The organism is Arthrobacter gyeryongensis, assembly GCF_039543785.1.
Lineage (GTDB): Bacteria > Actinomycetota > Actinomycetes > Actinomycetales > Micrococcaceae > Arthrobacter > Arthrobacter gyeryongensis.
Genome location: NZ_BAABKK010000018.1, coordinates 57,672 through 115,342, shown reverse-complemented (window position 1 = coordinate 115,342; position 57,671 = coordinate 57,672). Strand labels below are relative to the sequence as shown.

Here is a 57,671-nt window from a genome sequence, read left to right as displayed (position 1 = left end):
CCGTGGCTGCGTCGTAGCCTTCAATGGAGTAGGTTCCGGGCTCAGCGTTGGCCAGCTTCTTGTACTCGGACTCGAAGCTCGGGATCAGCTCGCCGGGGATGCACGGGCAGGTGAAGTACGAGTTCGACGACGCGTCGCCGGCCTGCTTGATGAACTGGTCATCCTTCACGCCATCCGGACCCACGAAGGAGCCGGTGAATCCCTTTCCAACCAGCTGCTGGTCGAAGGGAGCGCCTTCTGCGTAGTAGCCGGCGTAGTAGACGGTGTCTGCCTTGGCGTTCATGATCTTGGAAATCACGGCCGAGAAGTCCTTCTGGCCTGTGACAACCTTGTCGGAGCCCACCATCGCGGAGCCAAGGGCCGCGGACGTTGTGGTTCCCAAACCGATGCCGTAGTCAGAATCGTCCTGGACGAGGTAGACCTTCTTTGCCTGCAGCTTGTCCGTGAGGAACTTCGCCGCAGCCGGACCCTGGACGGCGTCATTGCCGAGGGCACGGAAGAAGGTGGTCCAGCCGTTCTTCGTCAGGCTCGGGTTGGTTGCGGAGGGCGTGATGTGCACCAAACCCTTCTGCTCGAAGATGTTGCCGGTGGCCTTGGATTCTCCCGAGAACGGCAGACCCACCACGCCGACGATGTCCGGCTCGGACACAATCTGCGTTACCGGGCCAGTGGCCTTGTTCGGATCGCCTTCAGTATCGAATTTCTTGAACTGCACCTGGCAGCCGGGGTTCGCGGTGTTGTGCTGGTTGATGGCCAGTTGGATGCCGTTGAAGATGTTAATACCCAGCTGGGCGTTGGGTCCTGTTTCGGCACCGGCATAGGCGAGGGTGGTGGTTGACGGGCAATTTGCCTTGCCATCGCCTGCAGGCAAAACAGCTCCGGCAGGAACGTCGACTTTGGAAATCGCAGGGATATTGATCCTGCCGCCGCCACCCGAGGTTTCGGTGCCGCTGGGGGCAGTCTGATTCGCACAGCCCGCCACTAGCATGCCGAGGGTGGCTGCTGCTGCAATCGCCGAAATGACTTTCTTCCTGTACATAAATAGCCTCCGCGGTGCGTCTGATTCGTGGTCATTCGCCCGAAGTCACTTTCACTTCGAACATGTTCCATGAGAGTACTACCAAATATGTGTCCTAGAACACATATACGCAGGTCAGGATCTAATAACGGTGTGTCACCGTCCAGTCCGGACCGCCCTTCGCATGAACGCGGGGTTAAATTCCTGTCACGGCACAGCTTGGCGCAACAAGGGGGACGGCACGGTTCGCATTTCGCATGCGTGCCCCAGGTGGGACTCGAACCCACAACACGCGGATTTTAAGTCCGCTGCCTCTGCCAATTGGGCTACTGGGGCGCCCGGATAATGGTAACCCAGTGCACACCCTCCTTCGTGTCCTAGCGCCGTTCAAACGGCGCGGCATAACGGAAGGTGCCACTGACGCCGTCGGGCCATGCTTTGAGGGGCAACAGCTGGAAATGGTCTCCCCACCCGGCGTCGGGGGCCATCACGCCCAGCGTGCGGGCGGGTAGAAATCCGAAGCGCGGATAGTACTCGGTGCTGCCCAGCAGTGCGATGCCCGGTTCGCCCGCCTCGTCGGCCCGTCGGACGGTTTCCCGCAAGAGCGCAGATCCGATGCCGCGCCGCTGCAGGTGCGGCTCGACGCTGATGGGGCCAAGCCCCAAAAGCCGGAGCTCCCCGACCAGGCCGCGGGTACTGATGACGTGGCCCACGATCTCACCGGCAATCTCGGCCACGATGCTGAACTGCGGCAAGTACTCATCGCAGTCGAAGAGTTCACGCAGCAGCGTCACTTCGGCAGGGACTCCTTCGACGGGCAGCCCGGTGACCGGGCTGGTGGAAAAGGCGGCAGCGGTGAGCGCAAGCACGGACTCGCGATCCGCCTTCCTCTCCGATCGCAGCACCAAACCCTGGCCCAGCAGTCCAAGCACGTCCATGGCGTGGCCGCGTTCGGCGGATGGAACCAACAGGTGGTCGTGATGGAACCCGGCCAGGACGTTGCAGCTGATACCGGCTGCCGTGAGGGCCGCGCTGACCGCCGCGGTGAGCCCCACAGCTTCCAACGCGGAGTGGATCTGAAGGGTGATCCACGCTGCCACGAAATCGTACGCCAGTCCCAGTCGCTCGGCTTCCTCCCGGCACAGCACCACTGTAAGGCCCTCCGCCTCGCGGACAGCGGCTTCGATACGGCCCTCAAGCGGTTTGCCGTGCGGCCACAACGCGTACACGTAGTCGCCGTCCCGAAGCACGGGGTGCATGGATCTCAGGAGGGTCGTCAGATCGCTTTCGCCAGCCATGCTGCAAGTCTAGGACCCGCTATTAAACGACGACGGCGGCCGCCTCCCGCGTGGGAGATGGCCGCCGTCGGCGGGACTGCTTGGGGTTCGCTACTTGGCGTCAGCCGTGACCGGAGCCTTGGCTTCAGCGGGCTCGGCAGCCGGCGCAGGTGCGGCGGCCGGCTTGGGAGCCGGAGTAGCCGCGGCCACGAAGGCGCCACGCGGGTTGTCGAGGTCCAGCAGCTGGGTGGTGTCGCGGCCCATGGTCATGCCCAGGATCCAGTTGAAGATCACGCGGACCTTGCGCTCGCCGGTGGGGATGGCCAGGCCGTGGTAGCCGCGGTGGGCCAGCCAGGCGAGTCCGCCCTTGAGGCCGATACGGCCCAGGATGTTGATGTTGGCAACGCCCTTCCATTCGCCGAAGCCGGCAACCGCACCGAGGTTCTTGTGCTTGTAGTCGCCCATGGGCTTGTCCCAGCGGGAGGCCCACAGGTTCTTGGCGAGGCGCTTGGCCTGGCGCAGTGCGTGCTGGGCGTTGGGAACGCAGGTGCCGTCCGGCAGGCCGCTGCCCGTGAGGTCCGGGACGGCAGCGATGTCGCCGGCCGCCCAGGCGTTGTCGACGATGCCTTCGTCGCCCGCGATGCGCAGGTCCGGGAGGACACGGACCCGTCCGCGCGGCTCGAGCGGGAAGTCGGTGGAACGGATCATCGGGTTGGCCTGCACGCCTGCAGTCCACACGAGGGTGTCGGCTTCGAACTCCTGGGCAGGGGTCTTGTCCGGCAGGTTGATGAGCTTGAGGCTTCCCTCTGCGTTGTCGAGGGAGGTGTTGAGCAGGACCTCGATGCCGCGGCTGCGCAGGTGTTCAACAACCCACTCTGCCTGGGCTGCGGTGACCTCGGGCATGATGCGGCCCATGGCTTCGACAAGAACGAAGCGGACTTCTTCCTGGCGGATACGCGGGTTGTTCTTGACGGCGGCGCGGGCGAGGTCTTCCATTTCGGTGATGCACTCGATACCTGCGAAACCGCCACCCACGACCACGAAGGTCAGGGCTTTGGCGCGCTCGGCGGCGTCCGTCATGGTGGAGGCGACCTCGATGCGCTCAAGGACCTTGTTTCGCAGGGCGACCGCTTCTTCGATGGTCTTCAGGCCAATGCCTTCGTCAGCGAGGCCCTTGATGGGGAACGTGCGGGTGATGGCACCGGCGGCAACCACGACGTCGAAGTACGGGATCTCGAAAGGCTCTCCACCGTCGGCCGGAGCAACAACGGCGGTGCGGTTCTTGTGGTCGATGCTGGTAACGCGGCCCTGGATGAGTTCCGTCTGCTTGAGGTGCTGGCGGTGCGAGACGACGGCGTGGCGTGCCTCGATGTTGCCGCCGGCCACCTCGGGGAGGAAGGGCTGGTAGGTCATGTAGGGAAGGGGATCAACGACGGTGACGATTCCGCCGGCGTTCGCGATCTTCTTCTGCAGCTTGAGTGCTACGTACAGGCCGACGTATCCGCCGCCGACAACGAGAACACGGGGACGGTCAATGAGCTCAGGGGTGGTTGCCATAACAATAGAGTACAGCACCTTGTGAAAATCTTCACTAACTATTTCCCGAAGCTACACGCTAGCGCCGGGGGCTATTTCGGGGCGCTCGGATCCACGACGTCCCCCACGCCGGTCGAGGTCTCGTCGGGCAGTTCCGGGGACGTCCGGTAGGCGCGCCTCAATTGGACGGAGGCGCCCGCAACGATCGCAACGAAAAGCGAACCAAAGCCGATGACCACCGCGGCCGGTACCGCAGTGTCGGCCTGCGAGGGCGCCTTCGCCGCAGGAACTGTGGGATCCGCCAAGGTGGCCGCGGGTATGCTCGGCTTCGATGTTGACGGAGGTGTGGGGCTGCTGAGGTCCCCGCGCCGATGCACCCGGATCCAGTCCGCAATCGATCCCACCGGATTGCTCGCTACCTCGGGCACATCGGCTTTCAGGGCCGCCTCGGCGTTGAGGATGCCGTACCCGTAGATGGGGTCCTTGCCGGGCGCCCCTGCATCCTCGGCCGTCGACACAATTCTGTTGATGACCTGTTTGGCGCTCATATCCGGCCATTTCGAGCGGATAAGAGCCGCGACCCCGGAGACAATCGGCGCGGAGCCGGACGTGCCGGCCCAGTCTTCATAGCTACCCCCAGGCAGTCCGCCCACGAGCTTTTCCGCGGGGGCCGAGACGCCGATGCTGATTCCCTGCGAAGAAGCGTCGACGCTGGCCGTGCGGTTCCGGTCGAGTCCTGCCACGGTCAGCACGCCCGGAATCGTGGCCGGCGCGCCCACCTGGACGTTTCCACCGATCCGGTTGCCCGCCGCGGCCACAATGACCACGTCCTTTTGTTCGGCATAGAGGAACGCCGCGTCCCAGCTCTGGGGCCAATCAGGCGAGGTGCTGCCGAGGGAAATATTGATGACCTTGGCGCCGTTGTCCACTGCCCATCGGACAGCTTCGGGAATCTGTTCCTGGTCCGTCTTCCCCGCGGGATTCGGCGAACCGAGCCAAGCGGAAACGGACAGGATCTGGGCCTCGGGCGCGACGCCGACGATTCCGTCCGGGCCGACACTGGAACCGGACGAAGGAGACGACGCCGGCGACGGAGACGAGGGAGTGGTCGATGGACTGGCCGAAGCGTGTCCACGCCCTGCGAGGAGCGTGGCGACGAGGGTCCCGTGCTCGGGTTTGGCACCGATGCTCTTCTGACCGTTCGGATCTCCCGCACCCGAAGCATCGGTTCCGCCGACCACCGCGCCCTTGAGGTCGGGGTGTTGCCCGTCCACTCCGCTGTCGATGATGGCCACCTTCACCCCGGCGCCCTTTGATACCTGCCAGGCTGCGGAGATGCCGTACTCGTTGAGCCAGTATTCCTTGTCCCGCCAAGAGTCGGCGAACGCCGAAGGGGCAGTGAGCAGTGCCCCTGCAAGGCTTCCCCCGGCCAGCATGGCGGCCAGCGCGGCCGATGCTGTCCGGCGGCGCCAACTGTGTGGCAACGTCATCAGCGAATACCCATGCTCAACGAATACTCAGCGCGATGCCGTCGAGGATGTCGTGCTCGCTCGAGATGGCAGCCGTGATGGAGCCCTCTCCGAGCTCGGCCAGGCGCTGGAGGATGCGGCGCCAGACGAGGGCTCCGGCGCCGATGACGTCCACGCGTCCGGGGTGCATGTAGGGCAGCCGGGCACGTTCCTCGCGGCTCATTTCCAGCAAACTTGTGGCCGCGTCGCTGATGGTCGCCAGGTCCAGGCTGGCACCGTGGATGAGTGCGGGATCGTACTCGTCCAGGCCCAAAGCGTGCGCCGTGATGGTGGTGACGGTACCGGCAACGCCCACGACGGCGGTGGCCCGGCCCAGCGGGACCGTGCGGGCCACGAGGTCCATGGCTGCGTCGACGTCGGCTTCCGCGGCGGAGATCTGCGCCGGCGTCGGAGGGTCGCTGCGGAGGTGCCGCTCGGTCAGCCGCACGCAGCCGATGTCGACGGATTTGGCGGCAATGACGCCGTCGGAGTCTCCGAGGACGAACTCGGTGCTTCCGCCACCAAGATCCACCACAAGCACTGGGTCCTTGCCGCGCGAAGGCAGCACACTGCTTGCGCCGGCGAAGGACAGCGAGGCTTCTTCGTCACCGGAGATGACCTCGGGTTCGACGCCCAGCAGCTCGCGGATCCCGTCAACGAAGACGTCCCGGTTACGGGCGTCCCGGCTGGCAGAGGTCGCGACGAAACGGATGCCCCGGGCGCCGTGATGGCGGATCAGTTCGGCGTAGTCGGCGGTTGCCGCAAAGGTGCGTTCGAGCGCCTCGGGGGCAAGTTCGCCGGTGGCGTCAACTCCTTGGCCGAGGCGCACAACGCGCATTTCGCGGACAACGTCCCGCAACGGAAAGCCTGCGTCCGCGCCGTTCGCATCCGCGATCAGGAGCCGGATCGAATTGGTACCGCAGTCGATGGCGGCTACCCGGTTCATAGGTTGAGCTCCCCTGCGGCTGGTTCCCCTGATGGCTCTGATGCTTGGGAGGCCTTGGATTTGCGGACCGGGGACGGACGGCCCACGATGTCCGGCAGGCCCTGCGGTCCGTGGCGGCTGAGGTCCCTGGACGGGGCCTCCCCCGCGCTGTCCCACGCGCCGTCGCAATAGCAGCGGTCCGCGGTCCACCATTCACTGATCGCTTCTATGGCCTCGTCGCCGAGCGGATTGACGCCGGGACCGGCGGCCAGGGAGTGGCCAACCAGTACGTGCAGGCACTTGACGCGGGTGGGCATGCCGCCGGCAGAGACGCCTGCTATTTCTGGAACGTCGCCGGTGCCGGCACGTCCGGCAATCTCGTCACGTGCCTGGAGATAGGCTTCGTGGGCGCTCCTGTAGGCCGCGGCCAGTGGCTCGTCAGCGGTGAGACGTTCGTTCATCTCGTTCATGAGCCCGCCGGCTTCCAGCCGCGACACGGCGGCGGTGATGACGGGGTGCGTCAAGTAGAACGTCGTGGGAAACGGGGTGCCGTTGCTCAAGCGTGGAGCGGTCGCGGCGACCAGGGGGTTGCCGCACACGCAGCGCGCCGGGATTTCGACGACGTCGCGCACCGGCCGTCCGAGCTGGCGGCTGAGGATCTCGAGATCGTGTGCTGATGGCTTGCGGGACACCTGCGATGCAGGTGCCGAGTTGTCTTCCACTGGCGCTGCCATCCTTCCTGCCCTGTTTGGCCGCGCCCATCAGGGCGCGACGGCGGCGGGCACCGCATCTAGTCTGTTGCCGAGCGCCTGATGGATTCCCACAGGCCATCCACCCATGGCAGATTGGACGGGCTTCCGGAAGTTCCCGAGCTGGTGCTTCCGCCCGGTGTCCCGGCGGGAACGTCTCCACCAAACACCCAGTAGCCTGCTTCACCCGGCATAACCATGTTAATGCGATCCCGGGCTTGTTGTTTCACATAGTTGGGGTCCTGCCACCGCGTGATCTGCTTCTGGAGGCTCGCCTGCTCGGCCTGTTTGCCGGCAATATCGGCTTCCAAGCTGGAGATTTCCGCCTTTTTCTCCAACCAGATCTTGACTGTGGGCGCGAGCATGATGGTGATCGCGATCATGACCACGGCGAGGGCAAGCATCCGGCCGGAGAACGCCTTCGCGGGCACAGGGCGCGCGCTGTGGTCCTTGTCGGTGTGCGCGGAGCCGGCACCGGACGTTTTGTTGGATGCCTTGCCGACAACCGGGGTGCTTCCCGTTCTGCCCGGAAGTGAACGTCCCGGTTTCGCCGCAGAACCAGCCTTGGATCCGGACTGGCCCGTGCTTTGGGTGCCGCCTTCGGCTTTGGCATTGGACGACGTCCTGGACCCGGCGTTAACCGGGTTCTCTCGCTGGGCAGCGCTTGCCTTGCGGGATTCGCCGAAGTCGGCACGGATGACATGGCCGCCGTCGGCACTTTTTTGGGGCGAGCGGCCGAGGGCATCTGCCCGGGGGACCTTGGGGCGGCGGGTGGCCATGACACTCCTGTAATGCCTGGTGCTTGCCTGGCGGGTTGCTGCGCGTTGCTTGCCTCACGGAGCCTGCGGTTTGCCGAAGTGCTCGCACATTTCGTTAAACAGAACCGGTGGCTATGGTCTTTCCACCATAGCCACCGGTCAGCTGTTTCAGCGGATACTAGCCCTTGAAACGCGGGAAAGCGCTGCGGCCGGCGTAGCGAGCGGCGTCATCGAGTTCTTCTTCGATGCGCAGCAGCTGGTTGTACTTGGCGACGCGCTCGGAGCGGGCCGGGGCACCGGTCTTGATCTGGCCCGCGTTGGTGGCAACCGCGATGTCAGCAATCGTGGTGTCCTCGGTTTCGCCGGAGCGGTGCGAGGTGATGGTGGTGTAGCCGGAGCGCTGGGCCAGGGAAACGGCGTCCAGGGTTTCGGTCAGGGAACCGATCTGGTTGACCTTGACGAGCAGGGAGTTGGCCGTGGCAGAGTCGATGCCCTGCTGCAGGCGGATCGGGTTGGTGACGAAGAGGTCGTCGCCAACCAGCTGGACCTTGTCACCGATGGCGTCGGTGAGGGTCTTCCAGCCTTCCCAGTCGTTTTCGTCCAGCGGGTCTTCGATAGAGACAAGCGGGTAGTCGGCAACGAGTTCGGCGTAGTAGGCGCTCATCTCGGTGGCCGAGAGTGCCTTGCCTTCGAACTGGTAGGCGCCGTCCTTGTAGAACTCGGAGGAGGCGACGTCCAGGGCAAGGGCGATGTCCTTGCCCGGGGTGTAGCCGGCGTTCTTGATGGCTTCCTGGATCAGGTCCAGTGCAGCGCGGTTGGACGGCAGGTTCGGCGCGAAGCCGCCTTCGTCGCCGAGGCCGGTGGAGAGGCCCTTGGCCTGCAGGACCGACTTGAGGTTGTGGTAGACCTCAACGCCCCAGCGCAGGCCTTCGGAGAAGGTCTCGGCGCCGATCGGAGCGATCATGAATTCCTGGATGTCGACGTCGGAGTCGGCGTGGGAGCCACCGTTGAGGATGTTCATCAGCGGGACGGGCAGGACGTGCGCGTTCGGGCCGCCCAGGTACTTGTACAGGGGGAGGTCGGCGGAGGCGGCGGCGGCGTTGGCCACTGCGAGGGAGACGCCGAGGATGGCGTTCGCGCCGAGCTTGCCCTTGTTCGGGGTGCCGTCGAGGTCGATCATGGCCTGGTCGATGCTGCGCTGGTCCGTGGCGTCGAAGCCGATCAGGGCCGGAGCGATTTCGTCGATGACCGCGTCAACGGCCTTCTGGACGCCCTTGCCGAGGTAACGGCCTTTGTCGCCGTCGCGCAGCTCAACGGCTTCGTGCTCGCCGGTGGAAGCACCGGAGGGAACTGCCGCGCGGCCGATCTGGCCATCGGAAAGCAGAACTTCAACTTCTACTGTCGGGTTTCCGCGGGAATCAAGGATCTCGCGGGCGTGGATGGCATCGATAAGCGCCATGGACTGCTCCTTATGGTGAAGCGATTTACTGGGAATCTTGAGGGAAATTCTCGACGTCCTCGTCGCCACTAGCCTAGTCGAGACCGGCCAAGGTTACGGAACAGCGTCGGAACCCTCACGTTTTGTGGCTTCGCCGTCGCGGCCCTGGTAGCGGCGGACGGCACCGCGCAAGGCCCGTTCGGCATCGAAGCCCTTCTCCCTTGAGCCCGCGACGACGGCAAGCAGCAAGTCTCCTAGCGCAACTTCGGAGTCGGGAATCTCCACCGCCGCCACTGGACGGCCGTCCCGTTCCGGGCCGCCTGCGCGCTCTGACCGCTCGGCACGGTCAAGCGATTTTTGCGCCAGGGCGAGGGCGGGAAGGTGAGGTGGTATTCCTTCGAAGGGATCCGAGCGCCCGGGCTTTTCGGCCTTTTTCGCGGCGTCCCACTTTTCGACGATCTCCTCCACGGTGGCCGGGAAGGATTCCTGCAAGGACCCGTCCGGCTTGAAGACGTGCGGGTTGCGCCGCACCATCTTCTCCGTGATGGCGCGCGCGACGTCGTCGAACGTGAACTGTCCTTGCTCCTCGGCGAGCCGGGCGTGCAGCACCACTTGGAGCAGCACGTCGCCCAGCTCGCCGCGGAGTTCGTCGGCAGTATCGGAACCGGACGCACCGGCTTCGATCGAATCGACCACTTCGTACGCTTCCTCGATCAGGTACTCGACGAGCGATTCGTGGGTCAGCGCCCCCATCCAGGGACAGTGCTCGCGCAAAGAGGCAATTTTCCCCAGCAGCACCGCGACAGGACTTTCGGACGCGGCCACTGCAGGAGTCTGCTCAGCCAAGGTTGGCGTAGGCGTCGTTGATGTACTCCACCAACGCCTCTTTTTCATCCAGCGGCAGGAACGACGACTCGGCCGCGTTGAGCGTCAGTTCGAGAAGGTCGTCCAGATCGTAATCGAAGGTCTCCACGAGAAGCTCGAATTCATCGGTCAGCGTCACGCCGCTCATGAGCCGGTTGTCCGTGTTGATGGTGACGTTGAAGCCCAGCTGGTACAGCATGTCCAGCGGGTGGTTCTCGATGCCTTCGCCGAAGTTCGCGATCGCGCCGGTCTGCAGGTTGGACGAGGGGCAGATCTCCAGCGCGATTCCGCGGTCGCGGACCCAGCCGGCCACCTCACCCAAGGTGACCATGCCAACGGTGTCCTCGGCGTCGTCGTCGGCCTCATCGCCCTCGGCATCTTCGAACTCAACGGTGATGTCCTCCGCGATACGCACGCCGTGGCCCAAGCGCAGGGCACGGCCGTCCACGAGGGCGGACTGGATGCTGTCCAGGCCCGCGGCTTCGCCGGCGTGGACGGTAGCCGGAAAATTGTGCTCGGCCAGGTAGGTGAAGGCGTCCTTGAAACGGGAAGGCAGGAAGCCGTCTTCGGCCCCGGCGATGTCGAAGCCGACAGCTCCGTTGTAGCGGTGGCGTACGGCGAGCTCGGCAATTTCCTGGCCGCGGTCCGCGTGGCGCATCGCCGTGATGAGCTGGCCGACCTGGATTTGGCGCCCGGACTCCTCAACGGCGTCCACTCCGGCGTCGAGCCCTTCCTGGACCGCGTCCACAACCTCGTCCAGGGTGAGGCCCTTCTGCAGGTGCTGTTCGGGTGCCCAGCGGATCTCGCCGTACACGACGCCGTCGTCAGCCAGGTCCTCCACGAATTCCTTGGCGACGCGCGCCAGGCCTTCCTTGGTCTGCATGACAGCAATCGTGTGGTCAAAGGTTTCGAGGTAGCGGACCAAAGAACCGGAGTCAGCGGACTCACGGAACCACTGGCCCAGAGCTACGGGATCGGTGGAAGGCAAGGTATGGCCAACGGCCTCCGCCAGCTCGATGATGGTGGCTGGGCGCAGTCCCCCGTCCAGGTGGTCGTGAAGGGAAACTTTCGGCAGGCTCTTCAGGTCGAAGTCAAGGGCAGGGGCGGCATCAACAATAGGCTCAGTCACGTCTCAACTCTAGGGGGACGGAAGAAGCTTAGCCAGCAGGGTTTGAGCGGTCGACACCGGACGCCGCATTAACCGCGGTACCCGCGTCTGCTGCGGCTGCTTCAGCGGAAGCCGCTTCCTTCTTCTCCGCGTCCTTCTTTTCGAGGTGCTTGTGCCACCAACGCAAGGTGTGGTCCACGATGACGCCGAGTACCACAGCGAATGCCACGGCAATCCCCACGCCGAGGAGCGGGTTGTTGTGCACCCAGTGGCCGGCCAGCGATCCAATGCCGATCGAGTAACCTACCCAAGTGAAGCAGGCAAAGGCATCCAGGAAGAAGAAGGTCTTGTGGCGGAAGCCGGTCTGTCCGGCGACGTAGTTGACCGCCACCCGGCCCCACGGTATGTACCGGGCCGTGAAGATGAGCACGGCGCCGCGCTTGTCCAGCTCGTAGTGCGCCCAAGCGAACATCTTTTGGACCTTCGGCTTGCGCATCCATTTCCAGCGGTCCAGGCCGATCTTGCGGCCCAGCATGTAGGCCATGTTGTCGCCGGCCATGGCCCCGACAAGCGCAGTAGCGCCAAGGAGCCACAGGTTGGGCTCACCCCGGTGCATCGCAAGGGCCGAGAGCCCGACGATCGCGGTCTCACTGGGAAGGATCGTGGCAAAGCCGTCGATGAAAAAGAAAACCAGGAGCACCGGGTAGATCCACGGTTGCCCGGCGGCATGCTCGAGCATGTGGTTCATGAATTCCACGCAGGCATTGCTCCTCAAGGAAAGTCACACGGTCGCGTGACATAGATCGCTATCCAGTGTCCCACGGCCCGGGCGACGTTCGCTACGCCCCGGCCGGGGTGGAACACACTTTAAGGCTAGCTCGAAAGTCGAAATGGAAGCATCCACCCGTGGAGGGATCTTCCGGTGCCAAGCCCGTCATACCCAAGGAGGAGATGGCTCCCCTTCGCTACGTCTCCTACACGACGGATTCCTCTTCGGGCTCCCCGGTTTCTTCGCCCTCTTCGGTGGAAGGCGTGGCCCCGCGGACTTTGCTGATGATCCGGTCCACGATGATTCCCAGGATGACGGCCGCGACGATCGCGATGACCGCTCCGAGCAGGTGGTTGTGCTCGAACCATTGGCCGAAGAACACGCCGATGGCCACCGAATAGCTGGCCCACAGAACGGCGGACATGGCCGTGAGCGCCACAAACATGCCGTGCGGGAAGTGGGTTGCTCCGGCTGTGAGGTTGACCGCCACCCGGCCTATCGGGATGAACCGGGCCACCATGATCAGCGACGCGGCCCGGCGTCGAAGTTCCCTCCCGGCCCAGCGGAAGGCACCCTGCATCCTTTGGGAACGCATCCACCGCCATCGGCGAACACCTACTTTGCGGCCAATCAAGTAGGCGATGTTGTCGCCGGTGAAAGCCCCGACGGCTCCTACCAGGATCAGCAGCCACGTGTTGGGCGTCCCGGCGGTCACGGAGACTGCCGCGAGTCCCACCACCATCGACTCGCTGGGAATGGGCGGGAAGAAACCGTCGATCACGCAGCAGGCGAAAACCAGAAGCAAAACCCACGGCTGCCCGGCCGCGGCAAGGATGAAGTCGTTGATGGCTTGCACGGTCTTCCTAACGAATGGCCGCAGGGATTGTCTCCCGGGCATCCCGAAATGCCCGGGAAATCAGCCTAGGAGATCCGGTCGATGATGAGCCGTTGCGCCGGCCGTGAGCCTTCCGGCGCAATGAGCACAGCGCCTTCCAAGGCTTCCTTGGCCCTGTCGAACTTTTCCGGGGTGTCGGTCAGGAGGGTCATGAGTGGCTCCCCCGCCCGGACCAAGGCGCCCGGCTTGGCGTGCATCCGCACCCCTGCGCCGGCCTGGACGACGTCTTCCTTCCGGGCACGTCCGGCGCCCAGGCGCCACGCAGCCACGCCCACGGACAAAGCGTCGAGCTCCACGAGGACGCCGTCGGCCGGAGCCGGGATGACCTCGGATTCCTTGGCCATCGGCAGGGCGGCACGCGGATCGCCGCCCTGGGCTTCAATCATGCGGTTCCAGACATCCATCGCGCGGCCATCCTTGAGGGCGGCCGCGGGATCGGCGTCGTGCACTCCGGCGCAGGCGAGCATCTCTTGGGCAAGCCTGACGGTCAGCTCGACGACGTCTTCCGGACCGCCGCCCGCCAGCACCTCCACCGATTCCTCCACCTCGATGGCATTGCCGGCAGTCAGACCCAGAGGCGTACTCATGTTGGTCAGGAGGGCCACCGTGTTGACGCCCGCATCCTTGCCCAGGGCCACCATGGTTTCGGCCAGCTCGCGGGCACGGGCTTCGTCCTTCATGAACGCCCCGGAGCCCACCTTCACGTCGAGCACCAGGGAGCCCGTGCCTTCGGCGATCTTCTTGCTCATGATGGATGAGGCAATTAGGGGAATGGCTTCCACCGTGCCCGTGACGTCGCGCAGGGCATAGAGCTTCTTGTCCGCCGGAGCCAAACCCGTGCCGGCGGCACAAATGACAGCGCCCACGTCCTGCAGCTGGGCCAGGATTTCCTCGTTGCTCAAGTTCGCCCGCCACCCGGGAATTGCTTCGAGCTTGTCGAGCGTGCCGCCGGTGTGGCCCAGTCCCCTGCCGGAAAGCTGCGGAACCGCCACCCCGAAGACCGCCACGAGCGGCGCCAGCGGAAGGGTGATTTTGTCCCCGACGCCCCCGGTGGAGTGTTTGTCGGTGGTGGCTTTCACGCCGCCGTCGGGACGCCGAAGGCTCGAGAAGTCCATCCGCTCGCCCGACGCGATCATCGCCTCGGTCCAGCGCGAGATCTCGGCACGGTCCATCCCGTTGAGCAGGATCGCCATGTTCAGGGCCGCCATTTGCTCGTCGGCAATGACGCCGCGGGTATAGGCATCGATCGTCCAGTCGATCTGCTCAGGGCTCAGGGTTCCCTTGTCCCGCTTGATGCTGATGATCTGTACGGCGTCGAACGCTTCAGTCTGTGTCACCGGTTCTCCTCGAGGTTGTCGGGACCGAAGGCATCTGGCAGCACTTGGTCCATGGTCTTGATGCCCTGCGTTGTCATGAGTAGCATGCCGGGTGCCCGGAATTCATACAGCAATTGCCTGCACCGGCCACATGGCATGAGGACATTGCCTTTCGAGTCGACGCAATAGAACGCCCGCAATCTGCCGCCGCCACCCATATGGAGGTCTCCCACGAGGGCGCACTCGGCGCACAGGGTGAGTCCATAGCTGGCGTTCTCGACGTTGCATCCGCTGACGATCCGCCCGTCCTCGGTGAGGGCGGCAGCCCCCACCGGGAACTTCGAATACGGAGCGTACGCCTTACCCATGGCGGCGACTGCGGCGGCCTCGAGGGCCGCCCAGTCCACGTCGGTATCCGTGAGCGCCACGGTCAGCCCTTGACGTACGGTATGCCGCTTGCCGCCGGCGGCCGGGACCTGCCCACCAATCCAGCGACGGCGAAGACCGTCAAGGCGTAAGGCAGCATGGCCATGAACTGGCTCGGCACGGGCGATCCGATGATGGTGATGACGCTCTGGAGGTTGTCCGCGAAGCCGAACAGCAACGCGGCCAGGAAGGCACCGATCGGGTTCCAGCGCCCGAAGATCAGCGCCGCCAGGGCGATATACCCGCGGCCACCGGACATGTCCTTGCTGAACGCATCCACGGATACCAGTGTGAAGAACGAGCCGCCAATGCCCGCGATCGCACCCCCCATGAGCACGTTCCAGAATCGGGTCCGGTTGACGTTGATGCCCACGGTGTCGGCTGCCTGCGGGTGCTCGCCGACGGCCCGCACGCGCAGTCCCCACTTCGTGTGGAAGAGGCCGAGGTAAACCACGATCACTGCGATGTACATCAAATAGCCCACGAGGGACTGGTGGAACAGGATCGGGCCGATGATGGGGATATCGGACAGGAAGGGGATGTCCACCGGAGGCAAGCGCCCCGGCTTGTTGAGGCCATCAGGGTCAGCCGTCAGCAGCGTCGAAAAGAGGAAGCTCGTCAGTCCGCTGATGAGGACGTTGAGCACCACGCCGACGATGATCTGGTTGACGAGGTACTTGATGCTGACCACGGCCAGGACCAAGGAAACAAGCGTTCCGGCTACGGCTGCCGCGACCAGCCCGGCGTAGACGTTGTGCGTCACCGTGGCAACAACGGCTGCGGAGAATGCTCCCAGCAGGAGCTGTCCTTCAATGGCAATGTTGACCACGCCGACGCGTTCACACAGGACGCCGGAAAGGGATCCGAAGACGAGCGGCACGGCCAAGGTGACGGATCCTGCGATCAGTCCGGCGAGGGAGATCGACGGCTCATCGCCATTTCCGCCAGCGACGATCCAGACCATGAACCCGATGAGGAACACTGCGGCAAAGGTGCCGCCCACCCAGCGGGGTGCAGCCCTCTTCGCCTGGGTGAGATACACCGTGTAGCCGGCCAGGCCCAGAAGGATCACCGCGGCGATCCAGCCGATGGCCGCGGAAGGGAGCGTGATCTTGGAAACCTTTGCCACTCCGAGCGCGGCAAGGCCGAGGACCACGACGGCGGCGACGGTGGATGGGGGCAGCCAACCCGGTACCGTGCCTGAACCTGGCGCCGTGCCTGAACCGGAGGTGAGGCCTGAACGACGGCGGACGAACCACAGGTATCCGAGACCAACGGAAAGCAGAAGGGCCAGGACGAACGTGACCAAAGCAGCCACACTGGAGGCCGCTTCATTGGCGGCCTCGGCAATGCCGAAGCCTGCCGACTTCGAATTGGACATGAAGCCGAACAGCACGGTTCCCAGGATTGCGAGCAGGGATAGTCCGATGCCGGCCTTCCAGCTCACCAGCTCGGTGGCACCCGTTTTTCCAGGGCTCGCCGGGGCGTTTCCGGCGGGCGTGCCACCGCCGGGCTGAGTTGTTGTGGTGCTCATGCTGTTGCAGCTCCGCTCTCGATTTTTCCGGAGGGGATGGTTCCGGAGCCGGGGCCGCCAGTGGCCTTCTTCTTTTTCCGCGGGTTCAGCCCGAAGATCGCCCGCACCAGCGGCGGTGCAGCAATGAACAGGACGATCAACGACTGGATGACCAAGACGATGTCGATGGGGGTCTGGGTTTCAGCCTGCATCGCGACGCCTCCGGCGCGGAACGCGCCGAACAGGAGCCCGGCGAAGAATGTTCCCCACGGCGTCGAACGGCCCAGCAGCGCGACCGTGATGGCATCGAATCCGATGGAAGCAGCGACGCCTCCGGAGAGGTATTTCTCCGTTCCGGATACCTGCGCAATGCCGGCCAGGCCTGCAAGCGCACCCGCAATCGCCATCACCAGGATCACGGCGCGGGGGACGTTGATTCCGGCGGTGCGTGCCGCGCTCTGGTTGGCGCCCACGGCCCGGAATTCAAAGCCGAGCGTGGAGCGCTTCAGGAGCCACCAGACGAAGACCGTTGCCAGCACAGCAAGGAGGAAGCCCGCGTGGAGCCTGAACTGGGGGCCGAGCAACTCCGGGAACAGTGCCGACTGGTCCAGGAAGGGCGAGATCGGGTTGGTCGAGCCCTTGCGCTGGAAAGCCGGAGTGGTCAGGAGGAACAGGAGCAGGAAGTTCGCGATGTAGTTCAGCATGATGGTCACGATGACCTCATGCGCACCGGTCCGGGCCTTGAGGAGTCCGACGACGCCGCCCCACACCGCGCCGCCGACAAATCCGGCGACGATGACAAGCAGCAGGTGAACCAGGAAAGGCAAGTGCCAGGTGAAGCCCACGTAGGCGCCGAACAGGGCACCGAAAATGATCTGCCCTTGCGCGCCGATGTTGAACAGGCCCGCGCGGAAGGCCAAGGCCACGCCGAGTCCTGCCAGGATCAGGGGCGTGGACACCGTCAGGGTTTCAGTGATGGGGTACAGCTGGGCTGCGGCGTCGGCCCCGGCCCAGTTGAAGATCGCGCCCTGGACCAACGCCACGTAGGGCCTGAAGACCTCGGTGAGCATGTCCCCCGGCTGCGCGAAGAAATAGCCCGCTGTTTCGGCAACTTTGGGGTTCGTCACGGCCATCAGGATGCCGCCGAGCACAATGGCGAGCAGCACGGACAACACCGAGACCATGGCGTTTCCGGTCACGATCTGCCGGAAGACCGAGCCACCGGCGGCGTGCGGGATCTGTCCGCCTTGGCTGGCAGCCGGAATTACTGACGGGGCCATTGCACCGTCCGCCGTGTCCAGCGCGACATCCAGGACGACCTCGTCGTCCAATGTTTCCGGGCGCTCCGGCTCGACCTCGTTTTCCTGCCGAGGGGTATTGGACTCAGACATGGGTTCCTCCCTCGAGGGTCTTGTGCGCAGTCAGTTCTGCCTCATGTTCCGGAACGCCGGCCATCATCAAGCCCAGCACATCGCGGGACGTACCCGCGGGAACGATCCCGACCAGCTTTCCCCGGTAGAGAACGGCGATCCTGTCAGCGAGCTCGAGGACTTCATCGAGTTCCGTGGACACGATCATCACCGGAGTTCCGTTGTCCCGTTCCGCAATGACCCTCTTGTGTACGAATTCGATGGAGCCGACATCGAGCCCTCGGGTGGGCTGCGATGCGATGAAGAGCCTCAACGGCCTGGACAGCTCCCGGGCGAGGACCACCTTTTGCTGGTTGCCTCCGGAGAGCGTGCCCACGGCGACATCGATCGACGGCGTCCGCACATCGAACTCCTCGACCTTCTTCTCCGCGTGCGAAGCGATCAAGGCCGGTTTCATGCCGATGCCTTGGGCGAAAGGCGCCTTGTCGTAAAGGTCCAGGATCATGTTCTCGGAAATGGAGAACGTTCCCACCAGCCCGTCGATCTTGCGGTCCTCAGGGACGAAACCGACGCCGGCGGACAGGACCTGCTTGACGCTCTTGCCGAGCAGTTCGACGTCGTCGAGGACGATGGACCCGGTGACGTGCTGCTGGACGCCGAGGATGGCTTCCGTGAGCTCCGTCTGGCCGTTGCCTTGGACACCGGCGATGGCAAGCACTTCACCCTTGGCGATGTCGAAGCTCAGCCCGTCCACGACGTGCTGGCCATTGTGGTCCACAACGGTCAGGTCCCGGACCTTGAAGGTCGCCTCACCCGGCTGGGCTGGCTTCTTTTCCAGGGTCAGGCTGACCGCCCGGCCCACCATCGCCGAGGCGAGTTCTGTCGGGGACGCCGAGGGATCGGCCGAGCCCACTACTTTGCCCCGCCGGATCACGGTGATGATGTCCGAAATTTCCTTGACCTCACGCAATTTGTGCGAAATGAAGACAATTGACTTTCCGGCGGCTTTGAGCTGCCGGATGATGTCCAGGAGCTCATCGGTTTCCTGCGGAGTGAGAACCGCGGTCGGTTCATCGAGAATCAGGACTTCGGCGTCGCGCACGAGTGCCTTGATGATCTCGACCCGTTGTTGCACGCCAACGGGCAGGTCTTCCACGAGGGCATCGGGGTCAACGTGGAATCCGTACTGCTTGGAAATCTCGGAGATCCTGCGGCGGGTTTCATCCAGGTTCAGGAAACCGGCTGCCTTGGTGGCTTCGTTTCCGAGCGCGACATTTTCTGCGACGGTGAATACCGGAATCAGCATGAAGTGCTGGTGGACCATTCCGATCCCCGCCGCCATGGCGTCGCCCGGACCCTTGAAAACAACAGGTTTTCCGTCGACCAGGATTTCGCCGTCGCTGGGGTCGTAGAGTCCGTAAAGGACATTCATCAGGGTGGACTTGCCGGCACCGTTTTCACCCAGGAGGCAATGGACTTGGCCGGGTTCAACCACGAGATCGATGTGGTCATTGGCTACGAGGGATCCGAAGCGCTTCGTGATCCCTTTCAGTTCGAGTTTCAAAACTCCAACCCATCTATAAAGGATGGCTCCTCGTCATCACCGTGCTCCCAGCATAGTGCTCGGCAAAGGAGTGTCGAAGAGCAAATTGAAGGCAACGCAGAACGCGCTGCCCTTCTGCCAAAACTCGGCTGAAGGGCAGCGCGATGCGGTTTAGCCCGGATTTTTACTTGGGGCTGGACTTCGATTCGACCTTGACTGCGCCGGAGATGATGTCCTTCTTCAACTGGTCAAGATCGCTCTTCATGTCTGCCGGAACAGCGGAGTCGAGATCGTGGAACGGGGCAAGCGCCACGCCCCCGTTGTCGAGCGTGCCGACGTACGGGCTGGGGTCGAACTTGCCTTCTTTGTCGGCCTTGATGACCGTTTCGACGGCGGTCGCCATGGTCTTCTGGACCGAAGTCAGGATGACCGACTTGTAGGCGGGTGCGGTCAAGTAGCCATCCGAGTCGACCCAGATCAGCTTTGCGTCCGTGCCCTTTGCCTTGGCGTCAAGGATCGCACTTCCGGCGCCCGCTCCAACCGGTCCAGCGACGGGAAGGACGACGTCGGCCCCTTGGTCCAGGAATCCCTGGGTGAGGACCTTGCCCTTGTCGACCTGCTTGAAGTCGCCGACGAACGTTCCGTCCTGCTTGTCCTTGTCCCAGCCAAGCAGCTGGACGGACTTGCCCTTCTTCTGGTTGTAGTACTTCACGCCGTCAGAGAAGCCGTCCATGAAGATGCTCACGGTGGGGATGTTGAGGCCACCGAAGGTCGCAACCTTGCCCGTTTTGGAAGTGCCGGCGGCGAGGTAACCGGCCAGGAACGCGGCCTGGGCCGTGTTATAGACAATTGGCTTGACGTTCTTCGGGAAGGTGGGGTCCGAGTAGTCGATGATGGCGAAGTGGCTGTTGGGGTTCGCCGTCGCGATGTTCTTCGTGGCGTCGCCAAGCAGGAAGCCGACCGTAACTGTCAGCTTGCAGCCTTGCTGGACCATCGAACGAAGGTTGGGGTCGTAGTCCGTGTCGGCCTTGGACTGGACGTGCTTCTCCTGGATGCTTAGGTCCTTGGCTGCTGCCTGAAGGCCCTCGTAGCCTGACTGGTTGAACGACTTGTCATCGAAGCCGCCGGAGTCGGACACCATGCATGCGGTGTAGTCCGACTTGGTGGCGCTGCCCGAGCTCGAAGCAGACGGTGCGCTACCGCAGCCTGCCAGCAAAAGTGCAGCGGCGCCCGCAGTTGCGACGCCTGCAAATGAACCGCGCTTTAATGTGGCACGCAGTGATTGCTTCAATTTTCCTCCAGGAAGAAAGTGATTGATGCTACGACAGTTGGTCAATGAGTGTCCGTTTCGAAAACTCGAGTCTGAAATTCTGTTTTCACTGATGCTTCGCAGCACTGCGCCTGGGGCGCACTGATGGCACAACTTTAGTGGGATTGAACACACCCGGGTAACACAAAAGCCCAACAACCCGAAGATTGTTGAGCTTTTGTTACCAAGCAGTAGTGGACCTCCCAGCGAACGGTTCTAGGATGCCCGTTCCCAAGCGCGCGAACTGGCAGCAGATGACCCAAAAATCGCGTTTTGCGGGCATCTGCCGCCAGTTCGCGCCGGGAATCCCTCAGTGCAGCCGGACCAGCATCTTGCCGGTATTGGCCCCATCCAGGAGGTCGATGAAGGCCTTCGGCGCGTTTTCCAGTCCGTCAACGATCGTCTCGTCGTAGCGGACCGTTCCATCGGCCAGCCATCCGGCCATCTTCCCGGCGAACTCCGCGGCGTGCTGGCGCTGGCCGCCCACGAGGAAGCCACGCAGGGTCAATTGCTTTCCGATGGCCAAGGCCAGGTTCCGCGGGCCCGGCGTGGGCTCTGTGGAGTTGTACTGCGAAATGGCGCCGCACATTGCCACCCGACCACCCACAGTGAGGACCGCGAGGGCAGCCTCGAGGTGTTCGCCGCCCACGTTGTCGAAGTAGACGTCAATGCCGCGCTCCCCCGCTGCTTCACGGAGTTGCTTCGCCACCGGACCGTCGTGGTAGTCGAACGCCGCGTCGAAGCCGAGTTCCAGCAAACGCGCCACCTTCTCCGGGGAACCGGCGCTGCCGATCACCTTGGAGGCCCCCATGGCCTTGGCGACCTGACCGACGATCGAACCCACTGCGCCTGCGGCACCGGAAACGAAGACGACGTCCCCGGCTTTGAACTCGGCCACCTTGAGCAGCCCGGCATATGCCGTCAGGCCCGTCATGCCAAGCGCTCCGAGGAACGCCGACGTCGGCGCCAGGCCGGCCGGAACCGGCGTCGCGCTTGCCGCATCCACCACGGAGTATTCGCGCCAGCCGAGCTGGTGCACGACGACGTCACCCACCCTGAGTGCCTCGGAACGGGACGCGATCACCTCACCCACCGCACCGCCGTCGAGCGCTGCGTCGAGCCGGAAAGGTGCCGAGTAGGACTTCGCGTCATTCATGCGGCCGCGCATGTAGGGATCGACCGACATGAACTCGTTGCGGACCAGGATCTGGCCGTCCTCCAGCTCCGGCAGATCGGTCTCGGCCAGCCGGAAGTTCTCCTGGACAGGGCGTCCTTGCGGGCGGGATGCCAACTGGATTTCGCGGGTTCTCTTGGGAAGTGCGGAGCTCATGCTGCCACCTCCACAAGCTTGATGTCGACGGCGATGTTCCCGCGGGTCGCGTTGGAGTAGGGGCAGATCTGGTGGGCTTTGGCCACGAGTTGCTCGGCGGTTTCCCGGTCGAGGGCAGGCAGCGCGATCTCAAGCTCCGCGGCGAGGCCGTATCCCTCACTGCCCTCCAAAGCACCGAAATGGATCTTGGCGGCGACGGCGGAATCAGTCAGATCCACCCGGGCCTTGCGCCCTACCAGCCTGAGTGCCGAGTGGAAGCATGCCGCGTAACCGGCGGCGAAGAGCTGCTCGGGGTTGGTGCCCTGTCCGTTTCCGCCCAGTTCCACCGGGCTGGCGAGAGTGACGTCCAGCTTGCCGTCGTTCGTGCGGGCGTTGCCTTCGCGGCCTTCACCGGAGGCAAGTGCCTCGGCTATGTACAAAGTCTTCACTGTGGTTCCTTTTCCTTCGATGGGATGGACGTGTTGGGATGGACGTTTTGGGATGGACGATCAGATGGCTGAGTGGAGGGCGGCGGTGAGCCGGCCCAGGGTGTCGTGAAGCTGCGCAAGCTCCGCGGCGCTCAGGCCCGCGGCGTCGGCGAGGCGCTGCGGTACAGCCCCCGCCCGGGCACTGAGGGCCCGACCGGCGTCGCTCAGGTGGATCTCGACGCGTCGCTCGTCCTCGGCTGAACGCCGGCGCTCCACGAGGCCCATGGCTTCAAGCCTCTTGAGCAGCGGCGACAGGGTGCCCGAGTCGAGTCCCAGCTCGGTGCCCAGTTCCCGCACGCTTCGAGGCTCGTTTTCCCAGAGCACCAACATCACGAGGTATTGCGGATACGTCAGTCCGAGTTCGTCCAGCACCGGCCGGTAGACCGCAGTGGCGGCCTTGGACGCGGAGTAGAGGGCGAAACAGACCTGGCGGTCGAGGCGGGGGGCTTCACTCATGGGAATAACGATAGCTCACAATTAAATTGTGCACAACTCAACCGCCCCGGCGACGCCCGCTCACAAACAAGCCCACCCCCAACAACGCCCGCTCACAAACAAGCCCAAACGAAAGGATCCTCCTGCAGGTAATCCGCAGGAGGATCCCAGCCTTTCAACCAAGAGTGAGCGAGCGTCCGGCCAGAACCCGGCATTAGTGAGCCGGCGTCCGGCCAAAACCCGGCACTAGTGAGCGAGCGTCGGAGTCTTAGAGATCTCGGATGGTTCGCAGCGCGGCGGCGGCCAGGACCTGGATCGCGAAGCCGAGGGCACGCTCGTCCACAATGAAGTCACCGCGGTGCAGATCGTATTCCTCGCCGCCGGGCGTGTGGGTCCCGAGCCGCATCATGGCACCCGGCAGGTCGGCCAGGAACCAGGCAAAGTCTTCGCCTCCCATGGACTGGGGGGTCAGGACGACGGCGTGCTCGCCGAGTTCCGCACGGGCCGCGGCCTCGATCAGGGCAGTCTCGTGTTCCGAGTTGACGACCGGAGGGACACCGCGGGTGTGCTCGAGATGGACGTCCACCCCGTACGGCGCGGCAACTTGCTGGACGACGTCGTCGAGCAACTCCCCTGCGCTATGCCAAGCGTCCCTGTCGAGGCAACGCATCGTGCCGGCCATGTAGCCGTTGGCGGGGATGGCGTTGGGTGCGGAACCAGCCGCGATCTGACCCCACACCACCGAAACACCGCTGCGCACATCCACCCGACGGGATAGAACGGCCGGGACGTTGACGGCGATTTGGGCCAGCGCGAAGACCAGGTCTTCGGTCAAATGGGGACGGGAAGTATGGCCGCCACGTCCGGTCAGTTCGATTTTGATGGTGTCCGACGCCGAGGTGATGGCGCCGATGCGCGTGCCGATCTTGCCGACGTTGATACGCGGATCGCAGTGCAGCGCAAGAATCCTCGGGACACCCTGGAGCACGCCCTGCTCGATGCAGGACAGGGCACCGCCGGGCATGGTTTCCTCTGCGGGCTGGAAGATAATGCGCACCGTGCCCCCCAAGGGGGATTCCTGGTGCATGGCGTGCAGCACCAAGGCAATGCCGAGCATGCTCGTGGTGTGGACATCATGCCCGCACGCGTGGGTGACACCGTGGTTCTTTGACGCGAACGGAAGCCCGGTCTCTTCGATGATGGGGAGCGCGTCGATGTCGCCGCGGAGGGCCGTCGCGATAGGGCCCTCGCCGACGTCGACCGTCAGCCCCGACCCTTCCAGCCGGCGGGGTTCAAGCCCCGCAGCTTCGAGCCGTTCAACCAACTTGTCCGTAGTGCGAAATTCCTTGAAGGAAAGTTCGGGGTGCGCATGCAGATCCCTCCGGAATTCAAGGAGTTCCGGCAAGAGATCGTCAAGCCACGGCTTCACCACTGGGGTCGGCTCGGTTTCGGTAGTGAAATTGCGCACCTCACAACTCTAGCCATCCACGCCCCCCGAATAGCGAAAGGGGTCTCTTGGTTACGGGCAGCGACGCAAGAGCGCGCTAGAGAACGTCTGTGTCGCCGCTCGCCTTGAGTGCGTCCACCGCACCCTTGACCCGCTGGGCGTGTTGCTTCGTGGTGACAAGCAAGGCGTCCGGCGTATCAACGATCACGACGTCCTTGATCCCGATAAGGGCGATCACACGCTTGGTGTCGGAGACAACCACGCCGCTGGCGTTCTCGGTGAAGACACGGGCGCCTTCGCCCAGGACGGTCACCTCATCGACGTCCCCGGCATTGTTGAGGCGACCGATCGCGGCGAAGTCTCCGACGTCGTCCCAGCGGAAGGTACCGGGCACGACGGCGACATCCCCCGCCGCTGCGGCGGGTTCAGCCACTGCATAGTCAATGGCAATCTTCGGCAGGGTGGGCCACACCCGGGCAGTCACTTCGTCGCGTTCCGGTGTATCCCAGGCGTCGGCAATTTCCTCCAGCCCGGCAAACAAGACCGGCTGGTTTGCCTCCAGGTGCTTGAGCATGAGCGCGACGGGGGCGACGAACATGCCGGCATTCCAGACGTAGTCGCCCGTCTCGAGGTACTTCTTGGCAATGTCCTCGCTCGGCTTCTCGACGAATTCGACCACAGCATGCGCGTTTGGTGCGTCATCTATGTTGAGCAAGTCCCCGGTGCGGATGTAACCGAACCCGGTCGAGGGGTGCGTGGGCTTGATGCCGATGGTGACGATCTTTCCGGCGGCAGCCGTGTGGATTGCCTCGCGGACAGTCTCCTGGAAGAGGTTGTCCGGGCTGATGACATGGTCGGCCGCGAACGAACCCATGATGGTGTCCGGGTCGCGACGGTACAGGATGGCCGCGGCGAGGCCGATCGCCGCTCCCGAGTCCTTCGGTTCGCTTTCGAGGACCAATTCGCTTTCGCCCACTTCGGGAAGCTGGCGGCAGACAGCAACCCGGTGCGCCACACCCGTAACCACCAGCACGCGGTTGCCGGCCAATGGTTCGAGGCGGTCGTATGTTGCCCGCAACAGGGTGCTTCCCGAACCCGTGAGGTCGTGCAGGAACTTGGGCGCAGCAGCACGCGAAAGCGGCCACAGGCGCGTGCCCACTCCGCCAGCCGGAATAACCGCATGGAAGTGACGCAAAGGCGATTCGACGCTTGCAGCGTTTTCTATACTCACCGCAACACCTTATCCGACACTCGCGCAAGTCTCGCTTTGTGGTCTTCGTCTCACCCGCGCGGCGAAAAGACCGGAATTCAGCCGAACACCCGCACTCTCGTTACAAGAAGGGGTGCCTAAATTGAATAAGCTGTGAGCGAAGCCTAGATTTAGGCTGAGCTACGAGTGCTCTCGCAGCTGGCGTTTCCCCCGCATGGATCCCGTGCCAGCGCCGCTGTGTTGCAGGAAGGTTTATTCAGTGCCGACAAAACCAGCTGGCACCTTGTACCGCGGCCGTGAAGGCATGTGGTCCTGGGTTGGACACCGCATTACCGGTGTTGTGATCTTTTTCTTCTTGTTGGTCCATGTGCTGGACACCTCATTGGTGCGTGTGTCCCCGGAGGCCTACACGGCCGTTATCGGCGCCTACAAGAACCCCCTCATGGCCCTCGGCGAGACGGGCCTCGTCGCAGCGATTGTTTTCCACGCCTTCAATGGTCTGCGCGTCATCGCCATTGACTTCTGGAAGAAGGGCGCGAAATACCAGCGCCAGATGCTGTGGACCGTCTTGGTATTGTGGCTGGTCACCTTCGGGGCCTTCGCCATCCGCCACCTGTCCCTCGCACTGGGAGGCCACTAAGCCATGAGTACTGATATTCAAAGCCCGCGCAGCGGAAAAATCGGCAGTGGGAAAATTGCTCCGCAGTACCGTCGCGGCACCGGTTCCAAGGGGAACTTCGAGATGTTCGCGTGGCTGTTCATGCGGCTCTCCGGCGTCGTGCTCGTGGTCCTGATCTTCGGCCACCTCTTCGTGAACCTCATGGTGGGCGAAGGCATCCACGGCATCGACTTCGGCTTCGTGGCCGGCAAGTGGGCCGATCCGTTCTGGCAGTTCTGGGACTTGGCCATGCTGTGGCTCGCCATGCTGCACGGCACCAACGGCGTCCGCACCATCATCAATGACTACGCCGAGAAGGACGCCACCCGCCTTTGGCTCAAGGTGGTCCTTTACGCGGCTACGGTCGTCATCGTCGTTCTTGGCACCTTGGTGATCTTCACGTTCAACCCGTGCCCCGTCGTCAACGGCGTTCAGCTGCCGGGCGGGTTCTGCCCGGCGCCGTAGCGGCTCCGCTGCACCACCGGCTTAGTCCGGCTGTGCACAACACGCGGAGCAGGCTCCGCCGACCATCTGACTTAGAGAGAAAGAGCATCTGGTATGCAGGTCCATAAGTACGACGTCGTTATTGTCGGTGCCGGCGGCGCCGGCATGCGCGCCGCGATCGAATCCGGTCAGCGCGCACGCACCGCAGTACTGACCAAGCTCTACCCCACCCGTTCCCACACAGGCGCAGCCCAGGGCGGCATGTGTGCAGCCCTGGCCAACGTCGAAGAGGACAACTGGGAGTGGCACACGTTCGACACCATCAAGGGTGGCGACTACCTGGTTGACCAGGATGCAGCCGAGGTCATGGCGAAGGAAGCCATCGACGCCGTGCTGGACCTGGAGAAGATGGGCTTGCCGTTCAACCGCACGCCCGAAGGCCGCATTGACCAGCGCCGTTTCGGTGGCCACACTCGTGACCACGGCAAGGCTCCGGTCCGCCGCGCCTGCTATGCAGCAGACCGCACTGGCCACATGATCCTGCAGACGCTTTACCAAAACTGCGTCAAGCACAACGTTGAGTTCTACAACGAGTACTACGTCCTGGACTTGCTGACCGTCGAGGAAGACGCCGTCCGCGAAGACGGAACGCCCTACAAGCAGAAGCGCGTAGCCGGCGTCGTGTCCTACGACCTCGCCTCCGGCGAGTTGCACGTCTTCCAGGCCAAGTCCGTGGTGTTCGCCTCCGGCGGCGCAGGCAAGGTTTTCAAGACCACCTCCAACGCCCACACCCTGACCGGTGACGGCATGGGCATCGCCTTCCGCCGCGGAATCCCGCTGGAGGACATGGAATTCTTCCAGTTCCACCCGACCGGTCTCGCCGGCTTGGGCATCCTCCTCTCGGAAGCTGCCCGCGGCGAAGGCGCGATCCTTCGCAACTCCGAGGGTGAGCGTTTCATGGAACGCTACGCCCCCACCATCAAGGACCTCGCTCCCCGCGACATCGTGGCCCGTTCCATGGCAAACGAAGTCCGTGAAGGACGCGGCTGCGGCCCGAACAAGGACTACGTCCTCCTGGACCTGACCCACCTTGAGCCGGCCCACATCGACGCGAAGCTTCCGGACATCACCGAATTCGCGCGCACCTACCTCGGTGTCGAGCCGTACACGGAACCAGTTCCGGTGTTCCCGACGGCGCACTACGCCATGGGCGGCATCCCCACCAACATCACCACCGAGGTCCTGCAGGACAACGACACCATTGTGCCGGGCCTGTATGCAGCCGGCGAGGTTGCTTGTGTCTCAGTCCACGGCTCCAACCGCTTGGGTACCAACTCGCTCCTGGACATCAACGTCTTCGGCAAGCGCGCAGGCATTGCAGCAGCCGAATACGCCAAGACGGCTGACTTCGTGGAGCTCCCGGAAGACCCGGAGGCGTACACGCTGGATCTGCTGAACCACGTCCGCACTGCCGATGGCGGCGAAAGGGTTGCCGCGATCCGCAAGGAACTGCAGGACACCATGGATGCCAACATGCAGGTGTTCCGTACTGCGGACACCCTGAACCAGGTGCTCACGGATATCGCGTCCCTCGAGGAGCGCTACCAGCGCATCAGCGTCCAGGACAAGGGAAAGCGTTTCAACCTTGACTTGCTCGAAGCGGTGGAACTGGGCTTCCTGCTGGAACTGGCCAAAGTCATGACAGTTGCTGCCCTGCACCGCGAGGAGTCCCGTGGAGGCCACTTCCGGGAGGACTTCCCGGAGCGCGACGACGAGAAATTCATGAAGCACTCCATGGCGTATAAGGATGAGCACGCCCCGGCGGACGGATCTGCGGAAGCAATCGCGGGCATCCGACTCGGCACCAAGCCTGTTGTCTTTACGCGCTACGAGCCGATGGTGAGGAAGTACTAAGATGTCTGCTGAACTTGCTGAGCCAGCATCCAAGATCGAGCTGCCCGCGCACATTGGTGGAGGCGGGGAAATTCCCACCTTCAACATCACGCTGCGAGTGCGACGCTACAACCCCGAGGTCTCGGAAGAGCCCGTATGGGAGGACCACCAGCTGACGATGTACGGCACCGACCGCGTGCTGGACGCCCTGCACAAGATCAAGTGGGAGATCGATGGCTCGCTGTCCTTCCGCCGTTCCTGTGCACACGGAGTCTGTGGATCCGACGCCATGCGCATCAACGGCCGTAACCGCCTCGCATGCAAGACCCTGCTGAAGGACCTGGACACCTCCAAGCCCATCACCGTTGAACCGATCAAGGGCCTCCCGGTGGAGAAAGACCTGATCGTGGACATGGAGCCGTTCTTCCAGTCCTTCCGCGAGGTCATGCCGTTCCTGATCAACAAGGGCCACGAGCCCACCAAGGAACGCCTGCAGTCGGTCGAGGACCGTGAACGGTTCGACGACACCACAAAGTGCATCCTGTGCGCTGCCTGCACGTCGTCCTGCCCCGTGTTCTGGACGGACGGACAGTACTTCGGCCCGGCCGCTATCGTGAACGCGCACCGCTTCATCTTCGATTCCCGCGACGATGCCGGTGACATGCGCTTGGAGATCCTCAACGACAAGGAAGGCGTGTGGCGCTGCCGCACTACCTTCAACTGCTCGGAGGCTTGCCCGCGTGGCATCCAGGTGACCCAGGCAATCGCCGAGGTCAAGCAGGCCATCCTGGCACGCAAGATCTAGTCCGGAATTTAGAATACGACGACGACGGCGTCCCCTTGGCGGGGTCCGCCGTCGTCGTTGTTTAAGACTCGCTCGCAAAACGAAAGGCGGACAGGGTGTCCAAGTCCACGAAGATCAGCTTCGAAGGCAGTACCGGAGATCTCCTGGCTGGGATCGTGGACGTGCCTGAGGGCCCGGTCCGGGGCTGGGGTGTGTTCTCCCATGGTTTGACCCTCGGCAAGGACAGCCCGTCAGCCTCGCGTATCTGCAAAGGCTTGGCGGATCTTGGGATCGGCATGCTTCGCTTCGACAACCTTGGACTGGGTGACTCAGCCGGCGATTGGTCAGCGGGATCGTTCAGCGTGAAAGTGGCAGACACCCTCCGCGCCGCAGAGTTCATGCGCGCCGAAGGCCGGGAAATCTCCCTGCTCGTGGGCCACTCCTTCGGCGGGGCCGCCGTGTTGGCTGCCGCTCTCAGCCTCCCCGAGGTACGTGCCGTGGCGACTGTCGGCGCCCCGTTCCAGCCCCGGCATGTGGAGCACATGTTCGACGCCGAAGTCAGCACGATCCTCAGCGAAGGCAGCGCAGAGGTCAATTTGGGCGGCAGGCGCATGGAGATTCGCCGCCACTTTGTGGAGGACGTGGAGAAGGCCGACCTCCGGGACTGCATCCGTGCCCTGCACAGGCCACTGATGGTGCTGCACTCCCCCACAGACAACACCGTGGGCATCGACAATGCCAGCGAGATCTTCCAAACGGCACGGCACCCGCGGAGCTTTATTTCGCTTGAAGGCAGCGACCACCTTTTGACGGGCAAAGGACAAGCAGCCAGGGTCGCGGGGATCATCTCGGCCTGGGCCGGGCAGTACCTCGGCGACTAGCGCGATACCCAGCCCAACTGACTAGCAATTGTTGTCGTTATGAGCGCTCAAAACGACAACAACTGCGTGTCAGTTGGGGCGCTGGCTGCCCTCAGGAGTCCTTTGCATGGAAGGTGCGGGGCGAAGGGTGCCGTGATCCGAGGGCCGGCTTGGGGTGCTCATGAGCCCCGGTATCCGCTTCCCTGACGGCCGCCCACGCCCCGGAGACCAAGTAGACCTGGCTGACCAGGTTGAACCAGATGAGAAGGCCGATGATGATGGCAAATGAGGCCAGAATGGGGTTCCGTCCGGCGTTCGCCAGCAATTCCGTGCTGAAGATCTGGAGGATGGTGGTCCCGATGCCGGCCAGCACCGTTCCTTCCACGAACGCCTGCCGGCGAAGTTTCAGGCGGCCTGCGAAGCGGAACATGATCACCGCCGTCGCCCAGTTGAGGACAAGTGGAACGGCGGTGCGAACGACCCAGGTGACGGGGCCGGCGACGGCGTCGGCCAAGCCGAGCCGTTCGATGATCCATCCGGCCGCTGTCCCGAACACGAGAGAAACACCGGCGCTGACCACCAAGGCTGCGCCGAGCAGCAGGAGGGTACCGGCGTCGCGGGCCTTCATCAGCAGGGGGTTCTCTTGTACGGGCCCCAGCCCGGAGACTCCGCGAAGACCCTCCCGGATCCCGGCGATCCAGCCGAGCGCGGTAAAGACCGTGACCACGGCGGCTATGGCAGCCGTCCAGCCTAGGCCTGTGGGATTCAGGAGATCATGCGGATCCACCAGGCCGTTGCCTCCGTTGGTTTTCAGGAGTCCCGGAGCCGCCGTCGCGACGCTCGAGACGATTGAATCAACCAGTTGGGGTTGCCCGTTGAGGACCAAGCCGGTCACGGCGAATCCCGTGGCCAGCAGGCCTGTGACGGAGAAGAACATCGTGAAACCTATGCCGGCGCTCAACAGAGGGCCATGGCGCAGGTTGTAGAGGTTGAAGGCACGCATCGGCCGGAAGTTGCTCAGCCGGGCGAGGGCCAGGTTGATGAACGCCGGTATGGTGGCGCCTCTATTGCCCGAGCGTCGGGCTTTGCCCCATTCGACCTGACGTTGAATGAGCTGCAGCTTCAGCTGAGCCCCTTCAGTCGGCAGCGGTGGCCCCTCCGCCTGCTGCCGGTCGTTGCGCTGTGCTTTTCCGTGATTGGTCTGCGTCGCCGCCAAAGTCGAGCTCTTCCCGTAGCTGCCAGATGCCATTGTCGTCGTGCTCGTAAAGTCCCATGCTAACCACAGGGAAGGTGGCGGTGTAGTTCTTGAGCACCGTTTCGGCCTCGTCCAGGTTTTCGGGAGCGACGTCGTGGGCTACCGTCACGTGCGGGTGGTAGGGGAAAGGAAGGTCGCGTTCGAGGGGGCCGGTCTGAAGTTGTTCGTGCAGGCCCACACACTCCTCGAAACCGTCTTCGACCTTCAGGAACACCACCGGGGAAACCGGACGAAAGGAGCCCGTGCCGGAAATCGTGATCTTGAATGGTGCCTGGCGCCGGGCGACATCGCGAACGTGCTCGAGGGTGGCTTCCCAATCCTGGGCAGGCGTCGTGGTGACGAGGGTGATGTGGGCCGGGATGACTTCCGCCATGGGATCGCCGAAGGATGCACGCCATTGCTGCAGTTCCTGGGCGACTTCACGAGGGAAACCCAGGATGACCCCTACGCACATGTTGTCCCCGCACGCGCTGCCAGACTGGTGTGAGCCCGTGGCCGGGCGGGCGTCAGCGGCCTGGCCGGCTCCCCTTGAAAGAGAGCCGACCTGGACGCTGAGCTTGCCAGCTGCGCACATGGTTTTAGCGGATTCCTTGTGGTCCGCCGTAAGGCAGGAAACCCACCTTGGCGTAGACGTCGGCGAGCGTGGCCGAGGCGATCTCGCGGGCCTTGTCCGCCCCCTGCGCGAGGAGCCGGTCGAGCTCGGCCGGATCGGCCAGCAGCTCGTTGGCGCGGTCCCGGATTGGCCCGAGATGGGCCGCAACGAGTTCAGCGAGGTCGACCTTCAGGTGACCGTACATCTTGCCTTCGTAGTCCGCGACGATCTTCTCCACCGGCTGGCCGCTGATGGACGAGTAGATGCTCAGCAGGTTGGACACCCCGGGCTTGGCTTCGCGGTCGAAACGGATTTCCGTCTCGGTGTCCGTGACTGCGGACTTGATGCGTTTGGCCGTGACCTTCGGGTCATCGAGCAGATTAATCAGCCCGGCCGGCGACTCCGCGGACTTGGACATCTTCGCCGTGGGGTTCTGGAGATCGTAGATCTTGGCCGTTTCCTTCTGGATGAAGGCCTGCGGCACCTGGAACGTCTCGCCGTAGCGGCTGTTGAAGCGCTGGGCGAGGTCGCGGCTGAGTTCAATGTGCTGCCGCTGGTCTTCGCCTACGGGCACCCCGTGTGGCTGGTACAGCAGGATGTCGGCTGCCTGCAGGATCGGGTACGTGAAGAGCCCGACGCTCGCGTGGTCGGAACCGTGTTGCAGCGACTTGTCCTTGAACTGGATCATGCGCGAGGCCTCGCCGAAGCCAGTGATGCAGCCCAGGACCCACGCCAGCTGGGCGTGCTCGGGAACCTGGGACTGGACGAACAGCGTGCACTTGTCCACGTCTACGCCGCCCGCGATGTACTGCGCAGCGGTGACGCGTGTCCGGCGGGCCAGCTCGGCGGGATCCTGCGGCACCGTAATGGCATGCAGGTCCGGGATGAAGAAGATGGCGTCATACTCGTCCTGCATGCGGACCCAGTTGACCAGGGCACCAAGGTAGTTGCCCAGGTGGAGGGAGTCAGCAGAGGGCTGCATGCCGGAGAGCACACGGTGCTTTGCCCCGGCGGCCAGTTTGGTGGATGTTGCCTTGGCTGCGGCTGCAGCGGGTTCAGTCGTGGTGGAACTGGTCATGAGGAAACTTTCGAAAGCCTAGAGCTGGTAGTCGACTACCAGCGGTGCGTGGTCGGAGAAACGGGTGTCCCACGACGGCGCCCGGTCAACGACGGCCGAAAGAGCGGCTGCCGCGAGTCCAGGAGTGGCCATGTGGTAGTCGATGCGCCAGCCTGTGTCAGTGTCAAAGGCCTTACCGCGCTGGGACCACCAGGTGTAGGGGCCATCGACATTTCCTGCCAGGCCCCTGTGGACATCCCTCCATCCGATCTCGTCGCCGAAGAAGCGGTCGAAGTACGCGCGCTCCTCAGGAAGGAAACCGGCACGCTTGGTGTTGCCCTTCCAATTCTTGATGTCGAGCTCGGTGTGGCCCACGTTGAGGTCGCCGACCACCAGGGCATGCTCACTGTGCTTGGCAAGTTCCGGAAGCCTTGTGGTCATGACGTCCAGGAAGCGGTACTTGTCCACTTGCTTGGGCGTGTCCGCTTCGCCGGAGTGCACATAGGCGCTGACGACCGTCAGCGTAGTGTCCTTGCCGCCGCCGTCCCGCACGACGTAGTCCGCCTCGACCCAGCGTCCGGTTGTGGCGAAGTAGTCGTCGCCGATACCCACGCGGGTGGCAACGGGCTCCTGCCGGGAGGCAATCGCAACGCCGGCGCGGCCCTTTGCCTCGGCTTCGGCGTGCAGGATGTACCAGCCTTCGCCGATGAGCTGGTGGACCACCTCATCGGGCGCGCGGACCTCCTGCAGACACAGGATGTCGACGTCGCGCGGTTCCAGCCACTCCGCCATGCCCTTCTTGTAGGCGGCGCGAATGCCGTTGACGTTGACCGTTGCGATGCGAAGGAAGTCCTTCTTCAATGCCGAGCTCACCCCGCCTACTCTAGTCGATGATGGTGCCCGAGACGGGCTCGTCGCCGCCGCCGGAGGACTTGATCATGTCCCGGGCATTGCTCGACGTGATGGCGATGGTCTCCAGGGCGCGATCGATGGTGTCCTGGTCAGCTGCGTCGCCCTTGGCTCGTTCGTCCTCCACCACGCGTACTTGCACCTGGACGATCTTGAAGGAGTGGTCCAATTTGAGGTCCCGGATTTCATCCGCTTCGTTCCGTTCCGAGACCACTCGGGTGCCACCGTGGTTGGCGCTCGACGACGACGGCGCGCGGCCGGTTGCCGCGTTGAAAGCGTTCTGGGCTTCGGTGAGTTTTTCACCCGCCCGCCTGGCGGCCTTCTGGATGCTGAAGACCACAAAGGCGGCGAGCGCGAGCCAGCCGAAGGAGACAACGGCGACGATCCAACCGACGACGTCGTTATGGTTGGCGGCGAAGATCACGGCCACCAGGAAGGCGATGAGCACCACCGTCATGCCCAGTCCACCGATGCGGAAGCCTTTGAAAGGGCTCCGGGCGGGGGCGGACGGGGGAACAGATGACGGGGAGTCGCCGAGGGATCGCATGCACCCATTGTCGCAAACTCCGCGCGGCGAACCGCTCTCTTCCACCCCAGGCGAACAGCCTGCCCGGCTATTTCAGGAAGAGCTTGCGCAACCTTCCGGTAGTGAGCGTGATGCCGAGGGCGATCATCACGAGGTAGTAGGCGATATGGACTGCCGTGGCCGGGCTGAAGGAACCGATACTGATCTGCCGCAGGAGTTCCACGCCGTGCCATAGCGGCATCGCTTGGATGAGCCACTGGATGTATTGCGGATAGACGCTCAGCGGGTAGAAAGTGGCGCTGAAAAGGAACATGGGCAGCATGAAGAAGTTGATCCAATCCATCTGTTGGAAAGTCTTCATGAAGCTCGTGATGCCCATGCCGAAACTCGCAAAGCCGAAAGCGATCAGCACCGAGGCCGGGATGACGAGGATGGCCCATGGCGTGGTGATGAGTCCCATGACGGCCATGACGGCCGTGAACCCCGTCGCATACAGGAGTCCGCGCAACAGGGCCAGGAAGATCTCCCCGATGGCTACGTCTAACGGCCCGAGGGAGGTGTAGAGCATTCCCTGGTACAGCTTGGCGAAGTTCATCTTGAAAAAGACGTTCCAGGTGGAGTCATAGACGGCGCCGTTCATGGCGGACACGGCCAGGAGCGCGGGCGCGATGTACGCCGCATAACTGATTTCCTGGCCGCCCGGTCCCGCCACGGTACCCACAATCGGGCCGAGTCCCACGCCCATGGAAATCAGGTACAGCACCGGCTCGAAGAATCCGGATACCAGGATCAACCACGTGCTGCTTTTCGCTGCCATGAGGCCCCGGGACACAACCGCAAGCGCGTTGCGGGAGTACAGCGGGCCGAAGGTGCGTTCTCGGGCAGCGTCGGTGGCGCTATGGCCTCCGGTAAGAACGCTCATGCCCCCATCCTCCTGACGAACTGGCGCCGCGTCAGCGTCCAACCTGCGGCAGCGGCGCCCACTAGGAACAGGACGTGGGTCAGGGTCAACAAGGGATTCTCCTCGAGTCCATAGGTGAAGACGCGGCCCAATTGCGTTCCGTGCCACACCGGGGAGATCCAACCGATCCAGCGCACCCCGAGCGGCAGCGAATCCAGCGGGAAGAAGGTGCCCGAGAACAGGAACAGCGGCACCACGATGAAACGCTGCACCAACGCGAACTGGCCGGCGTCTTTGGTGATGGTCGAGGCGTAGGCCATGAGCGGCAGCCCGAAGGACAAACCGGCCACTGTCGCAACTACCGCCGACACCCAGCCCCACGGACTCGGCGAGGCACCGAACATGGCCACGATGGCGAAGTACACCACTGATTGCACGAGGAACTTCAAGGCACTGGCCATGATGTGACCCGCGGCGATCTGCTGCGGTACCAGCGGGGAGGCGTGCGGGCCATAGAACACGCGGCGCCATTTGAAGCCGTCCATGATCGGGTAGGAAAAGTCCCCCGACGCCGTCATGACGGCCGATGAGACCAACAGCGCCGGCGCGATGAACGTCAAATAGTTCACGCCCCCGAACACCGCCGCGCTGTTCGCATCCACGAGGCTCGCCAGTCCGATTCCCATCGCGAACAGGTAGGCCACGGGCTGCCCCACGCTGTACAGGAAGACGGACCAGCCGTAGCCACGCATCACTCGCAGGACCTGCTCGGCGTAGAAGAAGGATCCCCAGCGCTTCGCCCGGCTGGCTGAAACGGCAGGCGAGTGGGCGCTAGTCAACGAGGCTCCGCCCGGTCAGCCGGAGGAAGACGTCCTCCAGCGAAGAACGCCGCACCAGCGAGGTCAGGGGACGGAGCCGGCGTGCGGAGACTTGCTCCAGGGCCGATTCGCCGTCGTTCGCGTAGATGAGCACGCGGTCCGGAAGCGTCTCGACGCGTTCGCCGATGCCCGCGAGTTCGACGCCGATGGTGGCGTTGCGTTCCGAGCCGAAGCGCAGCTCCAGCACCTCCCGCGTGGAATACTCGCGGATCAGGCTGGCCGGCGAGCCTTCGGCCATGATCCGGCCCTTGTCCACCACGATCAGCCGGTCGCAAAGCTGTTCGGCCTCGTCCATGTAGTGGGTAGTGAGGATCAGCGTTACGCCTTGTTCCTTGAGCCTGAACAGCCTGTCCCAGAGGATGTGCCGGGCCTGCGGGTCGAGTCCCGTAGTGGGCTCGTCCAGGAGCAGGATCTTGGGCTCGTTGATGAGCGAGCGGGCAATTGTGAGGCGCCGTTTCATGCCGCCCGAGAGGGCATCGACCCTGGACTTGGCTTTGTCTGTCAGTTGGGCGAATTCGAGCAGTTCGTCGGCCTTGGGACGCAAGTAGCTCAAGGGCAAGCCGAAGTAGCGGCCATAGACAATCAGGTTTTCGCGGACCTTCAGTTCCTCGTCCAGGTTGTCCTGCTGCGGCACCACCCCGAGGTGCGCACGGACTTCCGGCCCGTGGGTTTCCGGGTCCAGGCCCATGATGCTGAGCTTTCCGGACGTGCGCTGGGAGACTCCGCCGATCATTTTCATGGTTGTCGATTTGCCGGCGCCGTTCGGGCCAAGCAGGCCGAATGACTCCCCCGCCGGAACCTCGAACGAGATACCGTCGACGGCGATGAGCTCGCCGTAGCTCTTGGTGAGGTTTTCGGCTGTGATGACTGCGGGTGGGTTCATCTCGAAGCTGGCTGACGTGGAGAAAGAGCGGGTGGCTTCATTGTGCACCCCAGCAGACTAGTAGAGCCAAGGAATACGTGAAAGAGGTATTCCGCAATTTTCTGGATTAAACCTCTGGACCCTGCGCGGACATTCTGCTGGATCACTCCGCGCCTCAGGCCCTGGAACCGTATGGTTCCAGGGCCTGATGGTTTATCCAGACGAGTGATCCAGCAGAATCCGCCGGTTCCTCACTTCGTCGGATGCGCCCGCAGCACTTCCAAGCGCTGGCGGTACTCGGTCTCGTCGATTTCACCCCGTGCGTAGCGCTCCCTCAGCACGCTTTCGGCGCCCTGGGTTGCCGCCCAATAGTGGTTCCGGCGCCACATCCGGCGGCCGAAGAAGATGAAGCAACCGATGACCAGGAACCAAAACAGCGGGATCAGGAGGAAAAACGGCCAGAAGACGAATCCGTCCCCCGGTCCATGGACGACGTCGGCGGGAAGCTGCGCGGCCGCGGCGCCGATGGTGGTGCTCAGTGATGTCAGCATGTCCAGTCCAAACTCTCAACAGGCCGTATCTCGGCTCTGGTTCCAGTCTGGTTTTTGGCCCTTCGAAAGGCGTCGGCCCCCGGGAGTCACTTGCGCCCTGCCGCCTACTCCCCCGGGAGACTGCGGGCCGGGGCTAGCTGCTCCAGCCCGGCCGGACCAATCCGGATTCGTACGCCAACACCACCAATTGCGCACGGTCCCGGACCAGCAGTTTGGTCATGATCCGTGAAACGTGCGTCTTCGCTGTCAGCGGGGTGATGAACAGCCGCTCGGCGATCTCTGCGTTGTTCAGGCCCTCGCCTACCAGCGCCAAGACTTCCCGTTCGCGCTCGGTGATTTGCTCCAGGGGCACTGTCTTCGACGCCGCCTTGCTGTGCAGGGCGAGCTGGGCCATGATGCGGCGTGTCACGGACGGCGAAAGGAGCGCGTCGCCGTCGTGCACTACCCGCACAGCGCGGATCAGTTCCTCCGGCTCGGTGTCCTTGACGAGGAAGCCGGCGGCACCCGCGCGCACAGCCTCGGCGATGTATTCGTCCAGCTCAAACGTGGTGAGGATGATGACGCGGGTGTGCGCGAGGCGGGGGTTGGCCAGGATTTGCCGCGTTGCGGCGAGCCCGTCGCCATCAGGCATGCGGATGTCCATGAGCACGACGTCGGGCGCCTCACGCTCGGCCAGCCTGACGGCATCCCGGCCGGTCCCCGCTTCCGCCACCACTTCCATGTCGGGTTCAGCGTCCAGGAGGGCCCGGAATCCCGCCCGGATAAGGTTCTGGTCGTCGACTAACAGCAAACGGATCATGGCTGGCGTTCTCCCTTGTTGGAGTTAAGAGGGAGGTTCGCTTCCACACGCAGCCCGGGCTCGAGCGGCGTCAGGCCAAGCGTGCCACCAAGGGCCTCGACGCGCTCCCGCATGCCCCTCAGCCCGTTCCCGGTAGGAGCTCCCCGGAGGCCGCCGCCGTCGTCGTCGATCCTCACCCTCAGCGCGTTCCCCGCCACTTCTAGAAGTACGACGGCGGACGCCGCGCCTGAGTGCCTGCGGACGTTGCTCAGCGCTTCCTGGACGATCCGGTAGGCGGCTTCCTGCTGCGCTGGGCCAAGGTGTTCTGGGCCTGCCCTGTCCGCCCCTACCGAGTTTTCGAACCGCACTTCCAGGCCGCCGCGCCGCGCGTCTTCCACGAGTTCCGTGATCCGCCCCAGGCTGGGCGGCGCCGCGGGACTCAGCGGGGCGTCGTCGCGCAGCACACCGAGGAGCTGACGGACTTCGGCCAGGGATTCCTTGCTCGCTGCCTTGATGGCTTCCAGCGCCGGGCGGAGCTTCTCGGGATCGTTCGTTCCCAGATGGAGCGCCACGGAAGCCTGGACGTTGATCATCGACAGGGAGTGGGCCACCACATCGTGGATATCCCGGGCCAGCGTGAGACGGTACTCGTCGCGTTCGGCCTGTTTCGCGGCCTCCCGCCGTCGGCGGTATTCGGCCATCCGCTCGCCCCGCCGTCGGAAGCCTTCACCGATCAGGACAAGGATCGCCGCCCAGGCGACACCGGCAGATGCCCGAACCAGCCCCGTCTCATCCCCGGCGAGGACAGCCATCAGCAGGATGGCGGCGGCGGAAATCCCCGCCCCGAGCCAGGCCTGCCAGCGCAGCCCCGCGGCGGCGGTCAGGATGATCGAGAGAGCCAGGGACAGCACTATCGGGCCCCAGGCGTAACCGAGGAGTAAATAGCTGGACGTGGCCGCGAGGGTGATCGGCAGCATGACGGCGGGCCTGCGGGTCCGGAAAGCCAAGGCCGCGGGGCCCGCTAACAGCAGCATGAAGGCGAGCGGGTCCAAAGGGCGCAGGGAAGCCTGATGGCTCGCCGAAAAGACGGTCCCGAGGACCTGGATCAGGGCCACCGCGATCACGATGAAACTCGTGGGAGGACCCTGGAAACGCCGCTGCATGCTCCGAGCCTAGCCGCGGAGGGCGCCGACGTCGTCGGGTTAACGATGTAGGGCGCCTACTCCCGCGGGAGTAGGCGCCCTACACAGCGCTGGGAGCACAATCAGGCGACGCCGGAGACGCTTCCGGCTGCCAATTGGCGTTCCGCGGCTTCAACCACGTTGGTCATGAGCAGCGCCACAGTCATGGGACCCACTCCGCCGGGGTTCGGCGATATCCAGCCCGCCACATCGGCAACGGCGGGATCGATGTCGCCGTGGACCTTGCTCTTGCCCGTCTCGGGGTCGGTTTCACGGGTGACACCGACGTCGAGCACGGCCGCGCCCGGCTTCACGTCCGCAGGCTTGACGATGTGCTTGGCACCCGCAGCGCCCACAATCACGTCCGCCAGCCGCAGCAGCTCCGAGAGGTTCTTGGTGCCGGTGTGCGTCAGGGTCACGGTGGCGTTCACGGCCCGCCGGGTGAGCAGCAAGCCGATCGAGCGGCCGATCGTGACGCCGCGGCCGACAACCACAACGTGCTTGCCGGCGAGGCTGTAGCCGTTACGTTCCAGGAGCTCGATGACGCCGCGGGGTGTGCACGGCAGCGGCGAGGTGATCTCTCCGTTGACGTTGAGCACCAGCCGGCCCAGATTGGTCGGGTGCAGGCCGTCGGCATCCTTGGCGGGGTCGATCCGCTCAAGGATTGCGTCTGTGTCCAGGTGCTTGGGCAGCGGCAGCTGCACGATGTAGCCGTGGCAGGCGGGGTCCGCATTGAGTTCGTCGATGAGGGCCTCAACCTGGGCCTGGGTGGCGTCCGCCGGAAGCTCACGCTGGATCGAGTTCATCCCGATCTCCACGGACTGCTTGTGCTTCATGGACACGTAGAGCTGCGAGGCAGGATCCGCACCTACGAGCACAGTGGCAATGCCCGGAGTTACGCCGCGGGCCCTCAGGGCAGCGACGCGCTCAGTCAGCTCAGACTTGATGGCGGCTGCGGCGGCCTTGCCGTCAAGGATCTTCGCGGTCTGCGCCATGGACGGGTTCACCACTGCTCGTGCTGCGGGTACAGCGGGAAATCGGCGGCGAGCTTGTCAACGCGGGCCTGCAAGGCTTCGACGTCGGTAGCGGAGCCGGACTTCAGCGCCGAAGCGATGATCTCGGCAACCTCGGTGAATTCGGTGGCACCGAAGCCGCGGGTAGCGAGGGCCGGGGTACCGATGCGCAGGCCGGAGGTGACCATCGGCGGGCGGGGGTCGAACGGAACGGCGTTGCGGTTGACCGTGATGCCCACCGAATGCAGGAGGTCTTCGGCCTGCTGGCCGTCCAGCTGCGAGTTGCGCAGGTCCACGAGGACCAAGTGGACGTCGGTGCCCCCGGTCAAAACGGAAACACCGGCCTCAGCGACATCGGCCTGGTTGAGGCGATCGGCGATGATCTTGGCGCCTTCGAGGACGCGCTCCTGGCGCTCCTTGAATTCCTCGCCGGCAGCGATCTTGAAGGCGACAGCCTTGGCGGCGATGACGTGCATGAGCGGGCCGCCCTGCTGGCCCGGGAACACGTTGGAGTTGAGCTTCTTGGCCCATTCCTGCTTGGCGAGGATCACGCCGGAACGGGGGCCGGCCAGCGTCTTGTGCACCGTGGAGGTGACGACGTCGGAGTGCGGCACCGGGCTCGGGTGCAGGCCTGCTGCGACGAGACCCGCAAAGTGGGCCATGTCCGTCCAGAGGAGCGCGCCAACCTCGTCGGCGATGGAACGGAAGGCTGCGAAGTCGAGGTGGCGCGGGTAAGCAGACCAGCCGGCGATGATGACCTGCGGCTTCTCGGCAATGGCCTGTTCGCGGAGCTTGTCCATGTCCACGCGGAAGTTGTCTTCTTCGACCTGGTAGGCAGCTACGTTGTAGAGCTTGCCGGAGAAGTTGAGCTTCATGCCGTGGGTCAGGTGGCCACCGTGGGCCAGGGAAAGGCCGAGGATCTTGTCACCGGGAGTGATCATGGCCGACAGGGCTGCGGCGTTGGCCTGCGCGCCCGAGTGCGGCTGTACGTTGGCGTACTCAGCGCCGAAGAGGGCCTTCACACGGTCGATGGCCAGCTGCTCGGCGATGTCCACGTATTCGCAGCCGCCGTAGTAACGGCGGCCCGGGTATCCTTCGGCGTACTTGTTGGTCAGGACCGAGCCCTGGGCCTCCATGACGGCGCGGGGCGCAAAGTTCTCGGAAGCGATCATTTCCAGGGTGCCGCGCTGGCGGCCGAGTTCCTGTTCCAGAACTGCTGCGATCTCGGGGTCGAGCTCGGAAAGCGGCTGGTTGCTGATGGTCGCGGAGGTGATGGTGGTGGTGGTCACGAAGATCTCCTGGATAGGCAACGGGTATTTCTACAGGTCAGGCTACCGGCTGGGTTTTTTCCACGCCTTTGATTACGGGGCATGGCACAGCGACAGTAAAACGTGACCCTCGGCCCAGGCGTACGATCCGTGGTCTTCATCAATGCCGCTCCCTGGTGGTACACCACCCAACGCCAGTCGCGACGACTTAAACAGTACAACAGGTGCGCAACGGTAGGCTTGATCGTGTGACTGACTCCACCCTGCCTACGTCTTTTGTTGTAACCCTGTCCTGCCCGGACCGGCCCGGAATTGTGCACGCCGTTGCAGGCGCTTTGTTGGAGGCCGCCTGCAACATCGCCGATTCCCAGCAATACGGCAGCCCCAGCACGGGAAACTTCTTCATGCGGGTGGAAGCCACGACGTCCTCGACCCAGGCTGAACTGAGTTCCGCGCTGGCCCCGGTGGCCGAAGCATTCGGTATGAAGTGGCAGATCAACCCCGTGGGCCAGAAGGTCCGCACCCTGATCCTGGGATCAAAGGACGCCCACTGCCTCAACGATCTGCTCTTCCAGCAACGCACTGGCACCCTCCCCATCGAGGTGCCGGCCATCGTATCCAACCACCGGGACCTCGAAGGCCTGGCGGAGTTCTACGGAATCCCCTTCCACTACATCCCTGTCACTCCGGACACCAAGCCCCAGGCCGAGGCGAAGCTGCTCGATCTCATCCGTGAGCACGGCATCGAGTTGACCGTCCTGGCGCGCTACATGCAGGTCCTCTCCAACGAACTATGTACCGAACTCAATGGCAAGGCCATCAACATCCATCACTCCTTCCTGCCGTCCTTCAAGGGCGCGAAGCCCTACCACCAGGCGCATGCCCGGGGCGTGAAGATCATTGGAGCCACTGCCCACTACGTCACGGCGGACCTCGACGAGGGCCCGATCATCGAGCAGGAGGTCATCCGGGTGGACCACGCGCGCACGGCCGAGCAATTCGTGCAGATGGGCCGCGACGTCGAGGGCCGCACCCTGGCGCAGGCGGTGCAGTGGCACGCCGAGCACCGCGTCCTGCTTGACGGCACCCGCACGGTGGTGTTCAACTAACGCTGTGGGCTCCATCCAACCAGCTCCCCCACCCAACTAGCTCGCATTTAATGTCGTTTTGACGCCTCATAACGGCATCTACTGCTAGCTAGTTGGGTGTTCTACGCTGGGTCCATGGACGGGACCCCGAGGGCCTTCAGCGACGAAACCGACAATCACGAGGCGAACCTGGCCGTTTACTACGACCGGCAGGCCGCCCTCCAGAACACCCGCGCGATGACCCCGCGTCGGACGGAATGCCGCGGTTGGTTCATCCGTCTACTCAAGGAAGAACGCCGGCACTCCTTGTTCGAACTGGGCTGCGGCACCGGCGTCGAGGGTTTGGAGTTCGTGCGGGCGGGACTGCACTACGCCGGCGTCGACCTTTCCGAGGAGAGCATCCACCTCGCGCGCGCCAAGGGCTTGGACGCGAGCGTGGCCAGCGGCCGGTCCCTGCCGTTCGCCGACGCCACGTTTCCGGCCGTGTGGACCATGAGCACCCTCCTGCACGTCCCCAACGCGGGAATCCACGACGTCGTCCGCGAACTCGTGCGGGTCAGCGCGGCTGGTGCGCCGATCGCCGTCGGGCTCTGGTCCGGTAACGATGAAGAAGTCCTCAACCCCGAGGACGAAGACGAGCCGAGGCGTTTTTTCAGCCGCCGGAGCGACGACGTCGTGCGCCGCATCTTCGGTGCGCACGGCACAGTGGAGCACTTCGAGACCTGGCCCGAGGGCACGGGAGCTGAGTCCGGACCCGGTGCGGGCAAGTGGACCCAGCACTACCAGTTCCTAGTCCTCCGGACGCCTCCCGGCTCACCCAAGTAGTCCCCACCGCCACCCTCGCCTCGCAAGCTCGGCCAGGGAACCCTGGCGGCGTGGGCCCCCGCATTTGTTGTCGTTTTCAGGGCTCATAACGACAACAAATGCGACTTAGTTGGGATGGGGGGACCGGACGCCGTCATCTAGGCTTGCCCCATGGCTCCCATTTACACCTTCGCCGGAGATACCCCGGCCATCCATCACACCGCCTTCGTGGCACCCACGGCTTCCATCATCGGCAAGGCAACCCTCGGCGCGGACTCGAGTGCCTTCTATGGTGTGTCCGTCCGTGCCGACACCGCCGCCATCAGCGTCGGTGCCGGCTCGAACCTGCAGGACAATGTGGTCCTGCACGCCGACCCAGGATTCCCCTGCACCGTCGGTGAGCGCGTCAGCGTCGGGCACAGCGCCGTCGTCCACGGATGCACTGTGGAGGACGACTGCCTCATCGGCATGAGCGCCACCATCCTGAACGGCGCCGTCATCGGTACCGGTTCGCTCATTGCCGCCGGCGCGGTCGTGCTTGAGGGAACTGTCATCCCGCCGCGATCCTTGGTTGCCGGGGTGCCCGCCAAGGTGCGCCGCGAACTGAGCGAGGAAGAGCTCGACGGCGTGAAGCGCAACGCGGCCCACTACCGGGAGCTGGCGGCGGCGCACCGCGAGATGCACGGGCAAAGCTAGTCCAGGCTGATCGGACCCAGCTCGTCCAAGGGCGATTTCCAAGGGACGCAAGTCAGTTATAGAAAGGACACTGCGGACGGACAGGCTGTCAAAGCTTTCAGGGCAGACTATGCCCCGATCATCACTGTCCCTGCGCCCTGCCCGGATTCATCGTTCCACTGCCGAATTCTGGTCCCAAGAGCTGCAAGGTCTTTGTCACGGGGGCCCTTGACGAGCTCGAACAGAGATTCATCGGGGTTATCTGAGTCTCCACCCCACGCCACGACCCCAGCACACTCCGCTAACAGGCTTCTGATGGTTCGAAGCTCCGAGCCGAATAGATTGCCTCGGCTTCCGAATGGGAAAGAACCCGGCAAGATCTGAATAGCCGTGCCTGATGCCAAGTTCGTAGAAACACCCGCCGCGATCTCTGACAACGGTCGGAAGCCAACCACGTCCCCTTTACCTAGCGGCCGGACCTCATAGTTGAAGCGGCGAGCGACGTAAATCAGGATCGCTTCGGGATCTCCGGCACGGACCGACACTGATGCGGCACTTCCGGGCACAGGACGCGCCCAAACTCCTTCGTCCGTATCGGATGATTGTGCCGTTCGCCAGCCGTTGTTGCTTCGTTTCGGTTGCTTCCCTGAAGGTGCCCGAACAACATGCGTGGCTTTGGCGACGGCTGGGGATGCCGTGACGATTGCACCGCCCGCGACGACTATTGCTCCCCCCAATACAGCGCCGAGAAGGGAGCGGCGGCCGACTTTTCGACTTGGAGTCTTCACGGGATTGGACCTTTCACGACGCGAATTGGTTGACCAACGGCTTGGAAAGTCAACCGAGATTGGTCTCGGTGAGGACAAGAAAGACAAACAGGGCAATTGCTGGCAGAAGGAGTGTTCCCAACCCCGCTGACCATGACTTAAGGTTCTTGAGTTGCCTTAGCTTCAGCAGCACGACAGCATCGGCGAGAAGAAACACCACAGTGATGAGAACGAAGAAGAAAATGCAAATGCTGAGATTCGTGTCGTCCTGACCGTAGCGGGCATCCGGGTATCCGCCATTTTCCAGGATCAAGTGCGCGGCGTTCAGTGAAGCTAGTGCCAACCATGGGAAGCCCAGCAGATTCAGGAAAACGACGGCCGCAAGCGAACCGGGCTCCCCCGCGCCGAGCGATGCGGGCTGGGCTTTTGTCATGCTCACCTATTCCTCGAGAGGCCGTTGTACTTCTCAAACACCCGGTAGAGGCCTATGAGTTCTCCCCCGTAGCGCTGGGCGTCTGGACCTGTTCCGTTGTAGCGGGCCAGAGTCGTCTGATACTCGCTTTCGGGGTTTCCCCTGCCCAGAAACACGTCCTGATCGACGGCTCCATGGATCAGGACCTGGGCGGCGGTTTGCACATTGAAGTTGTCGTCCTGGAGTTTCTGCCACATCGTCCACACATCGGGCTTATTATTGGGATCCATGATTGTGCCCGGCATCATTCCTTGGCTGATGCAGTAGTTTTGCGCCCGGATGGCAGTCCTCGCGAAGATTTGTCCCAGACCGGTGCTTGAATCATCGTTACCGCGCCCGAGGAGTCCTGCGTAGTAGAGCCGCACTCCCTCGTCCGCCACCGTGTCGAGGTGCGTGTACTTGCGGTACTCCCACAACAGGGGACATTGGACCAACGATTTAGGCACTCGGAACTGACCCGCAGCCTGGGTGATTTGCGCATCGAAACGAAAGATCATCTCGACCGCCTCAGTGTTAGACCGCAGCGTGGTCAGAGGCTCGCCTTCGTATTCAAGGCCCTTCTCCGGAACCCCGATCGACTCGAGATATGACTTGATGTCGGCCATCAATGCCCCTTGTAGCTGAGCATCAAGGAGGACGTCCACCACCTGAGTTTCCTTCGGCGGATTGAATGAATTCTGTCCCACATCGCGTCCCGACGCGATGTTTTTGTCGATTTCGATTCTTCCGGCGCCCGTCCCGACAGTGATGGTTGATATCTGGTCGAAGGCCCAATCTTCCGGCAGCGGATATCCTAGGTTGCCCGAGAACCCGGTGGACATGTCACACACAAAACTGGCTGTGGAAAGCCCTTCCCCCGCCACACGGGAACACACGTTGCGAGGACCATAGATACCGATCTTGTAGCCTGCGGCGTTGAAGTCCATCGTGGACGTGATCCCTCGGAAGTGAGGGATGATGTTTTCGGTAACTTCATAATCGAGGGCGTCGAAATCAACGGCGAAGTAAACAGTCGTGCCGGGCTTGAACCCGTAGAAGCGGAGTCTTTCGATGGCCGCCAGTGCATCTGCTTGCCCCTGTCCGGCATTGAAGTATGCCGCCGCACCGCCCCAGGTTTGGTAGATGGGGAAGACGCGCATGCCGCTTGACTGGATGGTCGCGAGTTCGCCGGGCTCGATCTGTTTGTTCCAAGTAGAGCGGGGAGCATTAGACAGGTAACGGCCAACGATCTGATATCCCGCCGCCATCAGAGCCGAAGCCCGTGCAGGAGTGATCGTGGTGATGCAGTCGGCAGCCGTTCCTCTCCGGGTGACATCGCCGGTGGAAACCAAAAGCGACGCCCATGTTTGAAAGTCGCCTTTTCCCGTGACGGGCAATTTGGCGAAGCCTTGAAAATCGGACACCAGCGCAGACAATTGAGCGGTAAACACATCCACAAACGCGGTTCCGGCACGTCCATTGAAGATCATGGCGGCGCTAAACAGCCGAACCCAGATTCCCGTGGAGCCAACCGTCAACGTGTTATTGCGAATCCCTGATTGTGTGCCTGGTCCAAAGAATCCGTTGGCCACATTGTCGCTCATGCCTATCTGGTACTGAATGGCAAACATAAGCGCCTTCTGCACATTCCGTGAGAAGAAACCGTCGCACGGGACGATGAAGAATTCACGACGCCCGATGTACGCTGCATTCAGCCATTGTTGGGCAGAACGGACAGCGCGGCCTCCTCCTGGCAGCAGAACGTATGGATCCATGGTCAGAAGGGCCTTGAACACTTTCGGTGTGATGCCATCGCCAGGGAAGGCCGCTTGGACTCCCATGTCCAGTTTCAGCTTTCGGACGGCGTCCTTGACCCGCTGATTGTAGATTCCGTCGATTTCTCCGCCATCGTAACCCTTGCAATACAGAGCCGATTGGATGATCTTATTAATGCGCCCAGCGCCAGGAGTGGCCCCGTCGATATTTGGCATTTTGGATTGAAGAGTCGCCAACGTCGTTGGGCCAAAGCTGTCCGACAGCGCGGTGATACCAAGCTCGAATTGCAGCGCGCGGGTCAGGGCGAACATGACCGCCCAGCTCGTTCGCCCGTTCTCCTCCACTTTTGGAATACCTGCGGAGTTGTAGGTATTGATAAATTTCTGGGCACGGATCACCATTACGTCTGCCATTATTCCCCAAAATTGGCTTCGTTTTCGTAAAAGGTCGTGAATCGCCACCGCCCTCAAACATTGCTGGGCCGGTTCTAGAACCGCCGTCGACAGCAAGTCGACGCCATGATGAGTCCACCCCTCGCCTAACGTTCACAAAAGGATTAGACGGGCAATTTTGATGATTTTGTAAATGATAGCTCACTATCTCTACCCGGTCAAACCGACTCTTGACGGATGCCTCCAGGCGTGGATGTCCGGGATACAGGCCGGGGCGTGGACTGCGGAAGAGCAACGCCAAAAAATACGAGGCCCGCTCTGCGTCCTTGGATCAGGTTTAGGAACGCAGAGTGGCCTTCGCGAACGCAGCAGCGGTAGTCAGTCCAGGCTGATCGGCCCCAGTTCGTCCAACAGGTCACCGGGACCGGGGTTGCCTGCCACGGATGAACCGCCAAGATGGTTCACCACACCCCACACAGCGTTGAGCCCCGTGGTGACGGCGCCTTCGGCCCAGCCTGCGGTGAACGAGACGTCGTCGCCCGCCAGGAAGATGCCCCGTTGGCTCTCCGGCAGCTTGTCCTGCTTGAAGTGCGTGAACAAGCGCTGCTGGTAGCGGTAGTGGCCGGGCAGGTTGGCCTTGAAGGCACCCATGAAGTTGGGGTCGGCCTCCCAGGAAACGGTGATGGGCTGGCCAACGATGTGGCTCGCAATGTCCACGCCCGGATAGATCTGCTCGAGCGAGTGCAGCATGAGCTTGACGCGTTCCTCGGCGCTGAGCGAGAGCCACTTCAGGGCGTCGTCGTTCCACGTGTAGGAAAGCAGGATGACGGCAGGCTTGTCCGGGCCGTCGTCGAGCAGGTAGGTTGCCCGGTTGAGCCGGTCGGTCAGGGTCATGGACAACACTTCGCGGCCCGTTTCGGGGTCGGTGTCCTTCCAGAACGGCCGGTCCACCATCACGAAGGTCTTGGACGACTGCATGTAGTGCGAGCGCTCGATCGCTGTCCACAGTTCCGAGGGGAACAACGCTTCCTGGGTGTGGATGCGCGTGGACAGCAGCCAGGACTGGCACGTGGTCACGACGGCGGGGTAGCCGGTTTCGCGGCCCCAGCGTTCGCGCACCAGGAGATCGCCGTTCTCTCCGCGCTCAATGCGGTCCACGGCTCCGCGAGGGGAACCGGAATGCAACGATGCCAGCGAGGTGCCCTCTGGCCAGTGAGCCATGCCCGACGGCGCGTGGTGCCACAGTGCCTCGGGGAGCCGTTGCGCGCCCCCGGTGATGAGCCGGTGCTGGTCGTCGGCATCGGTGTAGACGACGCGCAGGATTTCGAGGATGGAGTTGGGGAAGTCGGTGTCCCAACCGCCGGTACCGAAACCTACTTGCCCGAAGGCCTCGCGGTGCGCGAATCCGGCCTCCTTGAAGGACGTGCTTGCGGCGATGAAGCCGTAGAAGGTCTGCTCATCCAGGAGCGGGAGTAGCGCGTTCCACAGCTCCTTGATGCGTTTGGTGTCGCGGGCCCGGATCGCCTCCTGCATTTCCTGGAACGCAGCGCCGTCATTCACGGCGGCCTTCCACGCTGTGGCGACTTCGTGGAAGAACTCCGGCAGCTCAGCGGAGGTGGCGGCGTAGTGCTTCTGCCCGGCCAGCTCGATCACGGTGCTTGATGTTGCAGGCGCAAGGGGGTTGGGGAATTCCTGGGTGTCCAGGCCGAGGAGATCCACGTAGTGGTAGAACGCCTTGCCTGACACGGGGAATCGCATGCCGCCGAGGTCTGCCACCACTCCGGGAGCCGAGGGGAAGCTCGCGGTGCGAAGCCGCCCGCCGATCTGGTCGGCCTCGTAGACCACGGGGCGCAGCCCGAGCTTCATGAGCTCGTATGCTGTGACGAGTCCCGACAGGCCGGCACCGATCACCGCGACTTCCGTGCCGTACAGCTCCGGCGGAACAACCGCCAGGCCGTCGGGGTGGGCCAGGTAGTGGTCGTAGCTGAACGGGAAGTCCGGGTTCAGCATGGTGATGGGAGCGTCGGCCGGCGTTGCTTGGGAATTTCCGGCATCCCCTGGGCGGGGTGTGGGTTCCGTGGGCAATTCGGTGGCGATGGTCATGAAAGTTCTGCCTTCACAGTTTCCGGGTCGGCGACCCTTGCGGATAGTTCACGGTATTCCTGTTCGGTCAGGGCCGCTACCTTGGAGTTCCGGCGTCCGTAGCCGAAGTAGAGGGCGATCCCCACAAGCATCCAGCCGCCGAATACCACCCAGGTGTCGGCACCCAGGTTGGCCATGAGGTAGGCGCACATCAGCGTGCCGATAACAGGGGTGATCGGGTAGAGCGGCACGCGGAAGCTGCGCTTGAGCTCCGGACGGTTGCGCCTCAGGTAGATGACGGCGACGTTGACCAGCGCGAAGGCGAAGAGGGTACCGATGCTCGTGGCGTCCGCGAGCGCGCCGAGCGGGACGAGCCCCGCGGTGAGTGCGACGGCGGTGCCCACGATGAGCGTTCCGGCCACCGGGGTGCCGGTCCGCGGGGAGATCTTGCCGAAAACCTCCGGGACCAGTCCGTCGCGGGACATGGAGAGCAGGATCCGGGTCTGGCCATAGAGGACGGTCAGCACGATGCTGGCGATGGCCAGCACGGCTCCGATGGAGAAGACGAGCGCGATCCAGGGCTGGTGCGTGGTTTCCTCAAGAATCTGCACCAGGGCGGCCTCGGTGCCGCCGAACCATTCCCAGGGGCGGGCGCCGATGGCGGCCACGGCGACCAGGACGTAGATGCTGGTCACGATCACCATGGAGAGCAGGATGGCGCGGGGAAGGTCGCGCTTGGGGTTGCGGGCTTCTTCACCGGCAGTGGACGCGGCGTCAAAGCCTATGTACGAGAAGAACACCCGGGATGCGGCGGCCGAGACGCCTGCTGCGCCCATGGGCATGAGCGGTTCGAAGTTCCCGGCGTTGAACGCGGTGAACGCAACGGCGCAAAAGAACAGCAGGATGACAATCTTGATGCTCACGATCGCGGTGTTGATCCAGGCGCTTTCCTTGGCGCCTCGCACCAGCAGGATCATCGCGAGGACCACAATCAGCATGGCCGGGATGTTGACCACGCCACCGCTGCCCGGTGGCTGGGACATCGAGTCCGGCAGGAACTGTCCGAACGCGGCGAGGGTTTCGTTCACGTATTGCCCTGCGCCGACGGCCACGGCAGCCACGGAGACCGCGTATTCGAGGACGAGGCACCAACCGCAGATCCAAGCCATGCCCTCGCCCATCGTGGCGTAGGAGTAGGAGTAGCTGGATCCGGCAACGGGCACGAGGCCCGCCATTTCGGCGTAGGACACTGCGGAGAACAGGGCGGCCAGGCCCGCGACCACAAAGGAAATCCAGACTGCTGGGCCGGCCAGCGGCACGGATTCACCCAGGATCACCAGGATGCCGGTGCCCAAGGTCGCGCCGACACTGATCATCGTCAGTTGGAGGACACCGAAGCTGCGGACGAGCGGCGTACCGCTTTCGCTGCTTCCGGCTTCGCTGACCATCTGCCCGATCGGCTTGCGGCGCAGGAGCTGCGAACCGAGTCCCGGGCGGCGGGCGGCATTGCCGGCACCTGTATTCGTGGCGTGCGTTGGCTTGGTCTGGGTGGAGGTAGGCACAGTCACCGTTGACGTCCCTTCAGAGTAGTTGGCGGTTTCCCCTGACAACCGTAAGCCTGTGAGCCAGCTCTCACGGCGGTGCAAAATGACCTATAGTGATCAACCATGAGACGTATTGCACAATCAGAAACGACGCCGGAAGCGGCGCTTTCCGGGCAGGTCAGCGTTGATCTGTCTGCGATTTCAGACAACATCAAAGCACTCAAGAAGCGCACCGCAGCGCCGCATTTCATGGCCGTCGTCAAGGGGAACGGCTACGGTCACGGCCTCGTGGATGTGGCCCGGACGGCGGTGGCGGCAGGAGCTGATTGGCTGGGAACCGCCCAGTTGAGCGAAGCTATATCACTTCGCCAGGCGGGCATCACCGTGCCGGTCCTGTCGTGGCTGTATCTGGCATCCCAGACCAGCGCGACCATCCGCGAGGCACTCGAGTACGACGTCGACGTTTCGCTTGGGAGCGTCGGTCAACTTGAGGTCCTGGCCGGGATCGCGAGGCAATTGGGCCGCCCCGCCGTCGTGCACCTGGAGCTGGACAGCGGCCTCAGCCGCGGCGGTGCGCGCAAGGAAGACTGGCCCGAGCTCGTGGCCCGGGCACGCAAGGCGGAGCAGGACGGCACGGCGCTTGTCCGCGGCATCTGGACTCACTTGGCCTGGGCCGATGTACCCGCCCACCCTGGCAACGCCGCAGCCGTGGCGGAGTTCGAAGACGCCGTTCGCGAAGCCCGGGCTGCCGGCCTGGACCCGCAGCTGCGGCACGTGTCGAGCTCGGCGAATATCCTGGACCGGCCCGAATTCCATTTCGATATGGTCCGCGCCGGACTGGCGATCTACGGACTCGCCCCGGCGGACCATCTGGATCCCGCCGACTTCGGACTGCGCCCCGCCTTGAGCGTCACCGCGCCGCTCGTCATGGTGAAGAAAGTCCCGGCGGGGACTGGCGTCAGTTACGAACACCAGGCCATCACGCATGAGCCGCGCTACCTCGGACTCATCCCCTTGGGCTACGCCGACGGCATCCCCAAGGGCATCAGCGGCCGGAGCCTGGTCCAGATCGCCGGCCGGAAAGTCCCTGTGATCGGCAAGGTGTGCATGGACCAGTTCATGGTGGACCTCGGCCCGGATGCGTCCGGAATCGAGGTCGGTGACACGGCGGTCCTGTTCGGCGATCCGGCTGGAGGGGCTGCGAGCGCCGACGATTGGGGCGCCGCCATCGGAAGCCACGGGGACGAGATCATCAACCGGATCGCGCCGCGGCTCCCCCGCGTGTACGAGTCCAGCGCCTACGAGTGCCCCGATTACCAGGAGGCACCGAGCGATGTCGCCTGAGCCGACCCACGGCCGCCTCAGTTTCGTCACGCTTGAGCAGTTCCTGAAGCAGCTGCCGCCCGAGTTGGAGATACTCCACGACGGCGGCAGCGGCGGGGAGTTGTTGCGCTGGGTTGAACCCAGCGAACTGGACGATCCCACCCCCTACCTGCCGGAGGGGGAATTCCTGCTGACCGCGGGACTCCCTTTCCTGGGTGATGGCGGGTCCAGGGAAAACGTCGATGCGTACGTGAAGCGGCTGGTGGGGGCCAAGGTGGCGGCGCTGGGGTTCGGGATCAGGCCGTATTTCGACGCCGTCCCGGCCGAGCTGCTCCAGGCGTGCCGACGGCACCAGCTCACCTTGATTGAGATCCCGGAGTCCATCCCGTTCGCCGCGATCGGGCTTGAGTTCTCCCAGCTCCTGGAATCGGATAATGCGAAGGTCTTCCGCCAGCTCGCGGAGACCAACAGGCAACTCATGCGGGCAGTCCTCTCCCCTCGGCCGGAACACGAGCTGCTCGCCGCTTTGGTCCAGAAGGTACCCGTCTGGGCCCTTCTCGTCGGAGCGGACGGGCGTGTACGTGCGCGCGCCCACGCAGCCGGCGGCAGCACCGGCGTCGAGCATTCACTGCTGGAGCCCATGCTGGAACGGCTCCTTTCGGGAAGCGGGCCGCGGGTTGAAGTTGACGGCTTTGAGCAGCCGGGATCGGCGATGGTTTTCGGCCACCCGCTGCGGAGCACCAAGGACGCCAACCTGGGCGCCCTGATCCTGGGCTCGGACGCTGCGCTGACACCCGCCCAGAACAGCGTGGTGCAGTCGGTGGTGGGGCTGCTGGAATTGCTCGTCCGCCAACGGACCAGCGGCTCGCTCGCGCCGAGCCAATTGGCCACGGCATTGTTGCTGCACCCTGAAAGCCTTGCCAGCGGCGGAACCCGGCACGTCAACGGGCTGAAGGACCTCCTCGCCCAGAGCCTTTCTTCCACGCGATCCGCTCCCCTGCGCGTGATCCAAGGCATCAAGGTGGACTCCCCCGAATGGCCAGCCGGCGACAGCCCGGTGCGCGAGCTTTTGCAGTGGCGGCGCCTTTTCGACACCAAACTGGTGGAAATCACCGATTACGGGTTCGCTGCGATCACTCGTTTGAAGGTGGACGACGCACTCCTGGCGGACATCGAAAAGCTGGGCTGGCGGCTCGTCATCGGAGACCCGACGGAACTGACAGGCCTCGCCGCAGCACACCAGCGCGTGACCTCGCTCCGTTCACGGGTCCAGTCCAGCGGACGGAGCGCCCGCGTCGACGAGGTGACCTGGTCCGTCACCGGACTCCTGGGGCGCGAGGCCGGGTCCATGCTGGCCGCGAGGCTCCTTGAGCCGGTGCTTTCCTTGGAAGCCGATAGGCGCGATCCCCTCTTGGCGGTCCTCCGGGGATGGCTGAGCGAAAACGGCAGCTGGGACGCCTCCGCAAAGCTGCTGGGGTTGCACCGCAACAGCGTGCGCCGCCAGATCGGCCTGCTCGCCGAACTGCTCGACGCCGACCTGAACCAGGCCCAAGTGCGCGCGGAACTTTGGATCGCGCTCCAGTACACGGACGGGTTGGTGGGCGGAGGGGAAGCTTAGTCTTCGGCACTCCCGGGCAGCCGTGCTGTCTACGTGTTGTGCAGCTTAAACACGTAGACGGGGCCGCAGGCACACTGAGAAACGCCGATTTTGCACGTATTTTGGCCGGTTCCACCACTTAATTCCGCCGTTTGACCACTGAGACGGGGTTTTCTGGGCCTAGCATTCGACAGCCGGCTACACGGCGTCCGCCAGTAGCTCAAATCAAAGTGGAGGAACGAAATGCTCACTACGACCGCATTGAATGCAAGCAGCACGATGGCAGCGGCACGCACCAAGATTGACGAAATGATTGTTCGTTACGATGGCTGGTTTCTGGTGTTTCTCGCCGTCCTGATGGCGCTTGCTTTTGTATTGCTCGCAGCGATGGCCATCTGGTGCTTGACGCAGGGACGAGGCCGGTTCACTGGCAACTGGAGTTGGAGCCAATGGGGCGTCTCTGTGTTCGTTGAATGCAGGTAACCAGGTGCAAGCCAACCGTCGTGGTGGCACTGACAAGCTGCCACCACGACAAGAGCATCGGAATTCGCCTCATGACTCTCAGCGTTGCCAACGTCAACTACGCCTACAATTCCAGAACCCAAGTGCTTAATGATGTTTCGTTCACGATCGCAGAGGACCAGATCATGGGCCTCATTGGTCCCAACGGGTCCGGGAAGTCCACTCTGATAAAGGTCATCCTGGATCTGCTCCAACTTCAAAGCGGCCGCATCCGCATCGGGTCTGAAAGCAGTCAGAGCCGCAGCGCCAAGATGTCTTCGATCTACCTGTCCAGCAATGATTACCTCCCTGAGTTCCTCACAGGCGAGGAATATCTGCGCTTTATGCACGGCCTCTACCGAGAACCCATGGATCACGCGGCACTGAGGACTCAATTCGTCAGGTACTCCATGCGCGACAGGCACCGCGATTTGATCGAAGACTACTCGCACGGCATGAGGAAGAAATTGCAACTCATCGCCGCGTTCATGCTCCGACGAAGGTTTACCGTCATCGATGAAACCCTCAATGGCGTCGACATCGATGCCATCAACCTCTTCGAACGGGACATCCGGAAACTTGCCACAGAAGGCCGGTCAGTTCTGCTGTGCAGTCATGACTTCAGCATGTTGGAACACGTCGCTGACGAGCTGGCTCTTCTCATCCAAGGGGCCCTAGTGGTTCAGGCTCCGGTCCGGAAAATTATCCAAGATCATGGCACGATAGCTGACCTTGCCAGCGAATTCATTCAAGCAATGGAACCATCATAAATGCGCCTCAAGAGCGTTGTCCTGCTGTTTCGACTGTTCTGGCTCTTCATCGTGAGACGCGTCCTGGGACGAGGACTGCTGGCCAGCCCGGCTGCTCGGCTTTCTGCCATTTTCCTACTCGTTGTCGCGTTCGCCGGATTCAACGCGTTGAGCTATGTGGTCATCCGCCAGTATCTCGGTGGAACCGGTCTACTTGATCCTGTTCTTCAAGTAGCCAACGCATCCGTCGGATTCTGGGTACTTATTGCGTACACACTAATCCGGGTGCTGTTTATGAAGGCCGATGAGCTTCTAAAGCTCTCCTTCAATCTGCCGGTGACCAACAAGGAAAGGACCATGGCATTTGCGCTCTTTGAGTCGTCCCTCGTCCTCCTCGTGACTGTGTTCATTTTCGGTGCTTTCTCCATTTCAACCGTGCTGATCGAGGGGACGGATTACATTCCGAGGGTTCTGGCGTCGATCTGGTTCCCCGCTATTTCAACGTACCTGCTTCTGAGCCTCGGCTACTATCTGCTTGAACGTGCTCTACAGGCCCTCAGGATAGCTCGACTTCGTGGCCTGATAGTCCCGATGGTGCTTGCTTTCGGGCTGGCGGTCGCCTTTCCTCAAACCAACGAGCAGGGCAATCAGATCACCGAAAGCTACGTCAACGGGCGGGACTACTTCGCGCCTGCTTTACTCTACGCAAAACTACAGGAAGACGTCGGGCTCTGGTTTTCCACTTTAGTTCTGCTTGCGACATCAGCAGCACTAATTCCAGCAATAGTGGCGGTCGCACCCAGGAACTACGTCCCAATGCCTCGCTTCTTCGCCTTCCTGCCTTCATGGTTGGCAGGGCGGAAGTTCGGCGTTTACATTCTGGTCTTGTTTCGGAGTTTCGAAACAATGGTGGCCGTCTCTTTTGTCATCGTCTATTCAGTCTTTACCTGGATCGAACACTTGGTGTTGCCGCCCTACGCGCTTGCCCTCATAACGTTTCAGGGAGTCTATGCATTTTCAAACTCGGAGCCCCTGCGACGCATGGTCACCTATCCGGGCAGCACCGTCGCGAACTACATACGCATCATAGGCTCGCAAGGCGTCCTCCTGATAACTGTGGGCATTCCAGTCATCGCAATTTCCTTGGCACAGGGAGTTGCCATCGAAGCGTGCCTGCCCGTGGCGGGATTCTGCTTGAGCAACGTTCTCATATCAACCTTGGTTGGCATCGCTTTCCCTCCCGAGAAAGGAAACCCATTCACTGTCATCATCGGGGTCCTGCTCACGGTGATAGTCGTCATGATTGTGGCTCTTGGCTTGAACGTCTTTAACTTTGATCCATTGATCAGCGCGGGAATATTCACCGCGCTTAACATGCTCGTCGTCTTTTACAGCATCCTGGGTATGCGAAGAATGGAAAGGATTGCACGCCATGAAGTGGTTGCTTAGATTCATCGTCGGGCTGACAGTCTCTTTTGTTGTCACCATGATCGTCGTCGTCGCAAGTTTCATCACCACGATGTTCTCGGCGTCGGAATTAGGAGTCAGGAAATTTGGCCTGTTCGGCGCACTCTTCTTCGAGCCCCATGCAAAGCCCGACGGGGCGACCGCATTGGAAATCGGGGTGTCGAACGGCACACCCATCGCTTTTGTCTTCGCGGCATCGCTGGTCTTTTATGTTGCCGTTGCATCCGTCCTGGAACGCCTAAAGCTCCACAAGAAGCGACTCCTGCAAGCGGACCAGGATTGACCGTTCGAAAGTTCGCCCTCCGGGATGTGACTGCCGGGCTGATAGCCAAGCAACTCATATGGTCATGTAGATTGCCTTTTGCCGCCGCGGCCCTCGGCTTCACAGCGTGCACCTTACTGGCCGCCATGACCACTGACCCGATACTTTTCCAGGCTGGCCTGTGGCTTCTTGTGCATGTGCTTTGCCTGCTGTGCGGTTTTCTGGTGCATGAGTGGTCTCACGTTGCGGGCATGAGGCTGTTTCACGGGATTTCCGACGTCGTAGTATCTTCCGGCGCCCTTCACTTCTCCGTCGTTCCCGTCGGGCGTCTCTACGGGTGGCAGATTGCAATCGTGGCGATACTCGGTCCGGGTGCTTCATGCTTGGTGGGGGCGCTTGTTGCACTGCTGGCACCCGGTTCATTCCTGCCGTACTGGTTCCTGTTGCATGCAGTCTTCCTTCTGCCATTCTTTGGCGATGGACGCAGCCTCATTCTCGAAGTCCGGAAGTGGGCTCGGCCGATTAGCTTACGCGCGCCCGGGGTCAACTGCTGATCCGGATCCTTTCGATCG

54 protein-coding genes, 1 tRNA gene and 1 riboswitch (1 of these 56 only partly in view) are annotated in these 57,671 nt (G+C 63.2%); of the genes, 14 read left to right on the top strand and 41 right to left on the bottom strand.

What is annotated here, in order from left to right; translation table 11 throughout:
• From ABEA18_RS14520 to ABEA18_RS14405, 24 genes are all read right to left on the bottom strand, one after another.
• Positions 1-1,039, bottom strand: partial view of a branched-chain amino acid ABC transporter substrate-binding protein gene (locus tag ABEA18_RS14520; protein WP_345450132.1) — the 5' portion only. The gene continues 191 nt to the left of window position 1, outside the view; 1,039 of the gene's 1,230 nt are visible here — the first part of the coding sequence; it begins with the start codon at positions 1,037-1,039; its stop codon lies off the left edge, out of view.
• A gap of 241 nt (positions 1,040-1,280) precedes the next feature.
• Positions 1,281-1,354, bottom strand: a tRNA-Leu gene (locus ABEA18_RS14515).
• A 41-nt stretch (positions 1,355-1,395) separates the two neighbouring features.
• On the bottom strand, positions 1,396-2,316 hold the full coding sequence (locus tag ABEA18_RS14510; RefSeq protein WP_345450130.1) for an N-acetyltransferase: 921 nt from the start codon (positions 2,314-2,316) through the stop codon (positions 1,396-1,398).
• A 90-nt stretch (positions 2,317-2,406) separates the two neighbouring features.
• The gene (locus tag ABEA18_RS14505) at positions 2,407-3,852 is read right to left on the bottom strand and encodes an NAD(P)/FAD-dependent oxidoreductase (protein ID WP_345450128.1); all 1,446 of its coding nucleotides are present in this window, start codon (positions 3,850-3,852) and stop codon (positions 2,407-2,409) included.
• A gap of 71 nt (positions 3,853-3,923) precedes the next feature.
• Positions 3,924-5,321, bottom strand: coding sequence for a S8 family serine peptidase (locus tag ABEA18_RS14500; protein WP_345450126.1), 1,398 nt, complete (start codon positions 5,319-5,321; stop codon positions 3,924-3,926).
• A 16-nt stretch (positions 5,322-5,337) separates the two neighbouring features.
• Positions 5,338-6,285 carry a Ppx/GppA phosphatase family protein gene (locus ABEA18_RS14495; RefSeq protein ID WP_345450124.1) on the bottom strand — a complete coding sequence of 316 codons (948 nt, stop codon included), beginning with the start codon at positions 6,283-6,285 and terminating at the stop codon, positions 5,338-5,340.
• Positions 6,282-6,986 carry a DUF501 domain-containing protein gene (locus tag ABEA18_RS14490; RefSeq protein ID WP_345450122.1) on the bottom strand — a complete coding sequence of 235 codons (705 nt, stop codon included), beginning with the start codon at positions 6,984-6,986 and terminating at the stop codon, positions 6,282-6,284. Before ABEA18_RS14490 ends, ABEA18_RS14495 begins: the two co-directional genes overlap by 4 nt.
• Before the next feature lie 68 nt (positions 6,987-7,054).
• Positions 7,055-7,792, bottom strand: coding sequence for an FtsB family cell division protein (locus ABEA18_RS14485; RefSeq protein WP_345450119.1), 738 nt, complete (start codon positions 7,790-7,792; stop codon positions 7,055-7,057).
• Between the two features lie 157 nt (positions 7,793-7,949).
• A complete protein-coding gene (eno, locus tag ABEA18_RS14480) occupies positions 7,950-9,230 on the bottom strand; it encodes a phosphopyruvate hydratase (protein WP_345450117.1) in 1,281 nt (426 codons plus the stop codon).
• Positions 9,231-9,323: 93 nt separating this feature from the next.
• Entirely contained in the window at positions 9,324-10,034 is a 711-nt protein-coding gene (locus ABEA18_RS14475; protein ID WP_425550534.1) for a MazG nucleotide pyrophosphohydrolase domain-containing protein, read from the bottom strand.
• A gap of 13 nt (positions 10,035-10,047) precedes the next feature.
• Positions 10,048-11,202 carry an adenosine deaminase gene (locus ABEA18_RS14470; protein WP_345450115.1) on the bottom strand — a complete coding sequence of 385 codons (1,155 nt, stop codon included), beginning with the start codon at positions 11,200-11,202 and terminating at the stop codon, positions 10,048-10,050.
• A gap of 28 nt (positions 11,203-11,230) precedes the next feature.
• Complete coding sequence (locus ABEA18_RS14465) at positions 11,231-11,920, bottom strand: DedA family protein (RefSeq protein ID WP_345450239.1); 690 nt, start codon at positions 11,918-11,920, stop codon at positions 11,231-11,233.
• Positions 11,921-12,155: 235 nt separating this feature from the next.
• Positions 12,156-12,806 carry a DedA family protein gene (locus tag ABEA18_RS14460; RefSeq protein ID WP_345450113.1) on the bottom strand — a complete coding sequence of 217 codons (651 nt, stop codon included), beginning with the start codon at positions 12,804-12,806 and terminating at the stop codon, positions 12,156-12,158.
• Positions 12,807-12,871: 65 nt separating this feature from the next.
• The gene (locus ABEA18_RS14455) at positions 12,872-14,182 is read right to left on the bottom strand and encodes a thymidine phosphorylase (RefSeq protein ID WP_345450111.1); all 1,311 of its coding nucleotides are present in this window, start codon (positions 14,180-14,182) and stop codon (positions 12,872-12,874) included.
• Complete coding sequence (locus ABEA18_RS14450) at positions 14,179-14,589, bottom strand: cytidine deaminase (protein WP_345450109.1); 411 nt, start codon at positions 14,587-14,589, stop codon at positions 14,179-14,181. Before ABEA18_RS14450 ends, ABEA18_RS14455 begins: the two co-directional genes overlap by 4 nt.
• 2 nt (positions 14,590-14,591) lie before the next feature.
• Entirely contained in the window at positions 14,592-16,121 is a 1,530-nt protein-coding gene (locus ABEA18_RS14445) for an ABC transporter permease (RefSeq protein ID WP_345450107.1), read from the bottom strand.
• Positions 16,118-17,491 carry an ABC transporter permease gene (locus ABEA18_RS14440; protein WP_425550533.1) on the bottom strand — a complete coding sequence of 458 codons (1,374 nt, stop codon included), beginning with the start codon at positions 17,489-17,491 and terminating at the stop codon, positions 16,118-16,120. Before ABEA18_RS14440 ends, ABEA18_RS14445 begins: the two co-directional genes overlap by 4 nt.
• A complete protein-coding gene (locus ABEA18_RS14435) occupies positions 17,484-19,034 on the bottom strand; it encodes an ABC transporter ATP-binding protein (RefSeq protein ID WP_345450105.1) in 1,551 nt (516 codons plus the stop codon). Before ABEA18_RS14435 ends, ABEA18_RS14440 begins: the two co-directional genes overlap by 8 nt.
• A gap of 163 nt (positions 19,035-19,197) precedes the next feature.
• Complete coding sequence (locus ABEA18_RS14430; RefSeq protein WP_345450103.1) at positions 19,198-20,304, bottom strand: BMP family lipoprotein; 1,107 nt, start codon at positions 20,302-20,304, stop codon at positions 19,198-19,200.
• A 328-nt stretch (positions 20,305-20,632) separates the two neighbouring features.
• Complete coding sequence (locus tag ABEA18_RS14425; protein WP_345450101.1) at positions 20,633-21,652, bottom strand: NADP-dependent oxidoreductase; 1,020 nt, start codon at positions 21,650-21,652, stop codon at positions 20,633-20,635.
• Positions 21,649-22,080: an organic hydroperoxide resistance protein gene (locus tag ABEA18_RS14420; protein ID WP_306961121.1), complete on the bottom strand. Its 432-nt coding sequence runs from the start codon at positions 22,078-22,080 to the stop codon at positions 21,649-21,651. Before ABEA18_RS14420 ends, ABEA18_RS14425 begins: the two co-directional genes overlap by 4 nt.
• Before the next feature lie 60 nt (positions 22,081-22,140).
• Entirely contained in the window at positions 22,141-22,575 is a 435-nt protein-coding gene (locus ABEA18_RS14415; protein WP_345450096.1) for a MarR family winged helix-turn-helix transcriptional regulator, read from the bottom strand.
• 247 nt (positions 22,576-22,822) lie between these two features.
• Positions 22,823-24,022, bottom strand: coding sequence for an amidohydrolase (locus ABEA18_RS14410; RefSeq protein ID WP_345450094.1), 1,200 nt, complete (start codon positions 24,020-24,022; stop codon positions 22,823-22,825).
• Between the two features lie 76 nt (positions 24,023-24,098).
• Positions 24,099-25,232, bottom strand: coding sequence for a mannose-1-phosphate guanylyltransferase (locus ABEA18_RS14405; RefSeq protein ID WP_345450093.1), 1,134 nt, complete (start codon positions 25,230-25,232; stop codon positions 24,099-24,101).
• A 238-nt stretch (positions 25,233-25,470) separates the two neighbouring features.
• Between ABEA18_RS14405 and sdhC the strand changes: the two genes are divergently transcribed.
• The 5 genes from sdhC to ABEA18_RS14380 all read left to right on the top strand — a co-directional run bounded on the left by sdhC (position 25,471) and on the right by ABEA18_RS14380 (position 29,871).
• The gene (gene sdhC / locus ABEA18_RS14400; protein WP_084784381.1) at positions 25,471-25,851 is read left to right on the top strand and encodes a succinate dehydrogenase, cytochrome b556 subunit; all 381 of its coding nucleotides are present in this window, start codon (positions 25,471-25,473) and stop codon (positions 25,849-25,851) included.
• A gap of 3 nt (positions 25,852-25,854) precedes the next feature.
• Entirely contained in the window at positions 25,855-26,334 is a 480-nt protein-coding gene (locus ABEA18_RS14395; RefSeq protein WP_345450089.1) for a succinate dehydrogenase hydrophobic membrane anchor subunit, read from the top strand.
• 93 nt (positions 26,335-26,427) lie between these two features.
• On the top strand, positions 26,428-28,227 hold the full coding sequence (gene sdhA / locus ABEA18_RS14390) for a succinate dehydrogenase flavoprotein subunit (protein WP_241709463.1): 1,800 nt from the start codon (positions 26,428-26,430) through the stop codon (positions 28,225-28,227).
• 1 nt (position 28,228) lies between these two features.
• Complete coding sequence (locus tag ABEA18_RS14385; protein ID WP_078105990.1) at positions 28,229-29,011, top strand: succinate dehydrogenase iron-sulfur subunit; 783 nt, start codon at positions 28,229-28,231, stop codon at positions 29,009-29,011.
• Between the two features lie 95 nt (positions 29,012-29,106).
• Complete coding sequence (locus tag ABEA18_RS14380; protein ID WP_345450086.1) at positions 29,107-29,871, top strand: alpha/beta hydrolase family protein; 765 nt, start codon at positions 29,107-29,109, stop codon at positions 29,869-29,871.
• 91 nt (positions 29,872-29,962) lie between these two features.
• Here ABEA18_RS14380 and ABEA18_RS14375 read toward each other — a convergent pair whose 3' ends face one another.
• The 13 genes from ABEA18_RS14375 to glyA form a co-directional block, all read right to left on the bottom strand.
• A complete protein-coding gene (locus tag ABEA18_RS14375) occupies positions 29,963-31,066 on the bottom strand; it encodes a YihY/virulence factor BrkB family protein (protein WP_425550532.1) in 1,104 nt (367 codons plus the stop codon).
• Entirely contained in the window at positions 30,987-31,679 is a 693-nt protein-coding gene (locus ABEA18_RS14370) for a 2'-5' RNA ligase family protein (RefSeq protein ID WP_345450084.1), read from the bottom strand. Before ABEA18_RS14370 ends, ABEA18_RS14375 begins: the two co-directional genes overlap by 80 nt.
• Positions 31,680-31,683: 4 nt before the next feature.
• Positions 31,684-32,775 carry a tryptophan--tRNA ligase gene (gene trpS, locus ABEA18_RS14365; RefSeq protein ID WP_345450082.1) on the bottom strand — a complete coding sequence of 364 codons (1,092 nt, stop codon included), beginning with the start codon at positions 32,773-32,775 and terminating at the stop codon, positions 31,684-31,686.
• Between the two features lie 18 nt (positions 32,776-32,793).
• Positions 32,794-33,627 (bottom strand): exodeoxyribonuclease III, encoded by an 834-nt coding sequence (locus ABEA18_RS14360; RefSeq protein WP_345450080.1) that lies wholly within the window; start codon positions 33,625-33,627, stop codon positions 32,794-32,796.
• A gap of 10 nt (positions 33,628-33,637) precedes the next feature.
• On the bottom strand, positions 33,638-34,210 hold the full coding sequence (locus ABEA18_RS14355) for a hypothetical protein (RefSeq protein WP_345450078.1): 573 nt from the start codon (positions 34,208-34,210) through the stop codon (positions 33,638-33,640).
• A 67-nt stretch (positions 34,211-34,277) separates the two neighbouring features.
• The gene (locus ABEA18_RS14350; protein ID WP_234751259.1) at positions 34,278-35,111 is read right to left on the bottom strand and encodes an ABC transporter permease; all 834 of its coding nucleotides are present in this window, start codon (positions 35,109-35,111) and stop codon (positions 34,278-34,280) included.
• Positions 35,108-35,929, bottom strand: coding sequence for an ABC transporter permease (locus tag ABEA18_RS14345; RefSeq protein ID WP_345450076.1), 822 nt, complete (start codon positions 35,927-35,929; stop codon positions 35,108-35,110). The genes ABEA18_RS14350 and ABEA18_RS14345 overlap by 4 nt, the downstream gene beginning before the upstream one ends.
• Positions 35,922-36,851, bottom strand: coding sequence for an ABC transporter ATP-binding protein (locus ABEA18_RS14340; RefSeq protein WP_234751341.1), 930 nt, complete (start codon positions 36,849-36,851; stop codon positions 35,922-35,924). Before ABEA18_RS14340 ends, ABEA18_RS14345 begins: the two co-directional genes overlap by 8 nt.
• Before the next feature lie 230 nt (positions 36,852-37,081).
• Positions 37,082-37,381 carry an SHOCT domain-containing protein gene (locus ABEA18_RS14335; RefSeq protein WP_345450074.1) on the bottom strand — a complete coding sequence of 100 codons (300 nt, stop codon included), beginning with the start codon at positions 37,379-37,381 and terminating at the stop codon, positions 37,082-37,084.
• Between the two features lie 133 nt (positions 37,382-37,514).
• Complete coding sequence (locus ABEA18_RS14330) at positions 37,515-38,180, bottom strand: response regulator transcription factor (RefSeq protein ID WP_345450072.1); 666 nt, start codon at positions 38,178-38,180, stop codon at positions 37,515-37,517.
• The gene (locus ABEA18_RS14325; protein ID WP_345450070.1) at positions 38,177-39,322 is read right to left on the bottom strand and encodes a sensor histidine kinase; all 1,146 of its coding nucleotides are present in this window, start codon (positions 39,320-39,322) and stop codon (positions 38,177-38,179) included. Before ABEA18_RS14325 ends, ABEA18_RS14330 begins: the two co-directional genes overlap by 4 nt.
• Before the next feature lie 101 nt (positions 39,323-39,423).
• Positions 39,424-40,335 (bottom strand): bifunctional methylenetetrahydrofolate dehydrogenase/methenyltetrahydrofolate cyclohydrolase, encoded by a 912-nt coding sequence (locus ABEA18_RS14320; RefSeq protein WP_345450068.1) that lies wholly within the window; start codon positions 40,333-40,335, stop codon positions 39,424-39,426.
• A gap of 8 nt (positions 40,336-40,343) precedes the next feature.
• On the bottom strand, positions 40,344-41,657 hold the full coding sequence (gene glyA / locus ABEA18_RS14315) for a serine hydroxymethyltransferase (protein ID WP_425550536.1): 1,314 nt from the start codon (positions 41,655-41,657) through the stop codon (positions 40,344-40,346).
• Positions 41,658-41,747: 90 nt separating this feature from the next.
• Positions 41,748-41,833, bottom strand: a riboswitch (ZMP/ZTP riboswitch).
• A 36-nt stretch (positions 41,834-41,869) separates the two neighbouring features.
• On the opposite strand from glyA, the gene purU reads away from it, so the two are divergent.
• The 3 genes from purU to ABEA18_RS14300 all read left to right on the top strand — a co-directional run bounded on the left by purU (position 41,870) and on the right by ABEA18_RS14300 (position 44,209).
• A complete protein-coding gene (gene purU, locus ABEA18_RS14310) occupies positions 41,870-42,730 on the top strand; it encodes a formyltetrahydrofolate deformylase (RefSeq protein WP_345450067.1) in 861 nt (286 codons plus the stop codon).
• Between the two features lie 114 nt (positions 42,731-42,844).
• Entirely contained in the window at positions 42,845-43,534 is a 690-nt protein-coding gene (locus ABEA18_RS14305) for a class I SAM-dependent methyltransferase (protein WP_345450066.1), read from the top strand.
• Positions 43,535-43,684: 150 nt separating this feature from the next.
• A complete protein-coding gene (locus tag ABEA18_RS14300) occupies positions 43,685-44,209 on the top strand; it encodes a gamma carbonic anhydrase family protein (RefSeq protein WP_345450064.1) in 525 nt (174 codons plus the stop codon).
• An 816-nt stretch (positions 44,210-45,025) separates the two neighbouring features.
• Here ABEA18_RS14300 and ABEA18_RS14295 read toward each other — a convergent pair.
• The 4 genes from ABEA18_RS14295 to ABEA18_RS14280 all read right to left on the bottom strand — a co-directional run bounded on the left by ABEA18_RS14295 (position 45,026) and on the right by ABEA18_RS14280 (position 51,104).
• A complete protein-coding gene (locus ABEA18_RS14295) occupies positions 45,026-45,388 on the bottom strand; it encodes a hypothetical protein (RefSeq protein ID WP_345450062.1) in 363 nt (120 codons plus the stop codon).
• A gap of 2 nt (positions 45,389-45,390) precedes the next feature.
• Complete coding sequence (locus ABEA18_RS14290; RefSeq protein ID WP_345450060.1) at positions 45,391-47,583, bottom strand: glycoside hydrolase domain-containing protein; 2,193 nt, start codon at positions 47,581-47,583, stop codon at positions 45,391-45,393.
• A 369-nt stretch (positions 47,584-47,952) separates the two neighbouring features.
• Positions 47,953-49,677: a flavin monoamine oxidase family protein gene (locus tag ABEA18_RS14285; RefSeq protein ID WP_345450058.1), complete on the bottom strand. Its 1,725-nt coding sequence runs from the start codon at positions 49,675-49,677 to the stop codon at positions 47,953-47,955.
• Positions 49,674-51,104, bottom strand: a complete 1,431-nt coding sequence (locus ABEA18_RS14280; protein ID WP_345450234.1) for an amino acid permease — start codon at positions 51,102-51,104, stop codon at positions 49,674-49,676. The genes ABEA18_RS14285 and ABEA18_RS14280 overlap by 4 nt, the downstream gene beginning before the upstream one ends.
• A 219-nt stretch (positions 51,105-51,323) precedes the next feature.
• Here ABEA18_RS14280 and alr point away from each other — a divergent pair, with 219 nt between their 5' ends.
• From alr to ABEA18_RS14250, 6 genes are all read left to right on the top strand, one after another.
• Positions 51,324-52,544: an alanine racemase gene (gene alr / locus ABEA18_RS14275; protein WP_345450056.1), complete on the top strand. Its 1,221-nt coding sequence runs from the start codon at positions 51,324-51,326 to the stop codon at positions 52,542-52,544.
• Positions 52,534-54,141, top strand: coding sequence for a PucR family transcriptional regulator (locus ABEA18_RS14270; protein WP_345450054.1), 1,608 nt, complete (start codon positions 52,534-52,536; stop codon positions 54,139-54,141). The genes alr and ABEA18_RS14270 overlap by 11 nt, the downstream gene beginning before the upstream one ends.
• Before the next feature lie 222 nt (positions 54,142-54,363).
• Positions 54,364-54,603, top strand: a complete 240-nt coding sequence (locus ABEA18_RS14265) for a hypothetical protein (RefSeq protein WP_345450052.1) — start codon at positions 54,364-54,366, stop codon at positions 54,601-54,603.
• A gap of 20 nt (positions 54,604-54,623) precedes the next feature.
• A complete protein-coding gene (locus ABEA18_RS14260) occupies positions 54,624-55,391 on the top strand; it encodes an ATP-binding cassette domain-containing protein (protein WP_345450051.1) in 768 nt (255 codons plus the stop codon).
• Entirely contained in the window at positions 55,392-56,819 is a 1,428-nt protein-coding gene (locus tag ABEA18_RS14255; RefSeq protein WP_345450050.1) for a hypothetical protein, read from the top strand.
• On the top strand, positions 56,803-57,120 hold the full coding sequence (locus ABEA18_RS14250; RefSeq protein WP_345450049.1) for a hypothetical protein: 318 nt from the start codon (positions 56,803-56,805) through the stop codon (positions 57,118-57,120). Before ABEA18_RS14255 ends, ABEA18_RS14250 begins: the two co-directional genes overlap by 17 nt.
• Positions 57,121-57,671: the final 551 nt, after the last annotated feature.

What these genes read in the sequence shown, in the direction of transcription:
- ABEA18_RS14370 (WP_345450084.1), bottom strand. Translation starts at nt 31,679, where the DNA reads ATGTGCGCAGCTGGCAAGCTCAGCGTCCAGGTCGGCTCTCTTTCAAGG.
- ABEA18_RS14305 (WP_345450066.1), top strand. Translation starts at nt 42,845, where the DNA reads ATGGACGGGACCCCGAGGGCCTTCAGCGACGAAACCGACAATCACGAG.
- ABEA18_RS14280 (WP_345450234.1), bottom strand. Translation starts at nt 51,104, where the DNA reads ATGGTCAGCGAAGCCGGAAGCAGCGAAAGCGGTACGCCGCTCGTCCGC.
- ABEA18_RS14300 (WP_345450064.1), top strand. Translation starts at nt 43,685, where the DNA reads ATGGCTCCCATTTACACCTTCGCCGGAGATACCCCGGCCATCCATCAC.
- ABEA18_RS14505 (WP_345450128.1), bottom strand. Translation starts at nt 3,852, where the DNA reads ATGGCAACCACCCCTGAGCTCATTGACCGTCCCCGTGTTCTCGTTGTC.
- trpS (WP_345450082.1), bottom strand. Translation starts at nt 32,775, where the DNA reads ATGACCAGTTCCACCACGACTGAACCCGCTGCAGCCGCAGCCAAGGCA.
- ABEA18_RS14270 (WP_345450054.1), top strand. Translation starts at nt 52,534, where the DNA reads ATGTCGCCTGAGCCGACCCACGGCCGCCTCAGTTTCGTCACGCTTGAG.
- ABEA18_RS14340 (WP_234751341.1), bottom strand. Translation starts at nt 36,851, where the DNA reads ATGAACCCACCCGCAGTCATCACAGCCGAAAACCTCACCAAGAGCTAC.
- alr (WP_345450056.1), top strand. Translation starts at nt 51,324, where the DNA reads ATGAGACGTATTGCACAATCAGAAACGACGCCGGAAGCGGCGCTTTCC.
- ABEA18_RS14250 (WP_345450049.1), top strand. Translation starts at nt 56,803, where the DNA reads ATGAAGTGGTTGCTTAGATTCATCGTCGGGCTGACAGTCTCTTTTGTT.
- ABEA18_RS14320 (WP_345450068.1), bottom strand. Translation starts at nt 40,335, where the DNA reads ATGGCGCAGACCGCGAAGATCCTTGACGGCAAGGCCGCCGCAGCCGCC.
- ABEA18_RS14415 (WP_345450096.1), bottom strand. Translation starts at nt 22,575, where the DNA reads ATGAGTGAAGCCCCCCGCCTCGACCGCCAGGTCTGTTTCGCCCTCTAC.
- ABEA18_RS14500 (WP_345450126.1), bottom strand. Translation starts at nt 5,321, where the DNA reads ATGACGTTGCCACACAGTTGGCGCCGCCGGACAGCATCGGCCGCGCTG.
- ABEA18_RS14335 (WP_345450074.1), bottom strand. Translation starts at nt 37,381, where the DNA reads ATGCTGACATCACTGAGCACCACCATCGGCGCCGCGGCCGCGCAGCTT.
- ABEA18_RS14350 (WP_234751259.1), bottom strand. Translation starts at nt 35,111, where the DNA reads ATGAGCGTTCTTACCGGAGGCCATAGCGCCACCGACGCTGCCCGAGAA.
- ABEA18_RS14355 (WP_345450078.1), bottom strand. Translation starts at nt 34,210, where the DNA reads ATGCGATCCCTCGGCGACTCCCCGTCATCTGTTCCCCCGTCCGCCCCC.
- ABEA18_RS14265 (WP_345450052.1), top strand. Translation starts at nt 54,364, where the DNA reads ATGCTCACTACGACCGCATTGAATGCAAGCAGCACGATGGCAGCGGCA.
- ABEA18_RS14485 (WP_345450119.1), bottom strand. Translation starts at nt 7,792, where the DNA reads ATGGCCACCCGCCGCCCCAAGGTCCCCCGGGCAGATGCCCTCGGCCGC.
- ABEA18_RS14330 (WP_345450072.1), bottom strand. Translation starts at nt 38,180, where the DNA reads ATGATCCGTTTGCTGTTAGTCGACGACCAGAACCTTATCCGGGCGGGA.
- ABEA18_RS14255 (WP_345450050.1), top strand. Translation starts at nt 55,392, where the DNA reads ATGCGCCTCAAGAGCGTTGTCCTGCTGTTTCGACTGTTCTGGCTCTTC.
- ABEA18_RS14325 (WP_345450070.1), bottom strand. Translation starts at nt 39,322, where the DNA reads ATGCAGCGGCGTTTCCAGGGTCCTCCCACGAGTTTCATCGTGATCGCG.
- ABEA18_RS14425 (WP_345450101.1), bottom strand. Translation starts at nt 21,652, where the DNA reads ATGAGCTCCGCACTTCCCAAGAGAACCCGCGAAATCCAGTTGGCATCC.
- ABEA18_RS14385 (WP_078105990.1), top strand. Translation starts at nt 28,229, where the DNA reads ATGTCTGCTGAACTTGCTGAGCCAGCATCCAAGATCGAGCTGCCCGCG.
- ABEA18_RS14445 (WP_345450107.1), bottom strand. Translation starts at nt 16,121, where the DNA reads ATGAGCACCACAACAACTCAGCCCGGCGGTGGCACGCCCGCCGGAAAC.
- eno (WP_345450117.1), bottom strand. Translation starts at nt 9,230, where the DNA reads ATGGCGCTTATCGATGCCATCCACGCCCGCGAGATCCTTGATTCCCGC.
- ABEA18_RS14285 (WP_345450058.1), bottom strand. Translation starts at nt 49,677, where the DNA reads ATGACCATCGCCACCGAATTGCCCACGGAACCCACACCCCGCCCAGGG.
- ABEA18_RS14395 (WP_345450089.1), top strand. Translation starts at nt 25,855, where the DNA reads ATGAGTACTGATATTCAAAGCCCGCGCAGCGGAAAAATCGGCAGTGGG.
- ABEA18_RS14290 (WP_345450060.1), bottom strand. Translation starts at nt 47,583, where the DNA reads ATGGTGATCCGTGCCCAGAAATTTATCAATACCTACAACTCCGCAGGT.
- ABEA18_RS14495 (WP_345450124.1), bottom strand. Translation starts at nt 6,285, where the DNA reads ATGAACCGGGTAGCCGCCATCGACTGCGGTACCAATTCGATCCGGCTC.
- ABEA18_RS14465 (WP_345450239.1), bottom strand. Translation starts at nt 11,920, where the DNA reads ATGCTCGAGCATGCCGCCGGGCAACCGTGGATCTACCCGGTGCTCCTG.
- ABEA18_RS14510 (WP_345450130.1), bottom strand. Translation starts at nt 2,316, where the DNA reads ATGGCTGGCGAAAGCGATCTGACGACCCTCCTGAGATCCATGCACCCC.
- ABEA18_RS14295 (WP_345450062.1), bottom strand. Translation starts at nt 45,388, where the DNA reads ATGACAAAAGCCCAGCCCGCATCGCTCGGCGCGGGGGAGCCCGGTTCG.
- ABEA18_RS14440 (WP_425550533.1), bottom strand. Translation starts at nt 17,491, where the DNA reads ATGTCTGAGTCCAATACCCCTCGGCAGGAAAACGAGGTCGAGCCGGAG.
- sdhA (WP_241709463.1), top strand. Translation starts at nt 26,428, where the DNA reads ATGCAGGTCCATAAGTACGACGTCGTTATTGTCGGTGCCGGCGGCGCC.